The following is a 50,861-nucleotide window of genomic DNA, read 5'->3' on the forward strand; positions in this document are numbered from 1 at the left end:
GGTGCATGAAACCCCCTGTGGTTGCGCTAATTCGGTGTCCCCTGTGGGGCGCGATCACAGACATCGGCTTGCATGGCCGTAGTGACGATACGGGGTCACCGTGACGTGACGCCAGGGTCTCCGGACCGGCGCTCGGAAGAGGAAAGCACTCGTCGTTGCTCTTGGGCACATCGTGCGGCACCATGGCGGACACGATCACCATTGTGACTTCCCCCCAGGTGGGTTACTGATCGTGCCATCACCACCCGCTCATACCTGGGAGAGAGGGGGACACCACATGCGGTTTGAGGTGCTGGGGCGTCTCACCGTCCACGCCGAGGGCCAGCAGATCGCCCTGTCTCCTCTCAAACGCCGCCTCGTCGCGGCGCTGCTGCTGGCGGGCCCAGCGGGCATCCTCGCCGAAGAATTGATGAAGGCTCTGTGGGGCGACGACTGGGGCCGCGAAGGGGGCCTAAAAACTCAGGTGTCTGAGCTGCGTCTCCTCCTGCCGGAGCGTATCCCCGCGGGCGGCCCGGCCGGCTACCGCCTCGATCTCCTGCCCAGCGATAGCTTCGACCTGAACGAATACCGGGCTCTGCGCAGCGACGGCCAGGCGTTCGCGGAACGCGGCGACCACGCGAGGGCGGCGAACGTGCTCTCCCGGGCGCTGGCCCTGTGGGGTGAGCCGCCGTTAGCGGACGCGCCCGGCGGCGGTGGGACGCTGGTGGTGGCGCGTGACGACCTGCTGGCCGACCGCAGAGACACGGTGATGGCGCTGCTCCAGGCCCGGCTACAGGTCGGGCAGCATCGCGAGATTGTGAGCGCGGTGCGCCACGAACTGATTCACGATCCGCTGTCGGAGCAGCTGCATGCTCTGCTGATGACCGCCCTGCACCGCAGTGGCGAACGCATTCGGGCGCTCCAGCACTTCGAGGCCGTCAGCACGCTGCTCGTACGGGAAACAGGCGTCGGCCCTGGCGCTGGCCTGCGCCACCTCCGGGAGGAGATCGCCAACGACGAGGACCGCCTGGTGACCAGCAGTTCCCGCGCATCGGCCGCGCCGCTCGCCTGGCCGCCGCCCGCGCAGCTCCCCCCTGACGTCACCGACTACACCGGGCGCGAGGAGGAGGTGCAGCGGCTCGTCGGCTATTTCACCTCGGCCGAGAAAGGCACCGGCGTCCGGATCGCCTCGATCACGGGCCCCGGTGGCGTGGGGAAAAGCGCGCTGGCGGTCCATGTCGCGCATCTGGTCCGTCACGCGTACCCGGACGGCCAGTTGTACGTCCGCGTCGAGGCGTTCTCAGAACGGCCGCGTAATGTCAGCCAGGTCCTCGCTGAACTGCTCGGCTCGCTCGGAGTCCACCCGCAAGACCTTCCTCGTACTCCGGCCGAGCGCACCGCGCTGCTGCGCTCCTTGCTCGCCAACCGGCGCGTGCTGCTCGTTCTGGACGACGTGCTGGGATCCCACCAGGTCAACCCGCTGTTACCGGGCACGGCCGGGTGCGGCGTCATCATCACCAGCCGCAGGCACCTGGCCGAAGGCGCCATGATGCGCCTGCGGCTCCACCCGCTTCGCCCCAACGACTCCCTGCACCTGCTTGGGGAGATCATCGGCCGCGACCGCATCGCCTCCGACACAGGGGCCGCCGCTGCCCTGGCGGCTGCGTGCGACGGCTTCCCGCTCGCAATCCGGGTGGCGGGGGCGCGCCTGACAGCACAGCCACACTGGAGTCTGCGGTACTTCGCCGACCGTCTGGCCGAGCTCGACTCCGACGAGCTGGGGGTGTCCGCGAGCATCGCCGCCGACAGCTACCGCGCCCTGGAAGAAGACGCTCGCCGCGCGTTCCGCGCCGTGGCGCTGGCCGGCCCAGGTGATTTCCCGAGCTGGGTCGCCACGATGCTGATGGGGGCCGACGCCGAGAAGCCGCTGGAAACGCTGATCACGCACAGTCTCGTCGCGCCCGCCGGCACCGACGCCCTCGGCCGCCCGCGCTACCGCCAGCACGGGCTGTTGCGCGCCTTCGCCGCTGATCGGCTGGCCGAGCGTGTCGCTGAAAACGACGCGGTGGTGGACCGGCTCCTCCTTGGCTGGCTCGAACTGGCTGACCTAGCCGACTCGCTGATCCCGCATGAGCCGAACAACCCTCCTCCGGCCCGGCTCAGCGCGTCCCTGTACGCACCGCCTCTGGCGCGGCGTCTCATCCAGGCTGACCCGCAGGCATGGTTTGCCTCCGAGATCGGGAACCTCCTGGAGGTGGTCCGGTTCGCCTGCCACGAGCTTCGCGTCCAAAGCGCCACCAGTGTCGCGCTGCGCATCCATTCGTACCTGTTTTGGGCCCGCCGCAGCCGGGCGGCCCAGGACATGTGGCGACTCATCATGCAGGCCGCCACCGCCGCCGGTGACGCACGGCTGGCGGCCGAAGCCCGGCTTCGGCTCGCGATCCTCATCATCCGGTCACCTGGAGGGGGCGAGCGGGCGATACCTATGCTCGATCTCAGCTCCGAGGTGTTCCGATCGATAGTCGATCGGCGCGGCCTGGCACGATCGCTGGCTGCTCGGGCCTGGGCGGGCGAGCAGGTGCACGGGGAGGGGCGTGCAGAACATCTCGAACGGGCAACCGCCGACGCCGTCCAGGGCCTGCACATCGCCCAGACAGCACGCGACATCCACACGGAGGTGGCCTGCCTGCGCGTCCTGGGGTTCGTGCTCGCCCAGCGCGGCCTGTACGACGAGGCGCTCACCCGGTCCCAGGAGGCGGTGAGGCTGGCCCAGACGATGCCGACCGGAACAGGGGAGCAGGCCTACCTGGCCTACACGCTGTGGATGATGGGCCGAGTCGAGCTGGCGGCGGGGAATTATGACGCGGTGCTCGACCTCTGCAGGCGCCGCGTCGATCTCGTGAGCCCGCTCGGGCATGTGGCCGGCGACGCGACGTACCTGGAGATGGAAGGCGACGCCCTGATGAGGCTCGGCCGCCAGGGGGAGGCGGCCGAGCGGTACGCCGCAGCGGCTACGCAGTACGAGGGCGAAGGCACAGACCATCACGCCGAACGTTGCAAGCGCAAGTTCGCCGCGGTGACGTAAGTCACGGCTTGACGGCGACCCCGCAACGGAGCTTCAGCGGCTGGGATGCGTCGGCAGACAACACCTTGCCGGGCGCCCACTGCTCGGTGAACACAAAGCCGGGCGGGTCTACCAGGTCAAGTCCGTCGAAGAACCGCAGGATCTCCTTTCCGGATCGGAGGTTCAGCGGGACTGCCAACTGCTGCCGGGAGATCCGCTCGGACACGACGGGGCTCATCTCGTCGGTGGTGACATGCGAGAGGATGAGCATCGACCCGGGCGCCAACTGCTCCATCAGGTCGTGGACGATGCCGTACGGGTCGTTCCCGTCGGGCACGAAGTGCAGGACGGCCACCAGCAGGAGCGCGACCGGCTTGGTCAAGTCGATCAGTTCCTGAGTCACGGGGTTGCTGATGATCTCGGCGGGAGTCATCACGTCCCCGTTGATGTAGCCGGTCCTGGGGTCATTGAGCAGCCCCTGGGCGTGAAGGAGCACCGTGGGATCGTTATCGACGTACACCACGGACGCGTCAGGCACCATCCGCTGCGCGACCTGGTGCACGTTGTCCTGGGTGGGCAGGCCGGAGCCGACGTCCAGGAACTGCTTGACGCCGCAGCTCGCTGCGTAGCCGGTCGCCGCTGCGAGGAACCTGCGGTTGATCACCGCCGCGTCCCGGGCCTCCGGTGCGTCTTGAAGCACGATCTGCACTTGTTGCCGGTCTATCTCGAAGTTCTCCTTGCCGCCCAGCAGAAAGTCGTACATGCGTGCGGGGGAGGGTTTCGTCTGGTCGATCGATGACATATTCCACCTTCGAGTTGGGGCGCCGACGAACTCATTTCCGCGCCTCACAGCGGCAAGCAGCCAACAACGCCGCAATCGTAGGCACTTCGGCGCTCACGATCCAGGCCGCTGACTGACAGGCTGTGCTGCGCGAAGAGGAGACAGCCCCTGTGCCTGGGAGAACATGACCGAACCCGCGAAAGGCAAACCGGATCCTAACCGCTCACTAACCCCACATCCTGCCGATTCTCCGTACTGTCGCTCATCGGCAACGAGAAACGAGAATGGTCTTAGCTGTTGCCTCTCAAGCGAATGCCCTCTCCGCTACCCGTTTGGGAGTCCCGTAGTGAATAACTCGGCTGGAGGACGCTCACAGCACGCACAGACCCGGTCGCGGCACCGTCGTCGTTGGCTGGCTGACGTGGCGTCGATGATGGCGGGAATGACCGCGCCCGCGCTCGTGCTAGCCGTCGCGCATGAGATGAGCCCGCGGGTTCTTCTGCTGCTTGCCGCATGGATGGTGGTACCGCTCTACGCCGGGACGCGTGTGATCGCGGACGTGCACTATGGGCTCAGGTGGTGGTCAGCGTCGCGCTCCGGCGCGCGGCATGCCCGCCGCCTCGCCAGAATCAACGCCACAACATTCCCACGGATCGCGCCAACCAACGCGGCCTCACAGGCGTCACACAAGGCGGCGATCACCACAGAGCACGGTAGGAGCGGGGCATGATGAACCATCCGGGCATGCTGGGACAGCGGCTCGCGCCGGTGTCCCCCGTCCGGGCGGAAGGGCAGAGTCAGCGCCGGTCGAGACTCGTGGTGCTGACCTGCTCGCGGTCGAGGACCTGGCGGGCGCGCTCCAGCAGATACCGCTTCATGCGCTCCTTTTCCGGGCCGCTGGCGTTCAGGGCGTCGATCTCGGCGTACGCGTCCCGCAGGAAGCCCTCCACGGCGTCGGCCGCACGGTCGGCGGCCCGCTCGGCGGCGGCGTCCTTGGCTTCCCGGTCGGTGAGGATCTGCCGCAGGAGGTCGGCGGCTTCGGTGCGGCCGGTGGCGGCCAGCTCGTCGGCGGGGACGCCGATGCCCCAGGCCCACCAGGCGAGGTCCTTGTCCGTGATGTCGGTGACGGTGCCGGATTCTCGTCGTCGCCAGAACTGCTCGTTGAACTTGTGTCCTGACGCCTCGGAGATCTTGCGGGCGAGCGGGCGGACCTGAAGTTCGGGCTCGGGGCTGCCCTCGCGTTTGCGGTAGCGGACGAGGAGCGCCAGGGCGGGGCTGAGCTGGGTTGTTCTGGTGGCAGGCATGGTGGCGGCATCCCCTCGTGGCGGACCGGGATCGACGCGAGCGTATCACCCACGCTCGCGCCGGTCGCGTCTGCTGGCCTCTGTAAAGATCTCTTACTGCTCTTGTCGATCTTGGATTGGCCGCCTGCCGATAGGCGCGAGAGACGCACTCAGAGCGTGACACGCGCGTCGCTCAGGCGTAGGCTGGAGGTGTCGCGAGACACGCACGACCAAGATCAACGAGTCTCGCGGCGACCACCACCACTAGCGGAAACGCCACATTCCGCACCCGGCCCGTTGGCGAAACCGCCAACGAACCCCGAGGGAGACGCAGTGACCACCAGCCCCCACGCCGACCACGCCGCCAACCGCGCGGCCGACCTCGCCCTCATGGCGAGCCACCCGGACTGCTCCTACGCCGACGCCGCCCGCGACCTCCTCATCACGCAAGTGGGGCCGAAGTCCGCCCGCCAGCTCATCGCTGCCGCCCGCGCCGTCCTCGCGGAGCAGGAGGCCTGACGCCGATGAGCCGCAACATCAAGCCGGGGGACCGCCTCCGGGTCACCATCGTCTGCGACGCGAACCTGCTCGACGGCCAGGATCTATGGGTCACCGTTCCCGCGTCCCACACTCCCCGGCTGACCTTCAAGATTCCTCTGGACAGCCGAGACGTCACCATCGACGTCCACACCCCGCACCACTGGCCCCCCATGCGGGGCGATGTCTGGACAGACGGTAAGGACCGCGAATGGTTCGCCGTCCAGGACGAGCCCGGGACGCCCGTCACCCTCGTGACCGAACACGGCAACCACGCTGCCAGCGACCCCGAGGAACTGCTGCCCCTGCACAGCCCCTGGAGGATCGCGTACAAGGGCCGGGAACGCAGGGAAGCCGAGCACCGCGACCTCGGCGACGAGCCGCCGTTCTGATGAGCACCGTCACCGACACCCTGGAGTTCCTCGGCCGGTTCGAGCCGGGAAGTCCCGAATGGCTCGCCGCCCGCACGGGACCGGACGGGCCACGGCTGGGCGGCACCGATGCTGGCGCGCTGGTCGGCGCGAACACGTTCATCTCCCCATACGGCCTGGCGATGATTCTCACCGGCCGGGCCGAACGCGAAGAGACGAGCGACGACGCCGAACGCGGTTATCTCCTCGAACCGTCCCTCGCCGCCTACTTCCGCAAGATGCACCCGGAGTGGGAGATCGTGGACCACCCCGGCACGTACGCCCGCGGCTGGAAGCTCGCCAACCCCGACGCCCTCGTGTACCAGGGCGGCCGGCTCGTGGCGGGCGGCGAGTACAAGAGCGCCCGCTACCGCGACGAGTGGGGCGAGCCCGGCACCGACGAGATCCCGCTCGGCTACTGGGTGCAGGTCATGTGGTACCTGCACATCTTCGGCCTGGCGCACTGGTACGTCGTGATGATCGGGCCCGGCCTGGAGTTCGCCGAGTACGTCGTCGAGTACGACGAGGAGGCGGCCCGCGCGCTGGTCGCGCAGGCGGCTGAGTTCCGCACGAACCTGCTGTGGGGCATCAAGCCGCCGCTCGACCACCACCCGCACACCTACCGAACACTGCGCGCAGCGCACCCCGAGATCGACGAGAGCCTGTCCATCAGCGTGTCCGACCCGGTCGGCATCCGCTACGTCAACGCTGAGATTGCCGCCGCCGCGGCCGAGAACGAGCTGCTGGGCGCCAAGGCCGCCATCGCCGACGAGATGGGGCGAGCGAAGAAGGCGTACCTGAACGGCCAGGTCATCGCCACCCGCCGCCGTAATCGTGGACCGCACCCCCATGTGCAGGCGGTCCGGAACCTCCACAAGATCAAGCTTCCCGCCCTGGAAGGAGACCCCGATGGGCAGTGACCTCACCCCGCAGCAGAAGGACCGGCTGGCGAAGCTGGACGACCAGATCGTGGAGTACGAGCGGGTATTCCGCGAGGCACTGCCGCCGGGCATCCGCATCGAGCGCTTCCTTCAGGACGCGCACAACGCGCTCGCGAACAACCCGGACCTGGCCAACGTCTACGCCCCCAGCGTCATCGGCGGCCTAGTGACGTGCGCGCAGCTCAACCTCCGCCCGCACGTCCCCGCGCTCGGGCACGCGTGGCTGATCCCGATGCGGAACAAGAAGGCGGGCGGCCGGCTCGATGCGACGCTGATCGTCGGCTACAAGGGGCTGACAGATATCGGCTACCGCGACCGCGACACCACCATGCTGGGCGCGTACGTGGTCAAGGAGGGTGACGCCTTCCGGACCTGGTTCGACGACGGGGTGTGGCGCGTCCAGTACGAGCCCAACCGGCGCGACGCTGGCCGCGACCAGCGGCCGACCGAGGATTACTTCGCCATCGCGAAGTACCGAGGCGAAGTGCATGTCACCGAGCCCATGACGCATGCCCAGATGGTCCGCCACCGCAACAAATACGCCATGGCCCGCACCAGCGGTCCCTGGTGGGACAGCGGCGAGCACTCGCCCGAGTTCGACGAGCAGGGCAAGAAGACCATGATCCGAGCGCGGCTGGTCAAGCTGCTGCCGCAGACGATCGAGTTGGTCACCGCCGCGTACGCCGACGAGGGCACTCGAACCGACGACGACCCGAACGCCGACATCCTCCAAGTCACCGTCCACCCCGGCCGCGACGAAGACGACGCGTCCGAGGAGAAAGGCGGGCAGCAGCCGACACATCAGCCCCGCTCCGTCGTCGCCCTGATCACTCAGCGGGCCATCACGGACGGCGAGCAGAACGGGGACGACGAGCCGACCAAGCAGGAACTGCTGGCCAATCTCGGCACCGCGTTGCTGAACAAGGGCATCAACGGCCCGGCGATGCTCGCGTATCTGTCCAAGGTGCTGAAGCGGCAGGTCAGCGACCCCAGGGAGCTGAACCGCGACGACATTACGAAGGTGCAGGCCGCCATCGGCAGGAGCCTGTTCCTGGACGGGGAGACTCCGGACCCTCCCGCTCCGCAGGCGGCCCGGCCACAAGTTCAGCCCACCGAGGCCGCTGCCTCCCAAGCGGCGTCGGAGCCACCCGCGGCTCCGGCCGCTGAGTCCACGCCTGGCCCCGCTTCCCAGAAGCAGCGGCGGCCTGTGGGTGCCGCCAACAGAGCGACGCTCACGAAGCTGAACACGCTGTTCACCGAAGCGGGCATCAGTGACGACGCCCGCTTCCTGTGGCTTCAGGGCGCCTGCAACGTCGAAGTCACCTCGACCGCCCAACTCACCGTCGCGAAGGCCGACGAGGCGATCCGCAAGCTCGAACCCGAGGTGCAGGCCCGCCGCAAGGATCTCCAGGTGCGAATCGTCACCGTGTGGACCGACCTGGACGGCACCAAGGACGAGCTGACCCCCGCCCTGTGCCTGTGGGTCAACGCAAACGCCCGGCGCCGCAAGCAGCCCGCGACCAGCCTGGACGACGTGTCCAACGTCCACCTTGCGGCCTTTCTCACGGCGCTGTCCGCCGCCCCGGACAAGGGCCAGATCACGCCGGACGCGTACCGGCAGGCCATCGCCGCGCAGACCGGCACTACTTGATCCTCACCGCGCCCCGTGCACGGGCGCGCACCCCCACCCCCCGTTGAGAAAGGACACACGGATGTCGATCGACGCCCTCCCCGAGGAGACCGGCACACCGGCCCTCTACACGCCTGCCGTCCGCAACTTCCTCACCCAGGGCCTCCAGCAGGTCAACGACGCCATCACCGGCGCCGAACGGCACCTCGCCGATCTCGACACCCGGCGCGAGGCCGTCCACGCGGAGATCGCCGAGCAGCAGGCCGCCGCCCAGCGCCACCTCGCGGGCCTCCACCAGAGCCGCGAACAGCTCCTCGCGCTCGTCGGCAAGAACGAGTCTCGGGACCCCGGCAGCGAGGAGTCGCGGCCAACGCTCGTGTGCTCCTGCGCCCGGCTCGCGGTCCTGGACCCGGTGCACGGCGCCGTGCACGAGGTCAACGGCACCCGCCTGCCCGCCATGGAGGCGTGCCAGATGCCGCCGCTCGGATTCCTCGGACTGCCGGGCCGCGTCGCCGGCGGAGAGGGCCCGATCACGTGAACGGCTTGGTCTCCACGCCCGCCGCGACGGCGCCCACGGGTTTCTGGCTCGTGTTCGTGAACAACGTCGCGCTCAACCCCGAGCACCCGCTGCCGCTGCTGGCCGCGGCAGCAGCGTTCGTCCAGGCAGGCCTCAACCATCCCGGCCAGGAGGTCGGTGTCGCCCCCTGCGGCCCCGAAGACCTGGCCAACGCAGGAACCACCCAGGAGAGGGCATGATTACCACCACCGACGTGACCGACGTCACCCCGGACATGATCCGGCCGAAAGCCCAGGCCGTGCTGCGCCGCGACGGCTGGATCCAGGACAACTACGCCGACCGGCGGACCGGCAAGCGCGGCGTGTGCCTCGTCGAGGCCATCGGCCGCGCCGCCGGGCTCCCTCCGTTCACGCTCGCCCGCAAGAAGCTCCGCCGCGCCGACGCCCACCTGCACCCCCAGTGGGAGGCGGCGCACAACCTCATCGACGAGCTCGCCACCCACCTGGGGCGCGACCCCGAGAACGACGAGCTGACCCCGCGCTGGTGGCTGACGCAGTGGAACGACTGGTGCGACCGCACGCCCGAGCAGGTGCTGGCCGCCCTCGAACCCCCGGCCGTCGAGAAAGCATGACCGCGCCCAGCCGGCCGCCCGCGCCCAGGCCTTCCCTGCCGATGCTGTCGATCGTCGCAGGGGTGGGCCTGGCCGTGTGGGTCCTCGGCCTCGTGCACACCGGCGTCGCCGTGTTCGTCGTGGCCGTCGTCTGCCTATGCATCGGCGCCGGGGCCTCGTTCGGCGTGGGCGACTACGTCGGCTACCGCCGCGCCGCCCGCCAGGTCGCCGCACTGCGCGACTACTGCGACAGCGCCTACAGCCAGGCTCGCCGCGCCCAGGCAGGCGAAGCGGACAAGACGGGCCGGCTCTACCGGGCGGAGAACGCGCTCCACGAGGCGCAGGCTGAGCTCGCCCGGCTGCGTGCCGAACGCGGCCAGGAGGCGGCCAGGGAGGTCGTGGATCAGTGATCGATCTCCTGGAGAAGCTGGTGGAGCTGTTCTGGGCGGCCATGACCGTGCTCGGCACGGTGGTGTTCGCGGCAGGCGCGGCCGGGTTCGTGTGGGCGTGGCGATCGCACCGCGCCGACCAGCGCGAGCAGCGGCGGCGGCGTGACGAGCGTGCTCGGGCCCAGACCCCGGACGCGGTGCAGGGCGAGGACGGCCTGCGCGTCTGGATGGACTTCGTTCGCGATCAGAAGCTGCACACGATCCCGGCCCCGAAGGAGCGCCCGTGACGACGCCGCGCGTGTCCGGCCTCGACCAGGCCGCCGAGAAGACAGGGCTGGCGCTGCCGGACGGCACGACGAGCCTCGTCACCGCACCCAAGGTGAGAGCACGGAAGGGCGCGCGGCGGACGCTGACCGACAACATGCGGCGCATCGACCATGTGGAAGCCGAGACCGTCCGCCGCATCATCGAGGCGGGCACGCAGGCGATCGGCATCGAGGACTACGCCTTCCAGAAGCGGTCCTCGGCCACGCACCGGCTCGCCGAGATCGGCGGAACCGTCCGGCTGGCCTGCTGGCGGGCACGGATCGCCGTGGCAGTCATCAACCTGAAACACCTGAAGTTGTACGCGACCGGGGACGGCGACGCCTCCAAACAGCAGATGGCCGACGCCGCCCGCACCTATGCGGGCGCCACCTTCCCCACCGAGGACGAATGCGACGCCGCCTGGGCGCGCTGGCTCCTCCTCGACCACCTCGGCCACCCCGAGGTCCACGTCCCCGCCGAGCATCGCCACGTGCTCGCCCACGTCACCCTGCACCGGAAGGAAGGACCGTGAAAACCCCATCCGACGTCGCCGACGACGCTCGTTGGCGGAAACGCCAACGACCACGCATGCCGGACCGGCCACGCGCCGCCGTCTGGAACGGCGACCGCACCCGCCCGGTCGCCGTCGTCGAGGGCCGCCACCTGACCGCCGCCGACCTCGACGCCGCACGGCGACTGGCCACCCAGCCGAACATCCACCACCGCCACACCAGCTTCCAGGAGTAGGAGATGACCACCACCACGCCGGTCGCCGTCCTCACCGAGGAACTGGCACGCCCCGACCCAACCCCGCGCCGTCTGCTGCGGGCGCTGCGCACCGCCGGGTTCGAGATCAAGGCGGCACAGCCCCCGGCGTGGATGCCCAGCACGCCGGAGGCGCAGCACCTGGTCGAGCGGGCCGCCCAGCTCGCCCGGCAGGGCCAAGCACGCGACGAGATCGCGGCGTGCCTGCGCAAGGACAAGCGAACGATCAACCGCTATCTGGCCGCCGCCGACGTGCTCGGCCTGCTCAGCCCCGACACGGAGGAGCCGCCGGAATGAGCCGCTACCGCACCGCCCTTGACCTGCGCGCCACCGGCTCGGTGAACATACCGCAAGCGCCCTCGTGGCATCGAGACGCCGCCTGCCTCCGCGTAGGGCACGACCTATTCTTCGGCCCGGCCTCGGACCTGCCGCGCGAACTGCGCGAGACCACTGAGGAGAAGGTCGCACGCGAGGCTCGCGCCCGCGCGATGTGCCGCGGTTGCCCCGTCCGGCGGAACTGCCACGTCTACATCCACAGCTTCCCCATCGGCGACCAGGTCGGCATCTGGGCCGACACCGACCAGGACGAGCGGCGCGTCGAGCGCCGCAAGAACCAGCGCAAGACCGCTGCCGCCCGGCGGCGGCGCGCAGAAGGGACAGCGCCGTGAGCACCCGAGCCGACGCCCAGATGAGGGCCATCGACGAGGCCGCCGAGGTTCTGGCCAAGCGCATGCGCGAGTGGGCGGCGACGCCCGCTGACGAGCGTGAGGCGGTCGAGGTGTTCACGCGCCGCTTCATGCTCGACCTGAACGGGCACGGCTGGCGGCTCACGCCGGCTGCCCGGGTCAACCCGCTCGCGCGCAGGAGCGCCGCCGACCCTGCCGCGGCGGCGCAGCGGGGCGCCGCACTCGCCTTTGCTGAGCTCGCGAAGGTGATGGAGAAGCGAGCCGTGATCAGCCAGGCCGAGGGAGACGAGGAGTGAGCCCGGCCAGGCCCGCGCACGAGCAGCCCGGCCACACTCCGGCGACCGTGCCGTACGACGAGTACGGCAACCTGCTGTCCACCACCGCGGGCGTGGACCCTGACCGCATCACCTGGCGGCCTCCGCACCCGTTCACCCAACCGCTCCACCTCCATGACGCTCGCGCGCTGCGCGGCATCACCCGGCCCGTGACGTGGAAGGACCCGCACGGGCCCGCCACGTTCCCGATGTTCGCCGACGACCTCGCCCGCGTCATCAAGGGGACGATCAGCGACCACGGGCTCGTCGTCGGCGCCACGTGGGTGCCGCTCGTCCGCCGCGATCGATATGGCATCTCCCTGAAGACCTTCCACGAGCAGGAAGAACCCGCCGCCGAACGCGAGCTGCCGGCGAGCCCGGCTGAGGAGGCCGCGGCCCGCTTTATCGACCGCGAGCACGTCGTCCAGCTCGTGCGCGTCGCCTTCTCCATGGGCGAGCCCGAGGCGGACCTTCCGCCGGACCTGACCACCCTGATCCGCCACATCAGAGAGGACCAGCCATGACAACGCGCCACGAAACGCTCCGCAGGCTCCCGCCGGGGGCACACACCCTGCTCAAGACGATCGCCGAACACGACGACGGCGACGGCGTCATGTTCGACCCGGCCCCGTACGGCCGGTGGACGCTGCGCGGCTCCGACTACGCCGTCAACCGCAGCACGTTCCACACCCTCGCCGTGGCCCGCGGCTTCATCGACGTCGGCGACGGGTTCACCAACCCCGTGCGCATCACTCAGGCCGGGCGCGACTACCTCGACCACCACCAGAGCCGAACCGCCAGGAAGGACCGCCAGCAGTGACCAGCCACCCCACCACCACCGCCGCGCGACCGCCGCAGTTTCCCCAGGCCGTCGAACGCCTCCTCGACGCCATCGCCGCCAACCCTGACTACAAGCAGACCGGCGTCGTCACCTACACGCCCATCCCCTCCGCGCGCGGCCGATGGCAGGCCGGGGAGCACACCTGCGGCGACGGCACCATCAACACCGCCGCGACCAACAAGCTCATCACGCTTGAGCTGCTCGGGCCGAAGGTGCGCGTGCTCGCGCTCACCGCGGTCGGCCTCGACCACGTGCAGGCCCGCCACGCCCGCCGGAGCCGAGAGGCGAACGCCCGATGACCTACACCCGCCTGACCCACCTCCACGGATGCTTCGACCCCAGCCGGGAGTACACCGTCGAAGCCAGCATCATGATCCAGGACGAGCAGCAGACCAGCCAGGGCTTGCGCGCGGTGCTCACCCTCGACGACGGCACCGCCCTGATGACCGCGCTCGTAGAGCCGCCTCTGTACGCGGAGGTGGGCGCCGACCGGCTCCTGCCGAGCGAGGACAGGCTGCGGTTCACCGGCCGCCTCGACCTGGAGGAGAACGAGCCGCGCCTGATCGTGCAGACCGTGCACGACCTCTCGAAGAGGGACACGCGGTGACCGAGCAGAACATTCCCCAGCCGTACGACCCACTCGCCGTCTCACACGCCAAGCAGGCCATCACTGCCGCCCTCCACGAAGACGACGACACCACGGCCCAACTCGTCGCCACGATCGTGAACGAGACCGGCCTGCCCGGCATCCTCGATGCCGTCTTTGTGTGGTGCGCAACCATCCACGCCCGCATCGGGCTCCCGTTCGGCGTCATACTCACCCTCACCTACATCCACCCGGAGACCGGGGAACCGATCCCCGAGACGGAGGCAGACCCCGCGCTCATCTGGGCCAGCCACGTCATCCAGGCCTACGTGGCCCGCGACAAGCCCCGGTTCGACAGTCTGCTCAAGGACATGCTGGACGGCGATCCCGGACGGCTCGCCGCCCAGCTCATCACGATGGTCGAGCACGTGGCCGCGCACATCAGGCTCGCCAGCCTGCGCAGCACAGCGGAGCTGTCGTGACGCACCATGTCGTCCAGATGAGCGGCGGCCTGGGATCGTTCTGGGCCGCCGTCTTCGCCGTCCTGGTATACGGCAAGGAGAACGTCGTCCTTCTGTTCGCCGACACCCTGTGGGAACACCCCGACACGTACCGCTTCCTAGGGCAGGCCAGCGAACACCTCGACATCACCCCGATCATCGTGTGCGACGGCCGCAACCCGTTCCAGGTGTATTTCGACCAGCACTTCCTCGGAAACTCCCGGATCGCGCCGTGCACGAAGGAACTCAAGCAGAAGCCCTGCCGCCGCTGGCTGGAGGAGCACTGCGACCCGGCCGACACCATCCTGTACGTCGGCCTCGACGCGGCCGAGGAGCGCCGCCGGCCCGGCGTCATCAAGGGATGGACGCCGTGGCGAGTCGAGTTCCCCCTGATGGACGACAAGACCTGGGACAAGAAGCGGATGAAGACCGAGTGCGCCAAGCTCGGCATCACCATCCCCCGCATGTACGAACTGGGGTTCTCCCACAACAACTGCTTGCACCCGGACACCCGCTACATCACGAGCGAGGGCATCAAGACCCTCCGCGAGACGTGCGGACAGACCGTCAAGGTCCTGGGCCGCGGCGGCGGCTGGCGGGAGGCGGAGATCCGGTCGTTCGGCGAGCAGCCCACTTACGAGCTGCGGCTGCGACGGTACGACGACGAGATGACCGTCATCACCACGGGGGACCATCTCTGGCCTGTGCGCAAGCGGGCTGGACGGAACGCCCACGAGTTCCGGCACACGCTCGTGCTCAGTGCAGGAGACCGCATCGCGGGCATGTATGGCCACGTCCGGAGCAACGTGGTGCCGTCCACGATCGGCATCATGGCCGGGTTCACCTTCGGCGACGGCACCGCTCCCGCCGTCAACGGGCAGAACCAGCCGGCCCGCGCCTATCTGTGTGGCGACAAGGACAAGGCGATGCTGCCGTACTTCGCGGGCTGCCGGATCAAGGAGGACAGACCCCGTGTCCTGAAGGTCCTGGACCTGCCGAGGTCGTGGAAGCAACCCCCGCCGCTGGAGGAATCCCAGTCGTACCTGTACGGATGGCTGGCCGGGTACTTCGCCGCTGACGGCAGCATGAGCGGCGGCAGCGCGGTCATCTACTCGGCGAACCAAGCCCGGCTCGAGACCGTGCAAGATGTGGCGGCCAGGATTGGCATCGCGACGGGCCGCATCCGCACCGCGCACCGGACCGGGTACAACACCGAGCGGAGCCCGATCTACAGCGTGACGCTGGTGATGGCCACGCTCCGGGAGGACTTCTTCCTCCTGCCCCACCACCGGGAGAAGTTCCTCGCCCGCGAGAATCCCCAACGACCAGGTGACTGGCAAGTGGTCGAGGTCGTCCCCACCGGGCGTGTCGAGGAGGTCATGTGCGCGGTCGTCCCTGACGGCCACGTGTTCACCCTCGACGGCAACCTGCTCACGCACAACTGCCAGGGCAGCTGTGTCCGGGCGGGACAGGCTCAGTGGCTTCTCACGCTCCGCGAGTTCCCGGAGCGGTACGCCCTGGCCGAGGCCGAGGAGCAGCGCTTCCGCGAGGAGCACGGCAAGGACGTGTCGATCCTCACCGAAACCGTGAACGGCGCGAAGTGCACGCTCACGCTCAGGAAGCTGCGGCTGCGCGCGGAGGTGGGCGTGATCCGTCTCCTCGCGCCTGGATCTGTTCAGCGCCGTCGTCACATGACCGTGAAGACAGAGCCGTTGTTCGAGATGGGGTGCCCGGCATGAGGAAGATCGTCACGTGGCTGGGGCGTGTGGCCAGGTACCGACTCCGCTTCGGCCGCTTCCAGCTCTACATCGAGCCCCGCGACCTGTGGCGCGGGCTCTACATCGGCAAGGACGCGATCTACTACTGCCCCTTGCCCACGCTCGTCTTCCGCTGGGCGAGGAGGCCGCGGTGAACACGACCATGCTGTACGAGGCGCTCGAACGCCACTACCGCAAGCCCGGCGCTGCCCATCAGGGCGAGATCCTGATCCGCGAGGTTCCCGCCCCCGGCAGCGGTCGGCAGGCGGACCTGATCCGGATCGGGCTCTGGCCATCACGCGGGTACGCGCTCGACGTCCACGAGCTCAAGGTGACCCGCGCGGACTGGCTACGCGAACTCGCCGACCCGGGCAAGGCCGACGCCTGGTGGCCGCACTGCTCCCGCTTCTGGGTCGTCGCTCCGGCCGGGGTCGTCCACACGAACGAGCTGCCGCCCGGGTGGGGATTGCTGCAGCCGCCCACGTCCGTGAACCGCCGCCGGTTCACCACCGTCGTGGACGCGGCGGTGAAGGAGCCCCAGCTCTCGTTGGAGCTGCTCGCCACCTTGGCCAGGCGGACCGACAACACCCGCCTGGCCGAGATGGACCTACTGCGTGAGCAGCACCGCGACGCACTCTATAAGGCCCGCACCGAGGCCCGGCAGCACGCAGCGCAGACCGGCCTGGGCGAGTACGTGCGCCGCCGCCTGAACCTCCTGGACGAGCTGGAGAAACTGCTCGGCGCGACGCTCGACGACTTCGGATGGGGTGACGGTACCCGCCTGGACCGGATGACCCCGTACGAGCTGGCGTCGGCGCTGGCCGACTGCCGTGACCACATCCGGCTGCAGCAGCGGCAGGCTCGCGTGGAGGAGCTGATGGGCCGCCTGTCGTACGCGGCGCAGAACGTCATGACCGAGATGCGGAAGGTGGGAAACGGCAATGGGTGACTGGCGCACGGACACTGAACGGGCCCAGCTCGCGCTCATGGTGATCGGCCCCGACCGGCGGGAACGCCTCATCACCAACTACGCGGACAGGCTGTCCCTGACCCACGGCATGACCGCCGCAGCGGCCCGGCGCTACGCCACCGAGTTGGTGGACGACGCCGACTCCGGCGCCGTCCTCCGCATCGGGCAGACCTGGACACAGCGCGACGGCGAGTCCCTACCTGGTGCCGAGCACTTAAGAGCCCTGGTGAGAGACGTGGCCGAGAAGTCCGTCACTGTGGTCGGGTTTACCGACGACGGCCTCGTGTCGGTCGGCGATGGCGACCTCCACCTGGGGCCGCACCTGTTCGACCGCATGTGGCTGACCGCGTGGCCGCCCGAGCACACGCTCATCGAGGAGCCACAGCCGCCGCAGGCCGCACTCGCTCCACCGGAGGAGGAGGTGACCGGCGACGGCGACGCGGAGCGGTTCGACCCGAACCATCTGTGGGTCATGGCGCACCGGGCCAGCAAGGACGGCCTGCCGCGCGGCGAGGGCCTGCCGCTGCTCGGCGACGACTACCAGGCCGTGAACTGGCGCAAACCCGAGTACGAGCCGTCCTACGGCAACGTCATCGACATCCCCGCCTACCTGAACAAGTACCTGGCCGACTATCGGGCTGGCTGGCCCGAATTCCGCGCCCAGTTCCAGCATCAGCGCGGCGCCAACGTGCTGACGTACTTCAACACGCTCGGCTCGTGCGAGTGCGACAGCGCCGTCGCCGCCTACCTCGGCCACTGGCTGTGGCAGCGGGCTCGCGCCGACGTCGTCACCCAGTACGGCGGCACCGTGGACGACTACGACGTGATGTTCATGTGGGGGCCGTTCATGGCCGACGCCGTGCTGGAGGCCGCTCCGTACGCGCACCCCGAGTGGCCGATCCCCGCCGATCACCCGCTGGCTCGGTGTGACGGCCAGGCCGACCTCTTCAGCGAAGGCGGGGAGCATGGCTGACGCACCAAGGAAGCTCACTCCCGAGCAGGCGCGCGACCTCTACCCGTTCCTGGAGGCCGGCCGGCGCGGGCTCGCCGCGGCGAAGTGGCGGGTCGGCATGGACGCCGACGACCTGCTGGCGCCCGTCGTGCTCGCGGTCATCGCGGAGATGAACCGGCGGGTCCAGCCGGGCAAGCAGATCGCCGCGGCCGGTGCGGGTTTCGTCTTCGTGCCCGTCGAACTGCTCGACGCTCTCTCTGACCCGGAGCCGTGCTACTTCGACCATGACGGCGGATGCCAGGCCCATGGGCCGACGTTCACCTATCCGCGCTGCCCACACGCTCACGCCCGTGAACTGCTCGCCACCACCAGAGAGGAACCAGAAGATCATGCATGAGCACACGCCACCGCCCGCCGACCGGCTCGCCGAAATCCGAGACCTCCACGTGGGCTCCTGCACCGCCGACGCCCCGCACAACCCCGACGTGTGGGCACTGGAGAGCGCTCGTAAGGACCTGCTCGCCGAGGTGGACCGCCTCAACAAGGCAGTGGAGATCCTGGGCACGGCGTTGCAGATCGACTCCCTGACCGTCATCGACGAACTCAAGCGACACGCCGGGGACGCCTGCCTCCCGATCGAGGACGTGGAGCGCTTCCTCAAGCGGGAGCGCGACGAGTACGAGGCGCGCGGGCAGGACTGGAACACCGTGGACAACGTGCTGGACTGCTTCCGCCTTCACATGGTCACCGGCACGCCGCTGACCGAACCGAGACCGGAGGAAGGCCCCAGCGACCCGAGCGTTGGCCGCCCGGGACTGACCGAGGCCGAGGAACTCCACGCCGAACTGGCCCGCGTCAAGGCGGAGCACGAGCGCGAGATGCTCAAGGTCATCGACGAGCGTGACCAGATGCACGACCTGCTCGACACGTTCGCCTACCGTGTCGCCCCCGTGGAGAAGATCGGGGAGCACTCCAGCGGCAACGACCCGTGGCAGAACGCCCTCGAGCTGCTCACGCCACACCAGCCATGACCCCCACCATCACGAGAGATCGGAAACACGATGACCGACCTCACCACTGCCATCGCCGCGCAGTACGTGCGCGGCCTGGAGCAGAACTTCGAGGACGCCGGAGACTGGGGTGTCCAGCCCACCCTCATACTGATCTGCACGTACACCAACCAGCACACGGTCGGCCCTGATCTGCTCGTCCCCGTTCCCGTCGTCCCCTCCGCGTGGATCAACGATGGGGAACTGCCCGCCGACGCCCTCGACCGCATCGACCCGGCGGCGCTCTGTACCGCTGGGCAACCGGTGCTGACTCCGGTCGCCGTCGCGCTCGCTCATGAGGTGGTCGTCCTGTCGGGCAAGGACGCGCGGCTGCTGTACTGCGGCCTCGCGGACGGCACTCTCGTCGGCGCCGGCCGGGTGCGCGGCGACGCGCCGAACGTGAAGGTGTATCCGCCGGACCACGAGCATGATGTCACCCCGGCCGCGGTCCGCCGCCTGGCCATGGTGGTCCTCGGAGGCTCGTGACGCTTGTTGGCGGTACCGCTTACGGTGGGGGCTCACCCATTCCCTCAATGGGGCGAGCCCCCATCGCCGTGTCTGAGGGAGGATCGGGTGAGCGCACGCCTGTTCGGGCTGGTCGCCGCGTGGCTGGAAACTGCGGCTGCGGACGGCATGACCCAGTCCGAGCGGCTCGTGCTGCTGCTCATCGCGGAGCGGGCCCGGGACACCGATCGGCGCATGGTGTCGTTCCGGGCGGACCGGCGTGACGACGGCACGAAGATCACGCTGACGGAGCTGCTGCAGGCGCGGGCCGGGCTGACGCCGCGCGGGCTGGCCGACACGGTGCAGCGCCTGGCACGGCGTGGCCTGGAAGTGCGGGTGCCGGTCGGCAAGGACCGCAACGGCGTGATCATGTACGCGCGTCGCGGCCACGCGACGGACTACCGGCTGCCGGATCTGCCTGCCTCGGTGAGCCTTCCTGAGCCACCGGCACGGCGCGGCTCACGCGCCTCCTGACCTGTGGATAACCACCACCGAAACGATCACCAGCGGCGCGTTAGGTCACGTCTGGACGTGACCCGCACGGGTCACGTCCCAGCGTGACCCGCAGGTCACGTCCCAGCGTGACCCATGTCCCTACATATGTCCCTACAAAACCTCTATCCCTATGGCTCTGGCTGAGGTCCACACACCTACAGGTGGAAGTGCGAAGATCACCGCCGTGAGCCTGTGGACAAGCAGAGCCAGTGATCAGCCGCACGAGGACGACCAGGCAGGCGGGGGCGCTCGTCGTCCTCGTCGCTGACTGCTTGTCCCGTCGCGGACCGCACCGGCGACGCGAGAGACGCGCGAGCAGTGCGCCGCGATTCGCTCGGAATGGCCATCATGGTGGACGGTGAGCGCCTTACACGCCATGCCTGGCACGGAGAGACCAGGCCACCGCCAGAGCCGCTGAGAAGCGCTCACAGACAAGATCCATAAGGAGGCGCAGAGAACACAGCAGCCGCCAGCATGCCGTTGGGGTCGGTGGTGTTCGATTCTCGCGTGTCAGCTTTGGTTGACGTCTAGAGGTTTTGTCGTGTCCGTAATCGAGACCGGTTTTTGGTCTTTCTGCTGGTCGTGTGGTGGCGGGTCATCGCTGGTTGACGGTCTGGGGCTCCAGCTCCGTAACGGTGCGATCTCGGTGTTGTCCGAAAACTAGACCCTCTGTTATGCGCAAAACATGCTCGGCGGCATGCAGATCACACGTACGGCCAAGGCGCTCGGGAGCGCGGTAGGAACCGCCGCTCTCGCCGCGTCCATGGTCATCACAGCGGGTCACATGGGGGCGCTCACTGCCTCCCGCGTGGCCGATCCCACCATCATGGCCACGTGCCCCGACCAGGATCCCCCGGTCGTGTGCATCGTCGGCCCCCAGGGCCCGCAGGGTCCGGCAGGCGAGCCGGGACCGCAGGGCCCCCAGGGTGAGCAGGGCCCCGCAGGGCCGACCGGACCCGCAGGCCCGACCGGGCAGCAGGGCCCCACTGGACCCGCAGGAAGCGCGGGCCCGACCGGTCCGCGCGGAGAGCAGGGCCCCCAGGGACCGCAGGGGCCCGCCGGAGCTACCGGCGCGGCGGGCGCGTCCGGACGTCCCGGCACCACCGGGCCGACCGGTCCCAGCGGAGCGGCGGGCAGCCCCGGACCTACCGGACCGCGCGGCGGGCAGGGACTTCCCGGACAGCCCGGCATGCCGGGCACCGCGCCGGAGTCATCTTCCGTCACGCGGGAAGACGTGCCCCCGTTCGAGGAGGCATCGGAGACGCCCTCCACCATCCCCACGGCGGACATGTCCCCGGACACCTCCGACACGGCCAACGCCGCCAAGGCGGAGAACTCCGCCGAGTGGGACACCGGACGGTACCTGATCGGCGTGCTCGGGCTCATCCTGCTCACGGTCGCGATCGTGTGCATCGTGATCTACCGTCGCCGTCAGCGTGCACATGACGAGTGGTCCCGCACTTTCGTTGGCGGTTCCGCCAACGACAACGACGAGTAACCAGCCCTTCCGCCCCGGCTCGCAGGGAGCCGGGGCACCCAACCCGAAAGGACCCAGTAATGGCCAGCAAGAACACCCCCGCCACCCCCGCGATCAGCCTGCCCGACGCCGTGCGCGCCGCGCTCGTGGAGATCGACGGGGCGATCACCGGCCACACCGGTAACAACCTCGTAGAGAACGCCTACCGTCACCAGGGCTTCCGCCTCAGCCTCGCGGAGGTCATGGACTGGTTGGCCGCCGGACTCCGGATCTACGACGGCCCCAGCCGCACGGAGTTCGCCGCCATGGGCAAGGTCACCAACGAGCAGCGCGCCGCGTGGTACCACATCCCGGACCGCGCCGGAGCAGGGGCGCGCGTCGCCGCGACCCTCTCCCGGTACGGACTCGCCGAGGATCACCCCGTCACGCTCGCCCCCGGACAGTCCGAGGTCAAGGCCGCGCTCGGGTCCGCCGAGCCCCTCGCGAAGCTCGCGGAGATCCACGCGGAAGCGGCCAAGAAGGAAGCCGAGCGGATCAAGGCCGAGCGTGAGCAGCGGATCAAGGACGCGGTCAAGACCGCTAAGGCCGTCGCTGATTTCGGCGGTGACCCCGCCCTGGTCTGGGCGAAGGCCATCGAGCAGGGAGCGGACGCCGCCGACCTCCGGCAGGCGTTCACCAACGCCGGATTGACCCCGCCCGCCGCGTAGCAGCACAGCGCGCCCCCCGCGCCGCCACGCGCGGGGAGCGCACCCCACCACCACCGACGATCCGAAAGGGGAGATCATGACCACCCTGCAAGACCTTGCCGTCAGGTCCGCCGCCGCCGTCCGGCTGGGCGCCGCCGACCGCGCCCGGCACGCGGAGCTGTGCGCCATGTGCCGCCCGGACCAGGAATGCCCCCGCGCCGCCGAGATGTTCACCGATCATCAGGCGCGCGTGCAGCGCTCCCGCTCCAACCTCCTGGCGTACCTGCCGCGTACGTCCATGATCACCTACGCCGGGAAGGTCCGCAACCTGCACGGCGAATGGTGGGTCGCGGACACGTGCGCGGACTGTGATCACACCGCGTACCGGCTCACCCGCCCGCGCGGCATGGCCATGCGGCACGCGCACCTGTCCGAGATCAGCAGCGCGCCCGTGCTCCACCCCGGAGCCGGTGAGGCGCTGGCACCCGCCCGCGAGGCCGCCCGCGAGGCTGCCGCGATCCTGGCCATGTGCGGGATCGTGGTCCCCATCATCGTGGACATCAACGGGCTGGGCGCGTGCACGTTCGCCTACCCGCGCGCCACCTGGGAACACGAGCTGAGCGTCGCGGAGACCGCCGACACCGTCGAAGGGTCCTACGCGGCGGCGACGCTGCGCACCTTCCCCGACCTGGCCACCGCCACCAGCCGGGGCAACGCCCTCGGGATTCACCGCATGTCGCGCGTGCTGGACAAGCTCCGCGCCGCCGCCCAGGACACGCGCGGCAAGAGCAACTAGCTCCCCGCCGACCGGCCCCCGCGCGACCCCGCGCGGGGGCTTCCCCATGTCCAAGATCACCCCCGGTACCCCCTCCCCGCCGGTCCGGCCGTGGTGCCTTGCTTGTGTTGATCCGGATTGGTTTTGATCTTGCCGGTTGGTCGTAGGGTGTCCGAGTCTCATCGGGTGCGGCGGCCGGGAAGGGGTCGGGATGGCGGATGGAGTGTGCGTGGGGCCGTGCAACAGGCATGCTCGCGCGGCGTGGTCTGCGTTCCTGGCGGCGCGGGAGGCGCACGCGGATGCGGTGGACCGCTGGGTGGCGGACGGTGCGCGGGGCGAGCCGCCGCCCGAGCCTCCCATGCCGGTCCTGCAGTGGCGGCCGGGGGAGCCGCTGCACTGCGGGCTCTGCCGGGAGACGTGCCGTCGTGCGCTGCTGCTGGTGGACGAGCTGGCCGCGAGCCTGGCGGCGCGGCCGGGCGTGGTGAAGGCGCAAACCCGCTGGTCGCGGGTGAAGGGAACCAGGCCGCACGGCAGCATGTCGGGGGAGGGCGACGTCGTGCACACGGTGACGGGGGAGCTGCTGCGCCTGCGCCGGGAGGTGGCCCGCCGTCTGAAGCTGGCCGACCAGGTGCCCGCCGGCCGGTCGGGAGTGGTGCGGTCCCGGTCGGTCACGTGGCTGGTGGACAAGCTGGACGTGCTGCTCGCCCTCGACGGGCTCACGGTGCTGTCGAGCGTCGAGGACGAGGAGCGCGCCCCGGTGGAGCTCGGCCCGGTGGACTGGGCTCTCGCCTGGGAATCCCGGCTGCGGCGCCTGGTGGACGACGAGCCCGGCCAGACACACGCGCGCTGCCCCGGATGCGGCCTACGGGAGCTGGAGTGGCAGCCGCGGGCCGGCTATTACGTGTGCGGGAACTGCTCCCGCCACGTCGGCGAGGCCGAGGCGATGGAAGCGGTCACGCAGGAGGCAGGGTGACTCAGTCCCGTGGTGGGACGGCACAAGCTAATGGCCCCGCCGTGGGACGGGGCCCTCAGGCGGCTCATCCGATCACTTGAGGATGATCTTATCGACCTTGTTGTTCCAGTCGGCCAGGTTGCTCAGATACTTCACATCGCCGAGATCCGGGATGAGCTGACCAGCGGGGACGGGCAGCGTGACATCGGGAACGACTCCGCTCCGGGAATCGACCAGAGTCACGCTGGCGTTACGCCTGTTCCAGACGCTGCTGATCCGATCCCGCCAGCCGACGCCGCCCAGTTCCATGGTCCCGGCCGACTTGCGTGAATACCTGTCGCCTTGGCGGTTGGGATACTCCCAGACGCAGAGCCATCCGGGGGTGCACTCGCTCAAGTCGGCCACGACGACCACCCCGGACGTCTGGGGGGTTGGGCCCGTGACTGCTTCGGCGGTGGCCGGTGTGGTCAGCATGGCGGCACCGGCCACGGCGGTAAGCAGGGCGGTTGTGTAGCGCTTGAATCGCACGGTACTTCTCCTCTTGTCGTTTTCGCATTGGCTCATGAGGCCTGCGCCGGAGCTTGTCTCAGCTCCGTGTTGGGCTTTCGGTGAATGAGAGTGATTCGACATCTCCCTGTGTGATGGGGAGTGGTGGAATGTGACTCATGCCACTTCCGGCCCGGCGGTTGAGCAGGAGCAACATTGCGATGGACCCGTCGCGTGTGCTCGCAGAGGTGGAGTGGCGGCGGGGGCGTTCCTCGACCAGTACGAGCTGACCGTCCGGCTGAGGGACGAGGCCGCCGCCCGCATCCGTGCCGCTGGCGACCGCCCGGATGGCGGCGACCTGACGAGGTGGGAGCAGGCGCACGACGAGGTGGCGGTGATGAAGCCGATCGTGCGGGAGATGGCCGCCCCGTACGTGAGGTTGCCGGGGTTGCCCGTGGCCGCCGCCGTGGCGCGCCCGGAGACGCTTCAGCGGGAAATCAGTGAGCGTGGCCAGTACGACGAGAGCGCGTAACCAACGTCTGACCTGCGTGTTTGTGAGGTTTCGGTGCGTGCCGCTCACGTGCGCCGCGCTTCGGCTACGCTGACGGCAGGCTTACCGCGTGCCTGCCTCCGAGCTGATCTCGCCTACGCCGAGACACAGCACCGACGAGGCGAAGGTCCCCGTGGATCGCGTACCCCGCTCGCCCTCGACGCTGCGTACGCGGCGGCCGGTGCTCGTGTCTTCGAGGTGGGGTGCGTAGGACCGCCACCTGGAAGGACACCCCCCCATGACCCGCAACGCCGCCTGGAAGAACCGTGTCCGCGCCTACGCGGCCGAGAACGGCCTTTCGTACCAGCAGGCCCACGCCGCGCTCACAGCCCAGGCCCCCGCCGGCGCGGGCTTCACTGCCAACTCTGCCGAGTGGACGCAGGTCGGCGCAGGCCGCTACCTCATCGAGTTCGGCGACCACGGGCTCGGCGGCCACGAGATCGAGCCGTTCCACCTCGACATCACCGCACCGACGACCTGCGCGAGCAGCTCGGCGCGTTCGCGATGGGCCGGAGCTGGTTCGGGTTCTACATCGAGCTGGACGGTCTGGCCGGGAGGTTTCGGCTGGACGTCGAGCCCGGCAACGCGGACCTGCTCGGGACGTTCACGCTCCGGCTCGACCCCGCCGACGAGGACGTGGTCGAGCTGCCCCGCTCGTTCTCTCACGACATGCACGAGCTGATCGACGCCGTGCAGAGCCGCTTCGACTGCACCGTGGACGCCTTCACGTTCGTGCGTGGTGCCCGCGGTGGCGACGTCGAGTACGTGGGCCTCATCTACCGGGCAGGGACGGAGATGTTCCACCTGCTCCACATCGCGGACCACGACGGCGGCTGGCAGTACACGCTGTCCGGCGGGTGGCCGCTCGCCCGCGACGAGGAGGCCGTCGAGGCGTTCCAGGCGAAGATCGCCGAGCACATCCACGCCTGACCCCGGACATGAACAGAGGCCCGCCGCGCTGAGCTCGCGACGGGCCTCTGAAGTGCGGGTCTACTCGACGGAGTGCACGACCTCCGCGACGGGGCCGGCGGGCCGGAGCACGGCCTCGACGGCCTCCGGCGTCACGGAGGTCCCGTACTCGTCCGTCAGGATCTGGCTGATGGCGGCCGGGGTCCGTGAGGAGTCGTCACCGTAGGCGTCCAGGATCAGCTCGCAGGTGGTGTCGTCCAGGGCGGCGGCGGCCTCGTGGTCGGGCGTGACGGTGGACTCGACCGGGTGGTCGTTGTGGCTGTGGTCGTTGTGCCCGGTCATGGTGGTGCTCCTCAGGACCTGCTCAGCGCCAGCCTTGACATCGGAGAGATCGTCGAGCGCGTGTCCGGCCTGCTCGATGGCGGCGGACAGCAGCACCGAGGTCACCGCCCCGGGCGTCACCTCCTCGTCGTCGGTGTCCAGCGTCTCGGCGATCTGGTCCGGGGTGAGAGTCGGGTCGGCCGCGGCCGTCTCGACGATGAGCTTGCGGGTCTCGTCGGACAGCGCGGCGGCGGCCTCGGGGTCGGAGTGGCCGATCGGGTCCGGCGTGTGATCGTTACGTGCGGACATGAGTTCTGCCTTTCGCGAGGAGAGCTTTCGTGTCTCCGCCATCATGAGGGGCTTGTTGGCGGTTTCGCACACGTTTCGCCAAACAGCGCGTTGGCGGGACCGCCAACGGTTGTGCTCGCACGACCTTCTGTGTCACACTTCGTGCGGGCGGCACCCCTATGCCTATCGGCAGAGCCCCCGACCTGCCCGTATACGAGTCGTGATGCTGAGCGCGTCTCTGGCAGGGCGTGTGCCGCCCCCACCTCCTCCTATGCGGCCGGTCGCGTTCGCGCGTCTACGGCCGCCTCAGCGCGTCGATCATTCCGGGCGAAACCAGCGAAAGTGGGTGAACGTGACCCCCGTGACCGCCCGCCAGGCCGCCGAACGACTCGAACGGGAGCCGTGCACGATCCGCCAGTGGGCGCACCGCTACAAGGTGCGCGCCCTCGGCCGCGCCGGACGCGAGACCGTGTACGACTACGGGGACCTGGCCACGATCGAATGGTGCATCTGGGACGGCCAGGAGGTCCCGGCCACGCCGGAGGACCGCGACGAGCTTCGTGCCGCTCGCCGAGAAACCGCCACGTGATCTCAGTCTGCGGGAATCTCCTCAAGGTGTACGAGGTAGGTGGTCCCATCCGCCAACTGGACGGTGAACTCCTCCTCGACACCGTTAAGGTGTGCGACGTCGGAGCAGTGCACCACCCAGTCGATCTGCAGGGCACTCTCGTGGAGCTTCTGGGAGAGGAAGGAGAGATACCAGACCATGGCTGATCCTCTCAGAACTCACGAGTGTCGCGCCGGGCACGAGTAGGCTTGATCAGCAGGACCGTCGTGCATGGCACCTCGATGTCGTCGCTCATGCTCCGATCCTCCCACCGGCCCGGCCGCGCTGTCCTTGCCTCACCGCAGCAGAGCGACGACGACGGGCACACTCACCGTCAATACGATCACGCATAAGCGCAGCGTCGTGCCCCAGCACTTGATCGCTTCTCGCAAGATCTGGGTGCTGACCTGCATGGCTTCCTCCTCAGCTCGGGGGGTGGATGCCTCCAGCGTGGCAACCGCCGGTAGAGGTGTGATGGGTGCTCGGTTGTGCGGTCCGGTATAGGTTCCTGAACGAAAGGCCCCCTTATGGAGATCCGACCGCGCGTCCGCATCGTCGGCGCCGAACGCCACCAGCTCGCTCAGCACCTGGCCAGCCGCTACCAGGCGGGGGAATCCGTCCGCGCGCTCTCCCTCGCGATCGGCCGATCGTACGGGTTCGTCCACACGCTGCTGGAGGAGGCGAGCGTCGAGCTGCGCCACCGCGGCGGCAACCAGCGCAGCCGGCCCGCGGCGGCCGGGGCAGCGAAGTGACGCCCGCCGAGATCGCCGCCACGAAGGCGGCAGAGCTGCTGGACAAGGCCGAGGAATACATCCTCGACGAGGGGGCCGTGAAGAACTGCGTGGCCATCGCGGACGGCTGGATGCGGCTGCACCTGGCTATCACGACCGGTGCTGTCAGGTGACGCGGCATCTGGCCGCGTGCCAACCAAAGTGGCCAAACAATTGGCCGCTGCCATCGGAAGTGGCCAGCGCGGTAGCCGAGCGTACGGAATGGACCTTCGCCGTGGGAGTGCATGACTTCCGCCCTGACGCTACGTAGAGTAATCTTTTCCTGACTTTCGGTTGCTCTACGTACAGGAGACAATGCCTTGACGTCACGATCACTCCGCACCCTGGCCACACTGGCGCTGGCCGCCACGGCCGCCACCAGCGTCGCCACCCCCGCCACCGCCGAAACCGACGCCCCGTACGCGCGGGCCGCCGCCTCCGTTGCTGCGGACGGCAACCTGATCCACGGCAAGAACATCGTCTCCACCAGGCGCACCGCCACCGGCCGCTACTGCGTCCAGGTCGACGACCGGATCAACCTGTCCAACGCGGTCATCCACGTCACCGTCCACGGGTCTCGAATTGGGAGCGCCGTCACTCCCTCCCCTAACTGCGGCAACGCCGCCGACACCATCGCCGTGAGCATCGTCACCTACCAAGGCAATTCGGGGGACACCGGCTTCTACCTGTCCATCTCCTAACCGAACTCCCCGCCGACAGCAGGCAGGGCTTGCAGGCGCGCACAGCTCCGACGCGCCACCGCGTTGGGAGCTGTGCGCGCTACTTGGGCGATGGCTGCTTCTCGCAATCGCGATTGACCGTAAGTCACCCCGAGAAGAGGAAGGAAACTCTCCGTGACGCATGCTGCTACTCACCGGGCGATACACGAGGCGTTCTCGCGCAGGAATTTCGATGAAGTGGCTGCGAAGCAGCACCCAAGCACCGAATACCGCGATCGGGCGCGACAACTCACCGCCAACGGTCCGGCCGAGTCCATCGACTACCTGAAGGGGTGGACGACTGCCTTCTCCGACGCGGTCTTCGCCGATGGGATGTACCTGGACGGCACCGATCACAGCGTCTCGTTCTGCACGATGCGAGGCACAAACGACGGCCCGTTTGGACCGTTTCCGGCCACCGGCAGCACGGTCGGGGTGCCGTTGTGTGAGGTCTTCCACTACGACGCAGACGGCCAGGTCATCGGCGCTGATCTCTTCTATGACGCAACGGCGTTCCTGGTTCAACTCGGCCACGCAGAAGCTCCGCCAGCCTGAGTTCGCGAGCACGACCGGGGACCTCGTATACCGTGTCCGGCTCCATCTTCGGCGAGGGGTGCCATCCCTCAAAGGACCCATCTCGCCGGAGATTGGCCACTTTGGATGGCAACGCATCGCCCGCCGACTGTGCCATCCAAAGTGGCCAGCGCGAGGTCACGCCATGCTCAAAGGCCAGATCAGATGTCACCTGACAGGTGCGATCATGCGCTTCTCGCCGGACTGACCAGTCCTCGGGATGCAAATGGCGGAGCCCGCCGACAACACGGCGGGCTCCAGACCGTCAATCAGATCAGGCGCAGCGCGGCGGCTCGCTCCGCCCGGACCTGCCTCATCTGCTCGGCCTCTTCGGGCGTATACAGGTGGTCGTCCTCGCCATCGGGGTCGTCGTGGTAGACCTGCGACACCACCCACGCGCGAGCGGTGTCCTCGTCGGGGGCCCGAACGGACTGGTGGTCGCCGGTCTCGGGGATCTCGAACTCGAACAGAGGCACCAGACCTCCTCCTAATGAAGGTAGCTGCGCAGTCTGACAGCAGCCGCACGCGCGGCGCGGGCTCCCTCCTCCGCGTTGATCTCGTCAGCGGGCAGCGGGTCGCTCTCTCGGCCCAGGTACAGGTCAGCGTGATCGCACACCAGCGCCATGGTGACCTCGTCGTAGAAGCGGCTGACCTCCGAGTAGTCGTCGGGAATCTGGGCGTTCGGGTGCCCGGCCAGTGCGATTCGTACGGCGCCATCCGGACTCAGACCGGGCCCTCCGTCGAGGAGGTTGGCCACCGTGTCCAGCATGTCGGCCACGCGAGCCCAGTCGGTGCTCATGAGCACCTCGCCAGTTCGACGGCGTGCGCCTGACCCCACATGGCCTGCGCCACCTCGTCCAGATCGCTGCCCTCGACGTTCTGGTGTGACCAGTCCTCGACCTGCCGGAACAGGCGGGCCACCTCACGCGCCGTGCTACGGGCGCTACCTGTCGGGATGTGTGCCACGTCCACGCTCGTGAGGCCGTCGAAGGTGCTGAATGTGGCGCTGGCGTAGTGCAGCTCCAAGGCGCGGGCGGCGACCTGGTACCGCGCCTGCTGGCCACAGTCGTCGCAGTGCGCTGGCTGGTCACCCCAGATGGCGCGGGTGAGCGCCTGCTCAGGGTCGAGACCGTGGTCGCCGAGCATAATGTCGGCCGCCCGCTCCAGCACGTATGCGATGCACGCGAAGCTGACCATCAGCGCGCCCCCGTCCCCATGCGGTACATGCAGGCCACGACCACCGGTAAGTGGCCGAACGGGATCATGACCCGGTGGGTGGTCCGGCCGTCCAACGTCCGATGCACGTCGATGCCGCCCTCCTCCACGAAGAACGTGAGCAGCGGGCTGTCGTCCTCGTCGCCCAGCGCGATGACGAGCGAGGGGACGCCGGGCTTGGGCGTCGAGAGCAGGTCGATAACCCACAGGGCCGCCATCGGTGCAAGGGGGATGGGCTGGCCGGACACGTCTAGGACGATCGACCCGTATCGAGCGTCGTCGGCCGCGGCCCGCACGTCCAGGAAGGTGCCGTCCGGGCCGGCGTAGATGGGCGTGTTCATCTCGACCACCACACCACGTCGAGGGCCAGCAGCAGCACCCATCCCAACCCGCCTACGGTGGCCGACCGGAGCAGAACCTCCCCGTACCGCCAGACGCCATAGGTGACGCGCAGGCAGAAGCCGGCGGTGATGAGCGTGGGCACCCAGGCCGCCCACCGCCAGTACGGGTAGACCAGCCCCAGCTCGTGCAGCAGCCACGCGAACGTACTCCATTTGCTGATGGCCGCCAGGCCGAGCAGGAGGAACGCGAGGGATACTGCCATTTCCAGGCGAGCCAGGGTGATGAACATCGGTGCCCTCTTATTCACCGGCGTCTCCCTCGCTGACGGGAGGAAGCGGCTCGTCCCCTGGCGCCCGGTGGGGCTGAGGGAGGTCGCACTCCGTCCACTCCAGTGCAGTCGTGTGCTCCGCCAGCGGCCGACCGCAGGAAGGACAGCCTTCGCTGCGAGCCCGTTGGAGGCGGATCCGGTCCCGCTCCGCCTCCAGCAGTCCGTTCAGCGCGCCGTAGATTGCGGCCTCTCGCTCGGTGTAGAGCTGGACGCCCAGGTCGGCGGCGTACTGGAACGCGGGCCCCTTGTGCGGGGTGATGGTCATCAGACCGTCGTTGTCGGCGAGGTCGGCGACCACGATGACCGGCTCGTCGCCTTCTCCGAACATCGGGTGCAGGATGACGTCGCCGATCTCCAGCAGGTGCGCCGCCTTGATGCTGGGGTCGTTGTCGGCGCAGGCGAGCCGCTGTTCCCAGGTCGTGTGCTGGGCGTACAGCTCGCCGCAGTGGCAGAGGGCCAGGATGTCAGTCACCCGTACTGCCCCCCTCCGCCTGCCAGACGGTGACCAGTGCTCTTGCCACCGCAGGCCAGTCAGCGCCCTCGATCTGCTCGTGGGTGAGGTCGGTGTGGAGGCGGGTGTCGTGGTCGTTGATTCCCGACCGGTCGGGGTTCCAGTGGTAGCTGACCAGGGTGTATAGCTCAGTGAGGTACTGCTGGCGGTCGCCGGGGTACTCGATCCCGGGGTCCGGGTGGCCGGTGGCGTGGCGTGCTCGGTAGATGGCGTCCTCCCGCACGTAGTCGGGCGCGTTGAGGAGCCACTGGGTGATGCACTCGGTGGGATTCAGCTCACTCATCGCTGGTGACCTCCTCGCCCTCGCTGGCGGGGACCTGGTCGGCCCAGGGCGTGCACCCGTCCGGGAAGCAGATCTCTTCCCAGCTCGGGTAGGTGATCACGCGAGGGGTCTCCGGGTTCGTCTTACTCACCGCTCGTGACCTCCTCGACGGCGGCGCGCACGGCGTCGGCCTGGTCGTGGGGGAGCGTCACCTGGCCGTTGCTCCCGCAGGCCGGGAAGCTGACGTTCAGAATCAGGCCGTGCGGGTCGGAGGTGGCGGTCAGCCACAGCGTGCCGTCCGGGTCGGAGATCGGGATCGTGATCTGGCCGTGCTGGGCGTTCGGGCCGAGCATGGCGAGTACCTGCGCGAGGTCGTCCGGCTCCAGCCCGAAGAGGATGCCGGAGACGTTGACGATGACCGATCCGGCCGGGGCGTCGGGGAGCGCGTCGATGACGTCGAAGTACGTGCCGTCCGGCGCGGTGTAGAGCAGGGTCTTGGTGTCGAGGTAGTCGTTCATGGTGGCGTTTGTCCTTTCGCGAGGAATGGGGGCCACCGTACGGCCGGCGTGGTGATCGAGTCGCGAGCCTGCTGAAATCTGGCCGGAGACACGAAGAAGCCCGCCGACGCGCGGCGGGCTTCAGGTGTGCAGGGCCGGTCAGCCGGTGATCGCCTTCCGGGCCAGGTCCTTCACCTCCTGCTGCAACTCCGGCGAGTACGGCAGGTGCTCGAACGTGGCGATCGGGATGTCCTCGTGGAGGATCGTGTAGCTGCTCGGGTCGTGCAAATTGTAGGTGACGGTGTACGAGTGGCCGGTCACCTGGAACGAGCTGATGTCCTGAAGCATGGCGGGTGTCCTTTTCGCGAGGAAGCCGCCGCCACGGTACGACCAGAACCTAGATCATGTCGGGAGCCCGCTGAGATTCGCGTTACGGGACGAGGATGTTGATTAGAACGCCAATCGGGATCGAAACCGCCGCGCCCAGCGCAAAGAACATCCACTGAGTACGTCGCTCCGCGCGGATGGTGGCCTTCGTCTCACCGACGAGGATCTGGCGGATCCTTTCGGCCTGCTCCTTGTCAATTTCAAGCAGGCGTTCCTGCTCGGCAGCCTGAGACAAGAGCGCATCACGAGCAGCCTGTTGCGCGCGTAGATCACGATCCAACTCGTCCATCAGGGTCGCCGCCTCGCCGAAGGCTTCGTTGACCCGCTTGATGCGGTGCCGAAGCCGATCGCCGGGGTCCTCGTCGGCAGAGTCCCAGTCACTGCCGAGAAAGCTGACAAAGACGTGGACGACCCCAAGCAGAAACACCAGGCCAGCAAACCCGAGAGGTATCTTGATCACCAGAGGCAAGCCCGCAGTCCAGCCACGAATGGTCTCCTCTAGACCGATCGCGTCGCCAGCATATGACATCCCGAAGATCGCGCCCACCAGGAGGGCGGCGAGACCGATGCGGGCCTTGTGATCTTTAAGCCATTGCATCACTCCATTGCAGCGGCCGACCGTGACCTACGTTGCCTCCGTGATCATATTGCGATCTTGGAGCGGGCGCACATACCTACACGCGCACAGGTAACCGATGCGGACACGCTTGTGCGAGTTGTCGTTCATGGTGATCCCTATTCGTCCACGGTCAGCTTGTCAATGGCGGCCTGGCGGTCGGCGTCGGTGGGCAGGGTGTAGCGGCGGGCAGTCTCGAGCGAGTGGCCCAGCAGCTCTGCGATAGTGACGACATCCTCACCTTCGCGAGCAAGCTTCGTGCCGAGGGTGTGCCGCAGGACGTGGCTGGTGAAGTCTTCGTCGCGGCCGACCTCGATCCCGGCCCGGTCAGCGATGCCGTTCAGTACGTCGGTGGCGGAGCGGGCGGAGAGCCGTCCACCACGGGTGTTGAGAAACAGCGCCTTAGTCTTGTCGGCGCCGCGCAGGCTGGCTCGCTCGGTCAGGTACGTCTCCAACTCGGTACGGAGCTTGACGTGCATGTTGACCTCGCGGTACTTGCCGTTCTTGCCCATGCGAATGATGAGCACGCCCTTACGGGCGCTGATGTGCAAGTCGTCGATGTCGAGCGCGACGAGCTCGTGAATGCGGGGGCCGGCGTAGAAGGCGGTGTAACCCATGGCGCGGTCGCGGGGTGCGCACAGCGCCGTCTCGCGCAGGAATCGCAACTGGGCTCGCTGATCGAGCGAACGCGGAGCGAGGTTGGGAAGCGCGGTGCGTTTGGCGGCTGCGGGGCCGAGGCCGAGACGGCGGTTGAAGTCGTCTATGGCGGTCAGGTGCGCGTTGACGGTGGTGGGCTTGCGCTTGAGCACGGTCAGGAGATGGGCGCGGTAGTCCCGGGCGGCCCAGTCGCGGGTGGCGGGGTCGATGAGCGGGTCGCCGTCGAGGTCGGTCGCGTCGAGCCAGGCGAGGTACTGGCGGACGCGAGAAAGGTAGTTCCGGCGGGTGTCGTCGTCGAGCCGGAGAAGTGGGTCATTGACGGCGGTTTCATAGGCGGCGTAGACGTCGGTGTAGCGGTCGGGTACGGGTGTGGCGGTGGCTCCTGGACGTCGGCGGCTGGGGCGCTCATACGTTGTGGGATCTTGGTCTCTGATATCGGAAGTCATATTGGTGTCCTGTTGACCTCGGAGAATCGAAATATCGGAAGCCGTACCTGGAGCGCGCTTCTTATATTCACAAGTATCTGAAGTCTGGCATTTCGTTGGCGGTTCCGCCAACGAAAGCTACGATCGCGAGTGAAATCACTCTCCTCGCGAAAGAGATGATCATGAGCGAAGCTCACACCGTCACGGAGCAACTGCTCGACGCGATGGCAGCCGCCCAGCGACGCCGGTTACTCGCTGACTCACTGCTCGACGGCTTCATCCTCAAGCGCGTCGATCTCGATGAAGCGAAAACCATCCTCCGGGGCATCTTCGGATCCGACCCCACCACCCTCTCCCTCTCTGAGACAGACGAGGGTGTCGATGTCCGGCACGCCGACTCCGCGTTCATCGCGGAGCTTCGGGAGGAGCTGCGCGCTGAGGGGCGGGACGTCCGTTGACGACCTTCGTCATTCAGAAAGCAGAGGGCGCCGACCTCAAGCTGCCCTACCCGTACTTCGCCGACGAGTCCGGCATGATCGGCCGCCAGGACAAGTGGAAGGGCAACCCGACCCAGGTCATCGGCTTCCACAGCGATCCGAACATCATGCAGATCGACCTGCTGTGGGAGGACGCGATCCAGGACCCGGACCGGGCGTCGGGCATGTACCTCGTCACGGCCGACGCCGAGGGCAACTTCGGCACGCACCTGACCCTCGTGGAGTCAGTGACGGTCGTCGCTCTGGCGGGTGGTGAGGTCCAGTGAGACTGCCCTACGAGTACGGAATGCGGTCCAACGACGCTGACGGCGATCCGGTCATCGTCATGAGCACCAACGAGGCGCACGATCGCGCCGCCGCCGACGCCTGGTGCCGCACTCGGCGGGCCTGGCAGGAGGAGCGGGAGATCACGCCGGACGTCACCCTCATGCGGCGCCTGCCGGACGGGGAGTGGGAGGAAGACCCCGGCTGGAAGTCCGAGATCACCACCTGGGAGGCCGGGTGCGCCCGCATCGAGGCCGCGCCCACCGATGAGGCGCGGCGCGATGCCCGCTCCGAGTTGGACGCATGGGTGGAGTTCAAAACGACAGCGCGCGAGACCGGCCAGATCAGGGTCAAGGTGCGGGACTACTCTGCCGAGGCCCCGTGGGGCGTCGGGCTCACCAACCCCGTGGTCCGCGCCATTGTCATCTCCGCGTACTGCGTGGTGTGCGGCTGCCCGCGTGGCATGCCCCGGCGGATCCACCAGTGCGATGATGGCGTGCACTACTGGCCGGACGTGTGGAACAACCCGTGCGGCCACACCGACATGTACGAGGCCGTGATCAAAGAGGCTGAGGAGTTCGCGCCGGCCGGTCGGATCACCCTGTTCGGCGAGTACGACGAGTCGAGCGGTGAGGCCGGATGAGCCTCATCGTCTACAAGACCGCCCCCGGCCGCGACGCCTACGTGATCTTCCGGACGGAAGACGACGTGCCCCTGTGCATGGGCGACCGCGCCGAGATCAGTGACCGGCTCTGCATGGAGATCCCTCCGGCCATCGTGGACGAGCTGATGGACCGGGCCGACCGGACCGGCACCACCTACAACGACGGCACCGGCGGCTGGGACGACACGGGGTTCATGGTCGGAGAGAACATGTTCCCCACCGACGTCGGGTCCCGGTTCCTGCCGCGCGCCAACCTGGAGGAGTTCGTCCGGGCCGCCGCGACGCAAGACATGGAGCGCATGGTCGCGCTGACGACCGAGATGCTCGAATCGGGTGAGGCCCGATGAGCAACACGGCCTACACCCCCGACGACGAGACACTCATCGCCTCCGAGCTGGACTCGGCCACCGCAGACGGGCGGCTAATCAGCGACGCAGGAGCCCGAGTCATTGCCGCCCAATTCGCCGTGGGTGGTGACGCGTTCGCCTGTCTGGCCAGCACCGGCACTATCTTGCTGGAGGAGATCCGTTCCGAGATCCCCAGTCTTCTGGAGGGTTACGACTCCGACAGCCTGTTCATCAGGGCGTTGACCGCGCTGGACCACTACGTCAGCCATCATGGTGTGCGGGGTACGGTCCCGGGCTGGAGCGACCTGTGGCTGCGTGGTGATGCCCGATGAGCGACACCGTGAAGTTCCGTGTCTGGTCCGAGATCCGGGACATCAGGAACAGCTACGACGAAGAGATCACCGACTCGGAGATCTCGGTCGCGGACTGGGCCGCCATGACGCAGGCCGAGCGTGATGAGCTCGGCGAGCGGATCTATCAGGAGTACGTCGAGAACCGTGTCGGGGGCGCGGCCCAGCCGGTCGAGCCTACGGGCGGTGGTGCGTGATGGCGCTTACCGAGACGGAGCGGCTGGAGCGGATCGCGCGGTTGGTCCCGCCGTGCCCTCCGCCGAACGTGCACGAGGGCTACGATCTCTGCCCGCTCCACGGTGTGCCGTGGCCATGCCCCGATACGCAGGTGAACTGGCTCGCCCGTGGCCTTGACTTGGTCGAGGCCCAGCGGAAGCACATCGACGCCCTGCCGAAGTCTGCCGATCTCTTCCTCACCGCAGCGGACATGGAGTACGACCCCGCCGAGGATGACTCGGTAGGGTCGGTCGGGGGTGGCATGTGACGGCACAGCGGGAAGCGGAGTGCTCGTGCGGGCGCACTGTGCGGGTGCATGTTCCTCGTCACGGCGACGGCAGCGAATTGCACACGTACTGGCACAAGGACGGTCGCGACCCCAGTCGATGGTGCCGTTCTTCTGTCGATGTGCTCGACACCCGTGTCGTTGCGGTGCTCACCGAAGCGCGAGGTGAAGCATGAGCGAAGGCCGGATGCGGTGGGTGAGCGACGGCTGCGTGGTCGTCTCCGCCTACACGCTGGGGTGGCCTTGCGCGAGCGGCATCGTGGAGGACTACGGGCTCAACCCGGACGATTTCCCCGAGATGATGACGGACATGGAGCAGAGCGTAGGCGAGGCCGTCATCGACACCATCCTCCAGGTCCTCGATGAGAACGCCGCTGACCCGAGGATCGCCGTGGTGCTCGCCCAAGCGCGGGGCCAGGCATGACCCCGCGTCTCACTCCGCGCCGGCTGGAGTTCCTGGGCCTCCTTGGCGAGCAGGGCAGTGTCGTGCTGTACGCTTCGTTCGAGGACATCCCGGAGTACGGTCTTGCCCAGGCCGACGTGGATGCTCTGGTCACGCTGGGGTTGATCAGTGTGGGGGAGCCGAGCGGTCATCGCGGTACGGCTTGTAAGGCGGTGCTCACCGACGCGGGCCGGGCCGAGCTGGAACGGCGCGGGGCCGCGTCGTGAACCGCCTTCGAGCCGAGGTGCGCGCGTTTGCCCAGGGCGTCGTGGAGCTGCTGCATACGTTCGATGTGGTCTCGGTCGCTGGGCCGCCGTGGCGGTGGCGCGTGATCGACACCGGATCAGCCAAGCGGATCGCTGCGGTTCACGCGGGTCGGCGGAAGATAGGGCCCGAGGTGCCTACGCCCCGTACGGTCTTCGATGATCTGATCGAGGTTCTTAAAGATCGGCGGCGGGCTCGGATGCGGGGCCGCCGGTAATGGATCGCCGTTGGTGGGTGGTCACCGCCGCCTGCATCGAGGAGGGCGGGATCGTGGTCGAGGCCCCGTCCGCCCGCCAGGCGGTCGCCCAGGTGAAGCGGAGCCTCGAAGAGGCCGATCATGAGAACGGCAACACGTGGCGGTCGGCCCATGCCTGGGTCCGAGATCAGGCAGTCCAGTTCAGCCACGGTCCGCTCGACGACCGTGAGGCCTTCGAGTACGAGCTTGGCTGGACGCTGGCGTCCGCGTTCGCTCGGGTGCTGCTTACGCAATGGCGGGGCGAGCCGGTGAACCCGATCTCGCGTCAGGAGGCGTTGCGGATAGTGACAGAGGAGCAGGTCGCGGGCATCGAACGGCGGCTGGCGGCCAAGTTTGGGTGACCGTTGAGTCGTGATCACCGCACGAAAGGATCTTCGCGTGCTGGCGGTTCCGCAAACGGCCAGGCATGCGCGGAATGCTCATTATGGAGGCCGCTCGCGGCCTGACTGACCTGGTCTGATGGCCAGCGTCGCTCGCGAGGTGAGGCGCTGAGATTCGCTCTCAGCGCCTCCCTGGCTCACGACAAGATCACACTACGTTCGGATGCCGGGGATACTTGACGTACGGGGGCCGGACGGACGAAATCTCGACCATCGGGCCGGTCATGCCGGACCTGACCGTGCCATCGCCATATGGATCCGGCATGGGCCGGGCGTCCTGGGCGAGCGCGGACGTTGCGGTGATCAGTAGCGCTCCACCAGTCAGCAGCGTGACGAGCAGTTTCTTCATGCAGTCCCCCGGTGCGTGAGGAGTTCGCCTTCGATAGTGCGGTGGTCTGCCCTGATTCGTGTGCGAACGCTGAACGGATCACCGCTGGTATTGGCTCCTGCTGGATCCGGCGGGCCACTATCGCGCCATCACATTGATCGATCTGGAGGCACTGGTGCGTCGTATCGAGTACATGCCCCTCCCCGAGATCGTGCGGGCCGTCCGGAATCCCAAGGAGCACGATCTCGGCTCCATCAGGAAGTCGATCGAGAAGTTTGGCTGCACGGTCGCGGGCGAGCTGGACGAGCGGACCGGCCGCCTCGTCGCCGGGCACGGGCGGCTGCTCGTGCTGGAGGCGATGGCCGGCGAGGGCAAGTCGCCGCCCGAGGGCGTCAAGGTCGGCGACGACGGCGTGTGGCTGGCGCCCATCGTGCGCGGCTGGTCCTCCCGTTCCGACGCGGATGCGGAAGCGTACCTCGTGGCCAACAACTCGACGTCCGAGCGCGGCGGGTGGGACCGCGGCGCTCTGGCCGACATGCTGGCCGACATCTTCCAGGCCGACGAGGAGCTGCTGGCCGCGACCGGCTACAACCCCACCGACATCGAGGACCTGGTGCCCGCCGACCTCGGGGACGCGCCGCCCGCGCCGGTGCCAACGCCGGGGCCGGCCGAGCGCGTCGAGCCGCCGGACGTGTGGGGCGTCATCATCACCTGCAACAGCGAGGAGGAGCAGGTCGAACTTCTGGAGCGGCTGGCCGCCGAAGGCCGCTCTGTCCGAGCCCTCATGTAGGCCCATCACCTGCCCGTCCAGTGCGCAGCGTAGGCTCCGCGCCTGACTGCTCCTTCGCTGTACTCGTGGCGGGCAGATCGCCAAGTCTCAGTAGGGCGCCAGCAGGCCCGCTCACCAGTCGCCAGCCCGGTGGCCACGTATGCATCCCCTCAACCTGCGTCACGCGGGCCCCGCCCAGATCGACGCATGCACCCTGCGTGTTCTCGAACGAGACATCGCTGGCGAAGGTTGCGGCGCCGAACCAAGCTCTGCCCGTGAAGCTCGCTCCGTCGAAGCGCGCATCGCCGGCGAAGGTTGCGGCATCGAACCAAGCTCTGCCCGTGAACTTCGCTCCGTCGAACCAGACATGATGGGTGAACATTGTCCCGTTGAACAACGCGTTGCTGGCGAACGTCGCCCCAGTGAACCAGGCGTCGCCGGTGAATCTGGCCTGTTCGAACCAGGCGCGTCCGGTGAAGGTAGCCGTGACGAACAAGGCGTCGCCGACAAAGGTAGCCCCATCGAGATCGATGTGATGAGCATGGCAGCCAATGAAGTCGAAGTCGAGCAAGGTGGCATCAGTCAGGTCGAGCCGGATTCCTGGCCAGAAGAGAGGGTTTACGGCGATAGAGCGTTTCCACCAGCGGCGTTTGCTCCAACGTAGGTGATCGGCCAGCAGGCGTTGGGCGGTCAGCCGAATTTGACGTTCTTCGTCAGTGCTTCGGCCAGTTCGTGTCGTGGTACGGCTTGTAAGCCCAGTGCGCGCGGTTCGCTGGGCGGTGCGGATCCTCTGCTGCTGGTCGGCCTCGCGCTGCGGTGTCCATGGCATCCGCAAGTAGGAGCAGATCACGTCCACAACCCTTTGCCGTAACTCGGGATTGTCTTGCGCGAGTTGTTCGAGGGCATACAGGCCGCCGAGTCGGATGGGAGCTTGGTCGCTGCCGAGTTGCTCCACCGCATTGCTGAACCGGTCTACGTCAAGCCCTCGTTCGCTGAGTCGGAAGGTTCGCCGGGCCGTGTCAGCATTGCGGGCGGTGTAGAACACGGCCAGCAGTGCGGCCAGGCCAGTGGCCATCGCCAGAACATTCCCTCGTACGGCAGAGACGGCGGCGGCCCAGTCTTTACCGGTCAGCTCGTTTGGTGGCAAGGATGCTGGTGGCCGAACGTCATCGTTGAGAGTGATCCCGTCAACGTTTCGCAGCACCCATATGGCGCCCGGACCGAGCATCCATGTCAACGTCAGCACAGCAATGGGCGCCAGCATGACGACGATGATCGAGGAAGGTTTCACCGTCAGAAATACCGCTTCGTGCTTGCCGCGCCCATGAATCTGATGATGCCCCGACAGCCTGCCGTGCGGACGCTCAGTGATGGGATCGTAACTCGGAATGAGGAGGCGCTCGTGCGCGCGGACATCACGCTCGCCACCCCCGTCCACCGCACCGCCCGCGTCCTCCAGTTGCAGGGCTTGTTCGACGTGCCGCTGGAGGAGAAGCTGACGAACTCCTGGCAGGTGAACCTGCCCGTCGAGGACCGCCGGTGGAACGTCGGCCTGCTCGTCGGCCCGTCCGGGTCCGGGAAGTCCACCATCGCGAACGAGCTTTGGCCCGGCCGGCTCGTCCGGGATCACCCCTGGGGGGATCGGGCGCTCGTGGACGACTTCCCGCCGGGAATGGGCATCAAGGACATCGTCGGCCTGCTGACCGCCGTGGGACTCTCGAGCCCACCCGCGTGGCTCCGGCCGTACAAGACGCTGTCCAACGGGGAGGCGTTCCGCGCGTCCATGGCCCGCGCCCTCGCCGAGCACCAGGGCCTGCTCGTCGTGGACGAGTTCACCAGCGTGGTGGACCGGCAGGTCGCCAAGGTCGCGTCGCACGCGGTCGCGAAGTCCGTTCGCCGCGCCGGGCGGCAGCTCGTCGCGGTCACCTGCCACTACGACGTGACAGACTGGCTGCAACCGGACTGGATCTACGACCTGGCGGCGGGCTCGTTCGCGTGGAGGTCGGTTCAACCCCGGCCAGCCGTCCAGCTTGACATCCACGCGGCCGACCGGTCCTTGTGGAGCCTGTTTCGCCACCATCACTATCTGAGCAGCGACATCAGCAACGCCGCGCAATGCTTCGCCGGGTGCATCGACGGCAAACCGGTAGCTTTCGCTGCCTACAGGCACTTCCAGCATCCGAAGGTGCGTGACATCAAACTCGGTCACCGCCTGGTGGTGCTGCCGGACTTCCAAGGACTGTCGATCGGCGGGCACCTGGAGGACTGGATCGGCCAGCACCTGCATGCGCAGGGGTTCCGGTACCGGAATGTGACGTCGCACCCGGCGTTGATCGCCTACATGGAGCGCAGCCCGCGGTGGCAGAGGCAGGGCCGCGCCACCAAGCTCCACACCAGCAGCAAGCGGCGGAACCAGCACGCCAACACTCTGGACCCGCGCCGGCTCGGGCTCGTCTCATTCGAGTACGTTCCGCCCGCGCGGCCGAGCCGCCCGGTCAGGTGAGCTTGCTCCGCAGGCTGGCCAGTGCCTCGTCCGGGGTGTCGCCGACGCCGATCATGCCGCCGTGCTCCTTCCACCAGCCGTACGCAACCCGGTCGTCCGCGAAGGCGTCTTGAGGCACGTCCCACGGCTCCGTCAGGAACGCGGCAAAGGTGCCGCCCTCGTAGCTGCCGCTGTAGCGCGTCTTGACGATCGTCACCGGGTACAGCGGGTCGATGCCTTCGGGGAAGACGCGGTTCAGGGGGCGGGGCAGGTCGGTCACGCCGTCATTGTTCCAGCATCACAGCCGAAACGGGTCGGACATCGGTCGCCGCGTCCGTGTTCGTCATGCCGCCATGCTCGCATCCGCCGCCCCAGCGCGCTTCAGATTCCTCGTCCTCTGCCAACAACCTCGCAGAACGGAGAGATGACCATGGCCGTCGAGCAGCCGACCGGCATGCGGCGAACGCTGGGGCTGGTGGTTGCCGCTGCCGCGCTCCTCGCCAGCGCGGTCGCGCAGCCGCCCGCAGCCGCAGCTTCCACGGACGGGGTAGCCGTCCACAAGGACATCGCCTACGCACCCGCGCAACCTGAGGGCAGCCGCGGTCACCTGCTCGACCTGTACGTGCCGACCCAGGCACACCGTGCGCTGAGACCGGTTCTGATCGTGACGGGCGGCAGCGCCTGGCGTAGGGACGATGGCAAAGAGTGGGCGGCCCAGATCGCGCCGCGGTTCACCGCAGCGGGCTACGTGGTCGCTGGCGTCAGCGTCCGCTCCAGTGAGCAGGCGGTCTTCCCGGCCCAGGTGCATGATGCCAAGGCAGCGGTCAGGTGGCTCCGGGCGAACGCGGCCACATACCGGCTCGACCCGAACCGGTTCGCGATGATGGGGGACTCCTCCGGCGCTTGGGCGAGCGCCATGGTGGCGGTCACGGGCGACGTACCTGCGCTGGAAGGAGCGGTGGGTGTCACCGGCGTGTCCAGCGCGGTGCAGGCAGCGGTGGATGTGTACTCGCCGACCGACTTCCTGACGATGAACGCGCAGATGCTTCCGGGGGCCTGCCAGACGTTCAACGCGCAGATGGGAGTGACGGACTGCCATGATGACCCGGGCTCTCCCGAGTCGCAGCTCATCGGCTGCGCCATTCAGACCTGTCCGGCTCGCGCTCGCGCGGCCAACCCGATCACGTACGTCTCTCGCGGCGACCCGCCGATCCTCATCGTGCACGGCCAGGCGGACACGCTCGTTCCTCACGGCCAGAGCTGGCTGCTGTACCGCGCGCTGGAGCGCGCCTGCGTGACCGCCACGTTCTACTCTGTGCCGGGCGTTGGCCACTCCACTGCCATCCTGCGGCCGGATGTCACCAAGCCCGCTGCGCATGCGACGTCGCGCTGCCGACCCCAGCCAGTGAAGCGGCTGGAGCGTCGGCCGACGCTCGACACCATCGGCGCGTTCATCGAACGCGCCTGGCACCGCACCCGATGCAGGCCGCCGTCGCCCAGCGCGGCAGCAGGAACGGAGAACTGACCATGGCTGTGCACATCCACCGATACGAGCCCCTCGACACCGTCGTGGAGGCGGTCGAGGTGAACGGGCTCGACCTGGACGACATCGTCGTCTGGATCAACGACACCTCCAAGCTGAAGGGCATCGTCGGGCAGACCGCGTTGCGCGGCCGGTCGGCGGAGTACATCGACCTGCAGACGCCCGAGGGGATGCTGCGCGCGGTCCTGGGCGACTTCGTGGTGACGGACGGTGCGGGCTCGTTCTGGAAGGTGTCGCGGTCGGTGTTCCAGCGCAGCTACGCCCCCGTCGCGCCCGCCGGCGAGGAGAGCGGCGAGGACGAGGGCGGGGAGTAGTGCGGATCCACGTGCTGCGGCTGCCGCTCTACGAGCTGGGCGGCGTGTCGGAGGAGCCGTTCGCGCTCATCGTGAACCAGGCCCCGCCCGAGGGGGACGGCTGGTCGATGCCCGCGCTGGCGGTGTTCGCCGAGCAGATCGACGCCCGCGGCGTGTGGGTGACCGCGCACACGGTGGAGATCGTGGACCAGTTCCCACCCGAGATCGTGGATCACGTGCCGATGGGCGGCCCGGCCGAGACCGTGGACGGCCCCTGAGCGTTGGCGGAACCGACAACGAGCGTCCAGAAGGAGGCGTGCCCGGGTGGCCGACGACAAGCGGAAGCTCGAACTCGCCCAGCGCCGCAACCAGGCGCTCCAGATGCGGATCGCCGGCGTCTCGCCCACGCTGATCGCTGAGCGGCTGGGGTACAACAGCCCGCAGGCTGCGTCCGGGGACATCACTGCCGCGCTGAAGCGGGCCGCGAAGGTGGAGGGGCTCGCCGCCGAGCATCTGCTGCATCTGGAGTTGTCCCGGCTGGATAGGATGCTGGCCGCGCTGTGGCCGAAGGTGCTCAAGGGCGAGGTACAGGCGGCGGAAGTCTGCCACAAAATCATTAAGACCCGGGCGTCGCTGACCGGCGTGTCCGAGCTGAACCGCCACGGTGCCCCGGACAACGACATGGCGTCGCTGCTCGGCGCGATGCTGGCCCAGCTCCAGCAGCGTTACCAGGTGCCCGACCCGGACCTTGACGCCATCGCCTCGGCCGACGTGCAGGCCGACGTTGTCACGGGCGAAGTGCTGTGGGACGACGCCGGCGGCGAGGCATGACCGAGGCGCTCGGGCTGGCGGTGCGGCTGTCGCCCAAGCAGGAACGGTCGATCGCCGAATCGACGGCACGCCTGAACATCTGGCAGGGGGCTATCCGAAGCGGGAAGACGATCGCTTCGCTGCTGCGCTGGCTGGCGTTCGTCGCGAACGCGCCGCGCGGCGGATCCCTTATCGTCGTCGGCAAGACCGCCGACACGATCAGCCGGAATATCTTCGACCCGCTCATGGACGCAGCGATCACAGGGCCGCTCGCGGCGCGGATCTCCTACACCAGGGGTGCCCCCACGGCGACGATCCTGGGCCGCAAGGTGGAGATCATCTCATGCGCGGACGCCCGCGCCGAGACCCGGCTGCGCGGCATGACCGGCGTCGGCGCGTACGTGGATGAGATCACGCTGATTGAGCGGCCGTTCTGGGACATGCTCCTGTCGAGGTTGAGCGTGCCGGGCGCGAAACTCTTCGGGAGCACGAACCCCGACAGCCCTTCCCACTGGCTGAAGCGCGACTTCCTCGACCGGGCCGGCGAGCTCGACCTGCGGTCGTGGCACTTCAGGTTGGACGACAACCACGCCCTGGACGCCGCGTACGTGGCCGCGCTCAAGAAGGAGTACACCGGGCTCTGGTACAAGAGATTCGTCCTCGGGGCGTGGGTGATGGCCGAGGGCGCGATCTTCGACATGTGGGACGAAGACCGCCACATGGTCACCAGCCTGCCACTGATGGAGAAGTGGCTCGCGCTCGGCATCGACTACGGCACCGCTAATCCGTTCGACGCCGTGCTCGTCGGCGTGTCCGTCCCCGACGCCCACGGCCAGCGGCGCATCTACGTCACCAACGAGTGGCGGTGGGACTCCCGCCAGCAGCGCCGCCAGCTCACCGACGCCGAGTACAGCGTGCGGCTGGCCGACTGGCTCGACGCCATCCCCGACACCTACGGCCCCGGCACGCGCGGGGTCCGACCGGCGTGGCTGATCGTGGACCCCAGCGCGGCCTCGTTCGTGACCCAGCTCCACCACGACGGGTTCCGCCCCCAGCAGGGCGACAACTCCGTCCTGGACGGGATCAGGACCGTGTCCAACCTGATGGCTGCCGACCACCTCCGCGTCCACGCCTCCTGCCGCGACCTGCTGGACGAGATCGTCGGCTACGCCTGGGACGACAAGAAGGCCGCCGCGGGCGAGGACGCCCCCGTCAAGGAGCACGACCACTCCGTGGACGCCCTCCGGTACGCCCTCCACACCACGCAGGCGGTGTGGATGCGGCTGCTCGAACCCGTGCCTGCCTATTAGACGCGCGCCGCCCAGGGGAGTTCCGGTTGTGGCGGTCGGACCCTCCCCTGCGGCGGCGCGTCTGCTCCGCGCGGCTTCCCCGTACGCGTGTCGAGCACCCGGCGCGGGCCGCACGCCTCCTCTGCTGTTGAGGGGCAGCACGAAAGGCCCCGGCCCGCGCCGCTGGACCCCCACCACCCCGTGACCTGAGGGAGAACCCGTCGTGGCCGACTTCACATGTAACATCGCGCTCGGCCGGGCCGTCGAGCTGGTCAACCGGGTCAAGACCGGCGACCCCGCCGGCTCCAGCCTGATCGTGGTGGCGCTGGCCACGTCCGGCCTGGAGTCGGACGCGGTGCTGCGCGACAAGGACACCCTGGCCGACCTCGTCGCGGGCACCACCAACGAGGTCCCGGTCGGCAATGGCTACGCCCGCAAGAGCATCGTCGCGGCCGACCTCAACCCGGTCGCTCCGGACGACGTCAACGACCGCACCGACCTCGACATCCCCGACCAGACGTGGGCGAGCGTGCTGGCCGCGTCGGGAGGCTGGTCCAAGCTCGTCATCTGCTACAAGCCCGCCGCCGCCTCGACCGACGCCCAGATCGTCCCCCTCACCTGTCACGACTTCGTGATCGCACCGGATGGGACTGACATCGTGGCACAGATCTCCGCCACTGGGTTCTTCCGCGCTGCCCCCCTGTAGGCCGGGCCGTGCTGCGCAGGAACTCCTTCAACGGCGGCACCGCGGGGACGTCCGTCACCGTCGCGAATTCGGGCGGAACCTCTGGCGACGCCTTCCAGGTGACCAACGGGTCTCCCACGTACGTGGCCGCCACCGGCACGCGGGCGCCGCTCGCCGCGTCGCTTAACGACCCCGACACGGTGCAATGGCGGAACATCGTCACCGCCGGGCGCGAGCTGTGGATCCGCACCTACGTGATGTTCGCGTCGCTCCCCTCGGCCGAAGACTGGTGGTTCGAGCTGAACCAGCAGGCCACCTCCACCGCCGTGGCCCGGCTCACGGTCGGCCCAACCGGGACCATCGCCATCCGGCGCGACATCAACAACCCCATCCTGTGCTCCATCCCAGCCGCCGTCACCGCCGGCCAGTGGGCGCGGATCGAGGCACGGGTGCTGGTCGGCACCACCACCACGAACGGGCAGGTCAACCTGTGGGTGTACCAGACGCCCGAGGCGGCAACCACGACGTTGCAGGCGAGCGCCACCGGCGTCAACGTCGGCACCACGCTCATCGATGAGGCCGCGGTCGTCTACTTGCCCGGCTACACGCTCACGGCCGACGACTTCGCCGTCTCCGACCAGGGCAAGCTCGGCGCGGCGTTCCCGTCGAACCCGGCCATCGTCGTGCAGGCCGCCGCCACCACCGAGCAGGCCCAGGCGGTGGGACGACTCAAGCAACGGACGCTTGGCCACCCCGCGTCCCAGGAGACGGCGGCCTCGATCCGGCCCATCCGGCGGCGCACGCTCGGGCAAGCCGCCGAAGCCGCCACCGCCCTGCCGGTCACCGCGTCGAAGATCCACACCCTCCAGACCGCGCACGAGACCAACACCGCGCACCTCGTAGCGGGCGCGCACCGCCGCCTCGTCGGCCCAGCCGCCGAAGGCGACCAGGCGCAGCCCATCACGAACGGCACGTTCCTCAGCGTCGCCACCGAAGCGAACCTCGCGCTGCCGATCACGCCGCGCAAGACGCGGACGCTCGGGACCGCCCTCGACGCGAGCACGGCCACCACGGTCCGGCCGGCGAGGGCCCGCACGGTGGGCCAGGCCGTCGAGTCCGGGCAGGCGCAGCCGGTCGGCCGCCGCAAGATCCGGCTCGTCGCCGCCGTCGTGGAGGCCGACCAGGCGCAGCCGCTCCGGCGGCTCGGCCGCGAGGTCACCGGCGCAGAAGGGCCGCACCGCACGTGGGGTGCCACGCTGACGCGCCGCAGTTGGAGCGCCGACCCGCCTCGCCGTACCTGGTCCGCCGCGCGCACGAAGGAGCCGTGATGGCTGAGTCGATCTCGTCGCTGTCGTGCGAGTACCTGCCGTTCTTCGTGCGCGGCGCGACCGGTACCGAGCAGGTGGAGATCGCGTTCACTACGCCCGGCGTCGAGCCCGCGCCGGGCGACTGGAAGGCGGCCGAATGGAAGCCCGGATCGGCCGGGGAGCGCGGTGCGACCGCGCAGATCCTGTTCGGTCTCGGCGGCACCACCTCCCGCCCGGAAGGCACCTGGCAGGCGTGGGTGCGCGTCACCGCGCCGCCGCAACTCCCGGTTCTGCCTGCCGGGCTGATCGACGTCATCTGATCCCTGATCGGGCCGGGCCGCCGCGCCGTCTGCCGAGCAGTACTCCGACCCCAACGGCGACGACCACCGCCATCCCACTCAGCACGAGACCCCGAGACGGCTCACTTCGGGTCAGGCGCGAACGTTCAGCGACCGCCTCACCCGCCTGTACAGCCTTCTGATACTCCTCCTCGACGATCTCGCCGAACCGTCGATCGTGATGGTTACGCTCGCTCGCCCGGAACCAGGTCCGGTTGACCTCCCAGTGCTCGCGGCCCATCCGCGACCGGAACCTGGCGGACGCCTGCATCCGGAGTGCTTCTGTCGTCGTCTCCTTGAGCGCGTAGAACGACCGGAGGAGCGCGAGTTGCATGTTGGTGTACGCCCACCGCCGCATCTCCTCAAGCCCCTCCTCCGTGCCATCCCACATCGAGCCTTCCATCTGCATGAGGGACGGATCTTCTATCGCGAAACGCATCATCTCGACATGGAGCATCCGCACGGTGGTCTCCGACGAGATCCGCGCCGCCCGCGCTTGAAAAGCCACCGAAACGGCCAGCACCAAGATTGACGTCGCGGTCAACAGCGCGACGGCGGAGCCGTAGGCGTCACCGACGTCAGCGAGCAAGGCCCAGTTGACACCCGTCGCGTCGGCGAGCCGATCGAGCGCGAAGGGTGAGGCCAAGAGCATCAGAAGGACCGAGAGTCCTGCTGCCACCCCACCGGCCCACTTTGAGACGACTCTCGCCATGGCTTCGCCCCTCTCCGAAAGATGTCCACCCCCGGTATCCGCTCCCACCGCGACGGCATTACAGGAGTCGTGCGGACTCGTTGCAGGCCAAGGCGCTCACGACGGTTCGCATCTGCAGTCCCGCCGCACCCTGCTGTGTGCGCTTGCCGTGCTGCCCTACACGCTGCGTCCCTTCGAGAAGGAATGAGGGCGAAAGATCATGCCGCTTCCGGTTAATGATCAGGAGTGGCCGCCGCCGCATCTCAAGCGCGAGATGCGGCTGTACCGCGAGTGGGGTGCCTGGTACGCGGGCGACCCGGACGAGTTGGCCGACGTGTACGGCTCGACGGGGATGATGCACGGCATCGGCCTGGACCCCAAGGGCTGGGACCGGCCGTCCAAGGGGTTCACCGGATGGATCCAGCGCGCCGCCCGCTGGTTCTGGGGTGCACCCGTCCCGCTCGGGCAGGTCCGCTCCACGAAGCTGCACGTTCCGATCGCCGGGGACATCTCCGCGACCAGCGCGGACTTGTTGTTCTCGGAGCCGCCCACGCTGAGGATCGCCGGGAAGAAGTCGCAGGCCCGCCTCGACCGCGTCATGCGCGACGCGGGCATCTACGGTTCGCTGCTGGAAGCGGCCGAGATCGGCTCCGCGTACGGTGGTGCCTACCTGCGGGCCGGGTGGGATACGGAGATGTACGACCACCCGGTCATGAGCGTGCTGCCGCCGGATGCCGCCGTGCCGGAGTTCAGGTACGGCAGGTTGAGCGCCGTCACGTTCTGGCGGGTGCTCGCCGAAGACGGCGACCGGCAGGTGTGGCGGCACCTGGAACGCCACGAGAAGGGCAGAGTGCTGCATGGCCTGTACCTGGGCACGCCGGATCGGCTCGGCCACCAGGTGCCGCTGGCTGACCACCCGGAAACCGAGATCTACGCCGACGAGGTGGACGAGGATGGCGGGTTCGACTCACGGTTTCCGCGCGGTCTGCTGGTGTCGTACATCCCGAACATGCGCCCCCACCGGCTGATCAGGGGCACCAGCCTGGGCCGGTCCGACTACCAGGGCGTCGAGCACCTGATGGACGCCCTGGATGAGGTGTGGACGAGCTTCATGCGCGACTTCCGAATCGGGAAGGGCCGCGTGATCGTCCCAGACATCTTCCTCGACTCACTCGGGCGCGGCCAGGGCGCGGCGTGGGATCCGGACCGGGAAATCTACGCGGGACTCGGCATGCTGCCGCCGCCTGGCGCCCAGGCCAACTCCATGCTGACGATCACGCAGTTCGCCATCCGGGTGAAGGAGCACGTGGATGGCGGGAAGGCGCTCGCCGCGCAGATCCTGCGCGGCGCCGGATACTCGGCGCAGTCGTTCGGCGAGTCGGACGGGTCCGGGCAGCAGATCACCGCGACCGAGGTCCACGCACGCGAGCGTAAGAGCTTTTCCACGCGCGGACGGAAGACCGGGTACTGGAATCCCACCCTGCAATGGACACCGGACGTGCTGCTGTCCATCGACCGCGAGGTGTTCGGGCGGAAGGTCAGCGCGGACAAGGTCGAGGTGCACTGGCCGGACGGCGTCCAGCCCGATCCCGAAGCTCTCGGCCGCACCGTGGAGCTGTTCAACCGGGCACAGGCCATGAGCGTGGAGACGAAGATCCGCACCGTGCACCCGGAGTGGGACGACGACCAAGTGCGCGAGGAGACGCACCGGTTGCGTGACGAACTCGGCCTCAACGTGCCCGACCCGGACCGGCTCGACGACGTGCTCGTGCCCAGCGCCGCCGGCGACGAGTAGCCGCCGGTGAGCACGCCGACGCTGGCGCTCCCGGCCGGGCCGCAGGAGGCTGCCCAGATCGAGGCTGCGCTGGAGCACGCCCGAGCCGTGGCCGCCCTGTACTGGCAGGCCGAACGCGAACTGCTGCGCGTGGTGTCGGAGGCGCTGGCCAAGCGGGAGGGCGAACCCGCGTACGCGGGCCCGCGCTTCGCCGAACTCCGGGCGCTGCGCCGCGAGGCCCATCGCGTCGTCGGCCGCCTGGAACGGCTGTCGGAGCGGCTGGTGACGACCGGTGTCAACGCGGCGTGGCGGCGCGGCACCGCCCGCGCTCTGGACGACCTTGCACATCTCGGCGCCCAGCGCGGTA

Annotated in this window: 83 protein-coding genes (2 of these 83 running past the window's edge); 61 read left to right on the plus strand and 22 right to left on the minus strand. The window is 68.5% G+C overall.

Annotated elements, in window-relative coordinates; all coding sequences use genetic code 11:
- Positions 1–7, minus strand: partial view of a hypothetical protein gene (locus FXF51_RS01645; protein ID WP_148432400.1) — the beginning only. It extends 233 nt beyond the left edge of the window; 7 of the gene's 240 nt are visible here — the first part of the coding sequence; the start codon lies at positions 5–7; its stop codon lies beyond the left edge, outside the window.
- Positions 8–277: 270 nt separating this feature from the next.
- On the opposite strand from FXF51_RS01645, the gene FXF51_RS01650 reads away from it, so the two are divergent.
- The gene (locus FXF51_RS01650; RefSeq protein WP_148432401.1) at positions 278–3,064 is read left to right on the plus strand and encodes a BTAD domain-containing putative transcriptional regulator; all 2,787 of its coding nucleotides are present in this window, start codon (positions 278–280) and stop codon (positions 3,062–3,064) included.
- A gap of 1 nt (position 3,065) precedes the next feature.
- Here FXF51_RS01650 and FXF51_RS01655 read toward each other — a convergent pair whose 3' ends face one another.
- Together FXF51_RS01655 and FXF51_RS01660 are read right to left on the minus strand one after the other, a co-directional pair.
- Positions 3,066–3,845: an SAM-dependent methyltransferase gene (locus FXF51_RS01655; RefSeq protein ID WP_148432402.1), complete on the minus strand. Its 780-nt coding sequence runs from the start codon at positions 3,843–3,845 to the stop codon at positions 3,066–3,068.
- A gap of 776 nt (positions 3,846–4,621) precedes the next feature.
- Positions 4,622–5,128: a hypothetical protein gene (locus FXF51_RS01660; RefSeq protein ID WP_148432403.1), complete on the minus strand. Its 507-nt coding sequence runs from the start codon at positions 5,126–5,128 to the stop codon at positions 4,622–4,624.
- 312 nt (positions 5,129–5,440) lie between these two features.
- On the opposite strand from FXF51_RS01660, the gene FXF51_RS01665 reads away from it, so the two are divergent.
- The 31 genes from FXF51_RS01665 to FXF51_RS01800 all read left to right on the plus strand — a co-directional run bounded on the left by FXF51_RS01665 (position 5,441) and on the right by FXF51_RS01800 (position 23,777).
- Positions 5,441–5,626, plus strand: coding sequence for a hypothetical protein (locus FXF51_RS01665; protein ID WP_148432404.1), 186 nt, complete (start codon positions 5,441–5,443; stop codon positions 5,624–5,626).
- A 5-nt stretch (positions 5,627–5,631) separates the two neighbouring features.
- Positions 5,632–6,036: a hypothetical protein gene (locus FXF51_RS60380; RefSeq protein ID WP_187414103.1), complete on the plus strand. Its 405-nt coding sequence runs from the start codon at positions 5,632–5,634 to the stop codon at positions 6,034–6,036.
- Positions 6,036–6,974, plus strand: coding sequence for a YqaJ viral recombinase family protein (locus FXF51_RS01670; protein ID WP_187414104.1), 939 nt, complete (start codon positions 6,036–6,038; stop codon positions 6,972–6,974). The genes FXF51_RS60380 and FXF51_RS01670 overlap by 1 nt, the downstream gene beginning before the upstream one ends.
- Positions 6,964–8,646: a recombinase RecT gene (locus FXF51_RS01675; RefSeq protein ID WP_187414105.1), complete on the plus strand. Its 1,683-nt coding sequence runs from the start codon at positions 6,964–6,966 to the stop codon at positions 8,644–8,646. Before FXF51_RS01670 ends, FXF51_RS01675 begins: the two co-directional genes overlap by 11 nt.
- A gap of 61 nt (positions 8,647–8,707) precedes the next feature.
- Positions 8,708–9,163 (plus strand): hypothetical protein, encoded by a 456-nt coding sequence (locus tag FXF51_RS01680; RefSeq protein WP_148432407.1) that lies wholly within the window; start codon positions 8,708–8,710, stop codon positions 9,161–9,163.
- Entirely contained in the window at positions 9,160–9,381 is a 222-nt protein-coding gene (locus FXF51_RS01685; protein WP_148432408.1) for a hypothetical protein, read from the plus strand. Before FXF51_RS01680 ends, FXF51_RS01685 begins: the two co-directional genes overlap by 4 nt.
- Positions 9,378–9,773, plus strand: a complete 396-nt coding sequence (locus tag FXF51_RS01690; protein ID WP_148432409.1) for a hypothetical protein — start codon at positions 9,378–9,380, stop codon at positions 9,771–9,773. The genes FXF51_RS01685 and FXF51_RS01690 overlap by 4 nt, the downstream gene beginning before the upstream one ends.
- Complete coding sequence (locus FXF51_RS01695; RefSeq protein ID WP_148432410.1) at positions 9,770–10,162, plus strand: hypothetical protein; 393 nt, start codon at positions 9,770–9,772, stop codon at positions 10,160–10,162. Before FXF51_RS01690 ends, FXF51_RS01695 begins: the two co-directional genes overlap by 4 nt.
- Complete coding sequence (locus FXF51_RS01700) at positions 10,159–10,428, plus strand: hypothetical protein (RefSeq protein ID WP_148432411.1); 270 nt, start codon at positions 10,159–10,161, stop codon at positions 10,426–10,428. The genes FXF51_RS01695 and FXF51_RS01700 overlap by 4 nt, the downstream gene beginning before the upstream one ends.
- Positions 10,425–10,979, plus strand: a complete 555-nt coding sequence (locus FXF51_RS01705) for a crossover junction endodeoxyribonuclease RuvC (protein ID WP_187414106.1) — start codon at positions 10,425–10,427, stop codon at positions 10,977–10,979. Before FXF51_RS01700 ends, FXF51_RS01705 begins: the two co-directional genes overlap by 4 nt.
- A gap of 56 nt (positions 10,980–11,035) precedes the next feature.
- Entirely contained in the window at positions 11,036–11,194 is a 159-nt protein-coding gene (locus FXF51_RS60385) for a hypothetical protein (RefSeq protein WP_187414107.1), read from the plus strand.
- Positions 11,195–11,197: 3 nt separating this feature from the next.
- Positions 11,198–11,509 carry a hypothetical protein gene (locus FXF51_RS01710; protein WP_148432413.1) on the plus strand — a complete coding sequence of 104 codons (312 nt, stop codon included), beginning with the start codon at positions 11,198–11,200 and terminating at the stop codon, positions 11,507–11,509.
- A complete protein-coding gene (locus tag FXF51_RS01715; protein ID WP_148432414.1) occupies positions 11,506–11,880 on the plus strand; it encodes a WhiB family transcriptional regulator in 375 nt (124 codons plus the stop codon). The genes FXF51_RS01710 and FXF51_RS01715 overlap by 4 nt, the downstream gene beginning before the upstream one ends.
- Entirely contained in the window at positions 11,877–12,194 is a 318-nt protein-coding gene (locus FXF51_RS01720) for a hypothetical protein (RefSeq protein ID WP_148432415.1), read from the plus strand. Before FXF51_RS01715 ends, FXF51_RS01720 begins: the two co-directional genes overlap by 4 nt.
- Positions 12,191–12,736: a hypothetical protein gene (locus FXF51_RS01725; RefSeq protein WP_148432416.1), complete on the plus strand. Its 546-nt coding sequence runs from the start codon at positions 12,191–12,193 to the stop codon at positions 12,734–12,736. The genes FXF51_RS01720 and FXF51_RS01725 overlap by 4 nt, the downstream gene beginning before the upstream one ends.
- A complete protein-coding gene (locus FXF51_RS01730) occupies positions 12,733–13,032 on the plus strand; it encodes a hypothetical protein (protein WP_148432417.1) in 300 nt (99 codons plus the stop codon). Before FXF51_RS01725 ends, FXF51_RS01730 begins: the two co-directional genes overlap by 4 nt.
- The gene (locus tag FXF51_RS01735; protein WP_148432418.1) at positions 13,029–13,352 is read left to right on the plus strand and encodes a hypothetical protein; all 324 of its coding nucleotides are present in this window, start codon (positions 13,029–13,031) and stop codon (positions 13,350–13,352) included. Before FXF51_RS01730 ends, FXF51_RS01735 begins: the two co-directional genes overlap by 4 nt.
- Positions 13,349–13,660 (plus strand): hypothetical protein, encoded by a 312-nt coding sequence (locus tag FXF51_RS01740; RefSeq protein WP_148432419.1) that lies wholly within the window; start codon positions 13,349–13,351, stop codon positions 13,658–13,660. Before FXF51_RS01735 ends, FXF51_RS01740 begins: the two co-directional genes overlap by 4 nt.
- Positions 13,657–14,121: a hypothetical protein gene (locus tag FXF51_RS01745; protein ID WP_148432420.1), complete on the plus strand. Its 465-nt coding sequence runs from the start codon at positions 13,657–13,659 to the stop codon at positions 14,119–14,121. The genes FXF51_RS01740 and FXF51_RS01745 overlap by 4 nt, the downstream gene beginning before the upstream one ends.
- Positions 14,118–15,878 (plus strand): LAGLIDADG family homing endonuclease, encoded by a 1,761-nt coding sequence (locus FXF51_RS01750; RefSeq protein ID WP_148432421.1) that lies wholly within the window; start codon positions 14,118–14,120, stop codon positions 15,876–15,878. The genes FXF51_RS01745 and FXF51_RS01750 overlap by 4 nt, the downstream gene beginning before the upstream one ends.
- Positions 15,875–16,051 carry a hypothetical protein gene (locus FXF51_RS60390; protein WP_187414108.1) on the plus strand — a complete coding sequence of 59 codons (177 nt, stop codon included), beginning with the start codon at positions 15,875–15,877 and terminating at the stop codon, positions 16,049–16,051. The genes FXF51_RS01750 and FXF51_RS60390 overlap by 4 nt, the downstream gene beginning before the upstream one ends.
- Positions 16,048–16,845 (plus strand): hypothetical protein, encoded by a 798-nt coding sequence (locus tag FXF51_RS01755; RefSeq protein WP_148432422.1) that lies wholly within the window; start codon positions 16,048–16,050, stop codon positions 16,843–16,845. Before FXF51_RS60390 ends, FXF51_RS01755 begins: the two co-directional genes overlap by 4 nt.
- Positions 16,838–17,839 (plus strand): hypothetical protein, encoded by a 1,002-nt coding sequence (locus FXF51_RS01760; RefSeq protein WP_148432423.1) that lies wholly within the window; start codon positions 16,838–16,840, stop codon positions 17,837–17,839. Before FXF51_RS01755 ends, FXF51_RS01760 begins: the two co-directional genes overlap by 8 nt.
- Positions 17,832–18,215 carry a hypothetical protein gene (locus FXF51_RS01765; protein ID WP_148432424.1) on the plus strand — a complete coding sequence of 128 codons (384 nt, stop codon included), beginning with the start codon at positions 17,832–17,834 and terminating at the stop codon, positions 18,213–18,215. Before FXF51_RS01760 ends, FXF51_RS01765 begins: the two co-directional genes overlap by 8 nt.
- On the plus strand, positions 18,208–18,849 hold the full coding sequence (locus FXF51_RS01770; protein ID WP_148432425.1) for a hypothetical protein: 642 nt from the start codon (positions 18,208–18,210) through the stop codon (positions 18,847–18,849). The genes FXF51_RS01765 and FXF51_RS01770 overlap by 8 nt, the downstream gene beginning before the upstream one ends.
- 30 nt (positions 18,850–18,879) lie before the next feature.
- A complete protein-coding gene (locus tag FXF51_RS01775) occupies positions 18,880–19,353 on the plus strand; it encodes a hypothetical protein (protein ID WP_148432426.1) in 474 nt (157 codons plus the stop codon).
- Positions 19,354–19,440: 87 nt separating this feature from the next.
- A complete protein-coding gene (locus FXF51_RS01780; protein ID WP_148432427.1) occupies positions 19,441–19,845 on the plus strand; it encodes a hypothetical protein in 405 nt (134 codons plus the stop codon).
- 1,255 nt (positions 19,846–21,100) lie between these two features.
- A complete protein-coding gene (locus tag FXF51_RS61730) occupies positions 21,101–21,364 on the plus strand; it encodes a hypothetical protein (protein ID WP_222871074.1) in 264 nt (87 codons plus the stop codon).
- Between the two features lie 59 nt (positions 21,365–21,423).
- Positions 21,424–22,050, plus strand: coding sequence for a hypothetical protein (locus FXF51_RS01790; protein WP_148432428.1), 627 nt, complete (start codon positions 21,424–21,426; stop codon positions 22,048–22,050).
- A 76-nt stretch (positions 22,051–22,126) separates the two neighbouring features.
- On the plus strand, positions 22,127–22,825 hold the full coding sequence (locus FXF51_RS01795; RefSeq protein ID WP_148432429.1) for a hypothetical protein: 699 nt from the start codon (positions 22,127–22,129) through the stop codon (positions 22,823–22,825).
- A gap of 190 nt (positions 22,826–23,015) precedes the next feature.
- A complete protein-coding gene (locus FXF51_RS01800; RefSeq protein WP_148432430.1) occupies positions 23,016–23,777 on the plus strand; it encodes a hypothetical protein in 762 nt (253 codons plus the stop codon).
- A 72-nt stretch (positions 23,778–23,849) separates the two neighbouring features.
- On the opposite strand, the gene FXF51_RS01805 is transcribed toward FXF51_RS01800, so the two are convergent.
- Positions 23,850–24,284 carry a peptidase inhibitor family I36 protein gene (locus FXF51_RS01805; RefSeq protein WP_187414109.1) on the minus strand — a complete coding sequence of 145 codons (435 nt, stop codon included), beginning with the start codon at positions 24,282–24,284 and terminating at the stop codon, positions 23,850–23,852.
- 211 nt (positions 24,285–24,495) lie between these two features.
- Here FXF51_RS01805 and FXF51_RS01810 point away from each other — a divergent pair, with 211 nt between their 5' ends.
- Together FXF51_RS01810 and FXF51_RS01815 are read left to right on the plus strand one after the other, a co-directional pair.
- On the plus strand, positions 24,496–24,774 hold the full coding sequence (locus tag FXF51_RS01810) for a hypothetical protein (protein WP_148432432.1): 279 nt from the start codon (positions 24,496–24,498) through the stop codon (positions 24,772–24,774).
- 522 nt (positions 24,775–25,296) lie between these two features.
- Positions 25,297–25,722, plus strand: a complete 426-nt coding sequence (locus FXF51_RS01815; protein WP_148432433.1) for a hypothetical protein — start codon at positions 25,297–25,299, stop codon at positions 25,720–25,722.
- 60 nt (positions 25,723–25,782) lie between these two features.
- Here the strand turns inward: FXF51_RS01815 and FXF51_RS01820 are convergent, their stop codons facing one another.
- On the minus strand, positions 25,783–26,331 hold the full coding sequence (locus FXF51_RS01820; RefSeq protein ID WP_148432434.1) for a hypothetical protein: 549 nt from the start codon (positions 26,329–26,331) through the stop codon (positions 25,783–25,785).
- A gap of 331 nt (positions 26,332–26,662) precedes the next feature.
- On the opposite strand from FXF51_RS01820, the gene FXF51_RS01825 reads away from it, so the two are divergent.
- The gene (locus FXF51_RS01825; RefSeq protein ID WP_148432435.1) at positions 26,663–26,899 is read left to right on the plus strand and encodes a hypothetical protein; all 237 of its coding nucleotides are present in this window, start codon (positions 26,663–26,665) and stop codon (positions 26,897–26,899) included.
- 2 nt (positions 26,900–26,901) lie between these two features.
- On the opposite strand, the gene FXF51_RS60395 is transcribed toward FXF51_RS01825, so the two are convergent.
- A complete protein-coding gene (locus FXF51_RS60395) occupies positions 26,902–27,078 on the minus strand; it encodes a hypothetical protein (RefSeq protein ID WP_187414110.1) in 177 nt (58 codons plus the stop codon).
- Positions 27,079–27,444: 366 nt separating this feature from the next.
- Between FXF51_RS60395 and FXF51_RS01830 the strand changes: the two genes are divergently transcribed.
- From FXF51_RS01830 to FXF51_RS01840, 4 genes are all read left to right on the plus strand, one after another.
- Positions 27,445–27,669 (plus strand): helix-turn-helix domain-containing protein, encoded by a 225-nt coding sequence (locus FXF51_RS01830; RefSeq protein ID WP_148432436.1) that lies wholly within the window; start codon positions 27,445–27,447, stop codon positions 27,667–27,669.
- Positions 27,666–27,821: a hypothetical protein gene (locus FXF51_RS60400; protein ID WP_187414111.1), complete on the plus strand. Its 156-nt coding sequence runs from the start codon at positions 27,666–27,668 to the stop codon at positions 27,819–27,821. Before FXF51_RS01830 ends, FXF51_RS60400 begins: the two co-directional genes overlap by 4 nt.
- A gap of 186 nt (positions 27,822–28,007) precedes the next feature.
- Positions 28,008–28,388: a hypothetical protein gene (locus FXF51_RS60405; protein WP_187414112.1), complete on the plus strand. Its 381-nt coding sequence runs from the start codon at positions 28,008–28,010 to the stop codon at positions 28,386–28,388.
- A 153-nt stretch (positions 28,389–28,541) separates the two neighbouring features.
- The gene (locus tag FXF51_RS01840; RefSeq protein ID WP_148432437.1) at positions 28,542–28,961 is read left to right on the plus strand and encodes an ester cyclase; all 420 of its coding nucleotides are present in this window, start codon (positions 28,542–28,544) and stop codon (positions 28,959–28,961) included.
- A 287-nt stretch (positions 28,962–29,248) separates the two neighbouring features.
- On the opposite strand, the gene FXF51_RS01845 is transcribed toward FXF51_RS01840, so the two are convergent.
- The 12 genes from FXF51_RS01845 to FXF51_RS01895 all read right to left on the minus strand — a co-directional run bounded on the left by FXF51_RS01845 (position 29,249) and on the right by FXF51_RS01895 (position 34,240).
- Positions 29,249–29,455 carry a hypothetical protein gene (locus FXF51_RS01845; RefSeq protein WP_148432438.1) on the minus strand — a complete coding sequence of 69 codons (207 nt, stop codon included), beginning with the start codon at positions 29,453–29,455 and terminating at the stop codon, positions 29,249–29,251.
- Between the two features lie 11 nt (positions 29,456–29,466).
- Entirely contained in the window at positions 29,467–29,778 is a 312-nt protein-coding gene (locus tag FXF51_RS01850; RefSeq protein ID WP_148432439.1) for a hypothetical protein, read from the minus strand.
- Positions 29,775–30,176, minus strand: a complete 402-nt coding sequence (locus FXF51_RS01855; protein ID WP_148432440.1) for a hypothetical protein — start codon at positions 30,174–30,176, stop codon at positions 29,775–29,777. Before FXF51_RS01855 ends, FXF51_RS01850 begins: the two co-directional genes overlap by 4 nt.
- Complete coding sequence (locus tag FXF51_RS01860; RefSeq protein ID WP_148432441.1) at positions 30,176–30,535, minus strand: hypothetical protein; 360 nt, start codon at positions 30,533–30,535, stop codon at positions 30,176–30,178. The genes FXF51_RS01855 and FXF51_RS01860 overlap by 1 nt, the downstream gene beginning before the upstream one ends.
- The gene (locus FXF51_RS01865) at positions 30,532–30,798 is read right to left on the minus strand and encodes a hypothetical protein (RefSeq protein ID WP_148432442.1); all 267 of its coding nucleotides are present in this window, start codon (positions 30,796–30,798) and stop codon (positions 30,532–30,534) included. The genes FXF51_RS01860 and FXF51_RS01865 overlap by 4 nt, the downstream gene beginning before the upstream one ends.
- A gap of 37 nt (positions 30,799–30,835) precedes the next feature.
- The gene (locus FXF51_RS01870) at positions 30,836–31,336 is read right to left on the minus strand and encodes a hypothetical protein (RefSeq protein ID WP_148432443.1); all 501 of its coding nucleotides are present in this window, start codon (positions 31,334–31,336) and stop codon (positions 30,836–30,838) included.
- Entirely contained in the window at positions 31,329–31,658 is a 330-nt protein-coding gene (locus FXF51_RS01875; protein ID WP_148432444.1) for a hypothetical protein, read from the minus strand. Before FXF51_RS01875 ends, FXF51_RS01870 begins: the two co-directional genes overlap by 8 nt.
- The gene (locus FXF51_RS60410; RefSeq protein ID WP_187414113.1) at positions 31,651–31,788 is read right to left on the minus strand and encodes a hypothetical protein; all 138 of its coding nucleotides are present in this window, start codon (positions 31,786–31,788) and stop codon (positions 31,651–31,653) included. Before FXF51_RS60410 ends, FXF51_RS01875 begins: the two co-directional genes overlap by 8 nt.
- Positions 31,781–32,155, minus strand: coding sequence for a hypothetical protein (locus FXF51_RS01880; RefSeq protein WP_148432445.1), 375 nt, complete (start codon positions 32,153–32,155; stop codon positions 31,781–31,783). The genes FXF51_RS60410 and FXF51_RS01880 overlap by 8 nt, the downstream gene beginning before the upstream one ends.
- A 138-nt stretch (positions 32,156–32,293) precedes the next feature.
- Positions 32,294–32,482, minus strand: coding sequence for a hypothetical protein (locus FXF51_RS01885; protein ID WP_148432446.1), 189 nt, complete (start codon positions 32,480–32,482; stop codon positions 32,294–32,296).
- Positions 32,483–32,564: 82 nt separating this feature from the next.
- Positions 32,565–33,119, minus strand: coding sequence for a hypothetical protein (locus tag FXF51_RS01890; RefSeq protein ID WP_148432447.1), 555 nt, complete (start codon positions 33,117–33,119; stop codon positions 32,565–32,567).
- Between the two features lie 137 nt (positions 33,120–33,256).
- Positions 33,257–34,240 (minus strand): tyrosine-type recombinase/integrase, encoded by a 984-nt coding sequence (locus FXF51_RS01895; protein WP_148432448.1) that lies wholly within the window; start codon positions 34,238–34,240, stop codon positions 33,257–33,259.
- Between the two features lie 161 nt (positions 34,241–34,401).
- Between FXF51_RS01895 and FXF51_RS01900 the strand changes: the two genes are divergently transcribed.
- The 10 genes from FXF51_RS01900 to FXF51_RS01945 all read left to right on the plus strand — a co-directional run bounded on the left by FXF51_RS01900 (position 34,402) and on the right by FXF51_RS01945 (position 38,146).
- Entirely contained in the window at positions 34,402–34,677 is a 276-nt protein-coding gene (locus FXF51_RS01900) for a hypothetical protein (RefSeq protein WP_148432449.1), read from the plus strand.
- Entirely contained in the window at positions 34,674–34,982 is a 309-nt protein-coding gene (locus FXF51_RS01905) for a hypothetical protein (RefSeq protein WP_148432450.1), read from the plus strand. The genes FXF51_RS01900 and FXF51_RS01905 overlap by 4 nt, the downstream gene beginning before the upstream one ends.
- Positions 34,979–35,623: a hypothetical protein gene (locus FXF51_RS01910; protein ID WP_148432451.1), complete on the plus strand. Its 645-nt coding sequence runs from the start codon at positions 34,979–34,981 to the stop codon at positions 35,621–35,623. The genes FXF51_RS01905 and FXF51_RS01910 overlap by 4 nt, the downstream gene beginning before the upstream one ends.
- Positions 35,620–35,991 (plus strand): hypothetical protein, encoded by a 372-nt coding sequence (locus FXF51_RS01915; protein ID WP_148432452.1) that lies wholly within the window; start codon positions 35,620–35,622, stop codon positions 35,989–35,991. The genes FXF51_RS01910 and FXF51_RS01915 overlap by 4 nt, the downstream gene beginning before the upstream one ends.
- Complete coding sequence (locus FXF51_RS01920) at positions 35,988–36,323, plus strand: hypothetical protein (RefSeq protein ID WP_148432453.1); 336 nt, start codon at positions 35,988–35,990, stop codon at positions 36,321–36,323. The genes FXF51_RS01915 and FXF51_RS01920 overlap by 4 nt, the downstream gene beginning before the upstream one ends.
- Positions 36,320–36,538 (plus strand): hypothetical protein, encoded by a 219-nt coding sequence (locus FXF51_RS01925; protein ID WP_148432454.1) that lies wholly within the window; start codon positions 36,320–36,322, stop codon positions 36,536–36,538. The genes FXF51_RS01920 and FXF51_RS01925 overlap by 4 nt, the downstream gene beginning before the upstream one ends.
- On the plus strand, positions 36,538–36,825 hold the full coding sequence (locus FXF51_RS01930; RefSeq protein WP_148432455.1) for a hypothetical protein: 288 nt from the start codon (positions 36,538–36,540) through the stop codon (positions 36,823–36,825). Before FXF51_RS01925 ends, FXF51_RS01930 begins: the two co-directional genes overlap by 1 nt.
- Before the next feature lie 190 nt (positions 36,826–37,015).
- Positions 37,016–37,267 carry a hypothetical protein gene (locus FXF51_RS01935; protein ID WP_148432456.1) on the plus strand — a complete coding sequence of 84 codons (252 nt, stop codon included), beginning with the start codon at positions 37,016–37,018 and terminating at the stop codon, positions 37,265–37,267.
- Positions 37,264–37,512: a hypothetical protein gene (locus FXF51_RS01940; protein ID WP_148432457.1), complete on the plus strand. Its 249-nt coding sequence runs from the start codon at positions 37,264–37,266 to the stop codon at positions 37,510–37,512. Before FXF51_RS01935 ends, FXF51_RS01940 begins: the two co-directional genes overlap by 4 nt.
- Before the next feature lie 271 nt (positions 37,513–37,783).
- Entirely contained in the window at positions 37,784–38,146 is a 363-nt protein-coding gene (locus tag FXF51_RS01945) for a hypothetical protein (RefSeq protein WP_148432458.1), read from the plus strand.
- A gap of 187 nt (positions 38,147–38,333) precedes the next feature.
- Here the strand turns inward: FXF51_RS01945 and FXF51_RS01950 are convergent, their stop codons facing one another.
- Entirely contained in the window at positions 38,334–38,534 is a 201-nt protein-coding gene (locus FXF51_RS01950) for a hypothetical protein (protein ID WP_148432459.1), read from the minus strand.
- 154 nt (positions 38,535–38,688) lie between these two features.
- Between FXF51_RS01950 and FXF51_RS01955 the strand changes: the two genes are divergently transcribed.
- Positions 38,689–39,303 carry a hypothetical protein gene (locus FXF51_RS01955; RefSeq protein ID WP_148432460.1) on the plus strand — a complete coding sequence of 205 codons (615 nt, stop codon included), beginning with the start codon at positions 38,689–38,691 and terminating at the stop codon, positions 39,301–39,303.
- Here FXF51_RS01955 and FXF51_RS01960 read toward each other — a convergent pair.
- Positions 39,296–40,720, minus strand: a complete 1,425-nt coding sequence (locus FXF51_RS01960) for a pentapeptide repeat-containing protein (RefSeq protein WP_148432461.1) — start codon at positions 40,718–40,720, stop codon at positions 39,296–39,298. The two genes, FXF51_RS01955 and FXF51_RS01960, sit on opposite strands and share 8 nt — an antisense overlap.
- On the opposite strand from FXF51_RS01960, the gene FXF51_RS01965 reads away from it, so the two are divergent.
- On the plus strand, positions 40,685–41,785 hold the full coding sequence (locus FXF51_RS01965) for a GNAT family N-acetyltransferase (protein ID WP_148432462.1): 1,101 nt from the start codon (positions 40,685–40,687) through the stop codon (positions 41,783–41,785). The two genes, FXF51_RS01960 and FXF51_RS01965, sit on opposite strands and share 36 nt — an antisense overlap.
- On the opposite strand, the gene FXF51_RS01970 is transcribed toward FXF51_RS01965, so the two are convergent.
- The gene (locus tag FXF51_RS01970; protein WP_148432463.1) at positions 41,778–42,044 is read right to left on the minus strand and encodes a hypothetical protein; all 267 of its coding nucleotides are present in this window, start codon (positions 42,042–42,044) and stop codon (positions 41,778–41,780) included. The two genes, FXF51_RS01965 and FXF51_RS01970, sit on opposite strands and share 8 nt — an antisense overlap.
- Positions 42,045–42,194: 150 nt before the next feature.
- Here FXF51_RS01970 and FXF51_RS01975 point away from each other — a divergent pair, with 150 nt between their 5' ends.
- The 8 genes from FXF51_RS01975 to FXF51_RS02010 all read left to right on the plus strand — a co-directional run bounded on the left by FXF51_RS01975 (position 42,195) and on the right by FXF51_RS02010 (position 48,011).
- The gene (locus tag FXF51_RS01975) at positions 42,195–43,289 is read left to right on the plus strand and encodes an alpha/beta hydrolase (RefSeq protein WP_222871075.1); all 1,095 of its coding nucleotides are present in this window, start codon (positions 42,195–42,197) and stop codon (positions 43,287–43,289) included.
- Positions 43,290–43,291: 2 nt separating this feature from the next.
- A complete protein-coding gene (locus tag FXF51_RS01980; RefSeq protein WP_148432464.1) occupies positions 43,292–43,621 on the plus strand; it encodes a hypothetical protein in 330 nt (109 codons plus the stop codon).
- On the plus strand, positions 43,621–43,878 hold the full coding sequence (locus FXF51_RS01985) for a hypothetical protein (RefSeq protein ID WP_148432465.1): 258 nt from the start codon (positions 43,621–43,623) through the stop codon (positions 43,876–43,878). Before FXF51_RS01980 ends, FXF51_RS01985 begins: the two co-directional genes overlap by 1 nt.
- A gap of 46 nt (positions 43,879–43,924) precedes the next feature.
- Entirely contained in the window at positions 43,925–44,431 is a 507-nt protein-coding gene (locus FXF51_RS01990) for a hypothetical protein (RefSeq protein WP_148432466.1), read from the plus strand.
- Entirely contained in the window at positions 44,428–45,720 is a 1,293-nt protein-coding gene (locus FXF51_RS01995; RefSeq protein WP_148432467.1) for a PBSX family phage terminase large subunit, read from the plus strand. The genes FXF51_RS01990 and FXF51_RS01995 overlap by 4 nt, the downstream gene beginning before the upstream one ends.
- Positions 45,721–45,922: 202 nt before the next feature.
- Positions 45,923–46,405 carry a hypothetical protein gene (locus FXF51_RS02000; RefSeq protein WP_148432468.1) on the plus strand — a complete coding sequence of 161 codons (483 nt, stop codon included), beginning with the start codon at positions 45,923–45,925 and terminating at the stop codon, positions 46,403–46,405.
- Positions 46,406–46,413: 8 nt separating this feature from the next.
- Entirely contained in the window at positions 46,414–47,712 is a 1,299-nt protein-coding gene (locus FXF51_RS02005) for a hypothetical protein (RefSeq protein WP_148432469.1), read from the plus strand.
- Positions 47,712–48,011: a hypothetical protein gene (locus FXF51_RS02010; protein WP_148432470.1), complete on the plus strand. Its 300-nt coding sequence runs from the start codon at positions 47,712–47,714 to the stop codon at positions 48,009–48,011. The genes FXF51_RS02005 and FXF51_RS02010 overlap by 1 nt, the downstream gene beginning before the upstream one ends.
- On the opposite strand, the gene FXF51_RS02015 is transcribed toward FXF51_RS02010, so the two are convergent.
- Positions 48,004–48,741 carry a DUF6082 family protein gene (locus FXF51_RS02015; RefSeq protein WP_148432471.1) on the minus strand — a complete coding sequence of 246 codons (738 nt, stop codon included), beginning with the start codon at positions 48,739–48,741 and terminating at the stop codon, positions 48,004–48,006. The genes FXF51_RS02010 and FXF51_RS02015 overlap by 8 nt on opposite strands.
- 199 nt (positions 48,742–48,940) lie before the next feature.
- Here FXF51_RS02015 and FXF51_RS02020 point away from each other — a divergent pair, with 199 nt between their 5' ends.
- Together FXF51_RS02020 and FXF51_RS02025 are read left to right on the plus strand one after the other, a co-directional pair.
- Positions 48,941–50,515 carry a phage portal protein gene (locus tag FXF51_RS02020; RefSeq protein ID WP_148432472.1) on the plus strand — a complete coding sequence of 525 codons (1,575 nt, stop codon included), beginning with the start codon at positions 48,941–48,943 and terminating at the stop codon, positions 50,513–50,515.
- Positions 50,516–50,521: 6 nt separating this feature from the next.
- A protein-coding gene (locus tag FXF51_RS02025) for a phage minor capsid protein (protein WP_148432473.1) crosses the window boundary here: on the plus strand, positions 50,522–50,861 show its 5' portion. Its footprint extends 1,538 nt past the window's final position; the window shows 340 of its 1,878 coding nt (coding positions 1–340); the start codon lies at positions 50,522–50,524; its stop codon lies off the right edge, out of view.

The organism is Nonomuraea sp. PA05 (assembly GCF_008086045.1).
GTDB classification, from domain to species: Bacteria; Actinomycetota; Actinomycetes; order Streptosporangiales; family Streptosporangiaceae; genus Nonomuraea; species Nonomuraea monospora.

Coding starts and splice junctions, on each gene's coding strand:
- FXF51_RS01650 (WP_148432401.1), top strand. CDS start 278: ATGCGGTTTGAGGTGCTGGGGCGTCTCACCGTCCACGCCGAGGGCCAG.
- FXF51_RS01655 (WP_148432402.1), bottom strand. CDS start 3,845: ATGTCATCGATCGACCAGACGAAACCCTCCCCCGCACGCATGTACGAC.
- FXF51_RS01660 (WP_148432403.1), bottom strand. CDS start 5,128: ATGCCTGCCACCAGAACAACCCAGCTCAGCCCCGCCCTGGCGCTCCTC.
- FXF51_RS60380 (WP_187414103.1), top strand. CDS start 5,632: ATGAGCCGCAACATCAAGCCGGGGGACCGCCTCCGGGTCACCATCGTC.
- FXF51_RS01670 (WP_187414104.1), top strand. CDS start 6,036: ATGAGCACCGTCACCGACACCCTGGAGTTCCTCGGCCGGTTCGAGCCG.
- FXF51_RS01675 (WP_187414105.1), top strand. CDS start 6,964: ATGGGCAGTGACCTCACCCCGCAGCAGAAGGACCGGCTGGCGAAGCTG.
- FXF51_RS01680 (WP_148432407.1), top strand. CDS start 8,708: ATGTCGATCGACGCCCTCCCCGAGGAGACCGGCACACCGGCCCTCTAC.
- FXF51_RS01690 (WP_148432409.1), top strand. CDS start 9,378: ATGATTACCACCACCGACGTGACCGACGTCACCCCGGACATGATCCGG.
- FXF51_RS01695 (WP_148432410.1), top strand. CDS start 9,770: ATGACCGCGCCCAGCCGGCCGCCCGCGCCCAGGCCTTCCCTGCCGATG.
- FXF51_RS60385 (WP_187414107.1), top strand. CDS start 11,036: ATGCCGGACCGGCCACGCGCCGCCGTCTGGAACGGCGACCGCACCCGC.
- FXF51_RS01710 (WP_148432413.1), top strand. CDS start 11,198: ATGACCACCACCACGCCGGTCGCCGTCCTCACCGAGGAACTGGCACGC.
- FXF51_RS01715 (WP_148432414.1), top strand. CDS start 11,506: ATGAGCCGCTACCGCACCGCCCTTGACCTGCGCGCCACCGGCTCGGTG.
- FXF51_RS01730 (WP_148432417.1), top strand. CDS start 12,733: ATGACAACGCGCCACGAAACGCTCCGCAGGCTCCCGCCGGGGGCACAC.
- FXF51_RS01740 (WP_148432419.1), top strand. CDS start 13,349: ATGACCTACACCCGCCTGACCCACCTCCACGGATGCTTCGACCCCAGC.
- FXF51_RS60390 (WP_187414108.1), top strand. CDS start 15,875: ATGAGGAAGATCGTCACGTGGCTGGGGCGTGTGGCCAGGTACCGACTC.
- FXF51_RS01760 (WP_148432423.1), top strand. CDS start 16,838: ATGGGTGACTGGCGCACGGACACTGAACGGGCCCAGCTCGCGCTCATG.
- FXF51_RS01765 (WP_148432424.1), top strand. CDS start 17,832: ATGGCTGACGCACCAAGGAAGCTCACTCCCGAGCAGGCGCGCGACCTC.
- FXF51_RS01770 (WP_148432425.1), top strand. CDS start 18,208: ATGCATGAGCACACGCCACCGCCCGCCGACCGGCTCGCCGAAATCCGA.
- FXF51_RS01775 (WP_148432426.1), top strand. CDS start 18,880: ATGACCGACCTCACCACTGCCATCGCCGCGCAGTACGTGCGCGGCCTG.
- FXF51_RS01790 (WP_148432428.1), top strand. CDS start 21,424: ATGGCCAGCAAGAACACCCCCGCCACCCCCGCGATCAGCCTGCCCGAC.
- FXF51_RS01795 (WP_148432429.1), top strand. CDS start 22,127: ATGACCACCCTGCAAGACCTTGCCGTCAGGTCCGCCGCCGCCGTCCGG.
- FXF51_RS01800 (WP_148432430.1), top strand. CDS start 23,016: ATGGCGGATGGAGTGTGCGTGGGGCCGTGCAACAGGCATGCTCGCGCG.
- FXF51_RS01815 (WP_148432433.1), top strand. CDS start 25,297: ATGGGCCGGAGCTGGTTCGGGTTCTACATCGAGCTGGACGGTCTGGCC.
- FXF51_RS01820 (WP_148432434.1), bottom strand. CDS start 26,331: ATGTCCGCACGTAACGATCACACGCCGGACCCGATCGGCCACTCCGAC.
- FXF51_RS60395 (WP_187414110.1), bottom strand. CDS start 27,078: ATGGTCTGGTATCTCTCCTTCCTCTCCCAGAAGCTCCACGAGAGTGCC.
- FXF51_RS01830 (WP_148432436.1), top strand. CDS start 27,445: ATGGAGATCCGACCGCGCGTCCGCATCGTCGGCGCCGAACGCCACCAG.
- FXF51_RS01850 (WP_148432439.1), bottom strand. CDS start 29,778: ATGAGCACCGACTGGGCTCGCGTGGCCGACATGCTGGACACGGTGGCC.
- FXF51_RS01855 (WP_148432440.1), bottom strand. CDS start 30,176: ATGGTCAGCTTCGCGTGCATCGCATACGTGCTGGAGCGGGCGGCCGAC.
- FXF51_RS01860 (WP_148432441.1), bottom strand. CDS start 30,535: ATGAACACGCCCATCTACGCCGGCCCGGACGGCACCTTCCTGGACGTG.
- FXF51_RS01865 (WP_148432442.1), bottom strand. CDS start 30,798: ATGGCAGTATCCCTCGCGTTCCTCCTGCTCGGCCTGGCGGCCATCAGC.
- FXF51_RS01875 (WP_148432444.1), bottom strand. CDS start 31,658: ATGAGTGAGCTGAATCCCACCGAGTGCATCACCCAGTGGCTCCTCAAC.
- FXF51_RS01880 (WP_148432445.1), bottom strand. CDS start 32,155: ATGAACGACTACCTCGACACCAAGACCCTGCTCTACACCGCGCCGGAC.
- FXF51_RS01885 (WP_148432446.1), bottom strand. CDS start 32,482: ATGCTTCAGGACATCAGCTCGTTCCAGGTGACCGGCCACTCGTACACC.
- FXF51_RS01890 (WP_148432447.1), bottom strand. CDS start 33,119: ATGCAATGGCTTAAAGATCACAAGGCCCGCATCGGTCTCGCCGCCCTC.
- FXF51_RS01895 (WP_148432448.1), bottom strand. CDS start 34,240: ATGACTTCCGATATCAGAGACCAAGATCCCACAACGTATGAGCGCCCC.
- FXF51_RS01900 (WP_148432449.1), top strand. CDS start 34,402: ATGAGCGAAGCTCACACCGTCACGGAGCAACTGCTCGACGCGATGGCA.
- FXF51_RS01915 (WP_148432452.1), top strand. CDS start 35,620: ATGAGCCTCATCGTCTACAAGACCGCCCCCGGCCGCGACGCCTACGTG.
- FXF51_RS01920 (WP_148432453.1), top strand. CDS start 35,988: ATGAGCAACACGGCCTACACCCCCGACGACGAGACACTCATCGCCTCC.
- FXF51_RS01925 (WP_148432454.1), top strand. CDS start 36,320: ATGAGCGACACCGTGAAGTTCCGTGTCTGGTCCGAGATCCGGGACATC.
- FXF51_RS01930 (WP_148432455.1), top strand. CDS start 36,538: ATGGCGCTTACCGAGACGGAGCGGCTGGAGCGGATCGCGCGGTTGGTC.
- FXF51_RS01935 (WP_148432456.1), top strand. CDS start 37,016: ATGAGCGAAGGCCGGATGCGGTGGGTGAGCGACGGCTGCGTGGTCGTC.
- FXF51_RS01940 (WP_148432457.1), top strand. CDS start 37,264: ATGACCCCGCGTCTCACTCCGCGCCGGCTGGAGTTCCTGGGCCTCCTT.
- FXF51_RS01950 (WP_148432459.1), bottom strand. CDS start 38,534: ATGAAGAAACTGCTCGTCACGCTGCTGACTGGTGGAGCGCTACTGATC.
- FXF51_RS01975 (WP_222871075.1), top strand. CDS start 42,195: ATGGCCGTCGAGCAGCCGACCGGCATGCGGCGAACGCTGGGGCTGGTG.
- FXF51_RS01980 (WP_148432464.1), top strand. CDS start 43,292: ATGGCTGTGCACATCCACCGATACGAGCCCCTCGACACCGTCGTGGAG.
- FXF51_RS01995 (WP_148432467.1), top strand. CDS start 44,428: ATGACCGAGGCGCTCGGGCTGGCGGTGCGGCTGTCGCCCAAGCAGGAA.
- FXF51_RS02010 (WP_148432470.1), top strand. CDS start 47,712: ATGGCTGAGTCGATCTCGTCGCTGTCGTGCGAGTACCTGCCGTTCTTC.
- FXF51_RS02015 (WP_148432471.1), bottom strand. CDS start 48,741: ATGGCGAGAGTCGTCTCAAAGTGGGCCGGTGGGGTGGCAGCAGGACTC.
- FXF51_RS02020 (WP_148432472.1), top strand. CDS start 48,941: ATGCCGCTTCCGGTTAATGATCAGGAGTGGCCGCCGCCGCATCTCAAG.